The following is a 56676-nucleotide window of genomic DNA, read 5'->3' on the forward strand; positions in this document are numbered from 1 at the left end:
CCCGGAGCCATCACCCCGGCCGCCAGTCCCGCCTCACCCTTGAGGACTTCCACCTGGGCGATGTTCTCCAGCGCCAGGCGTTGCTCACCGGCGATGGACAGCCCGTTGAAGCGGTAGCCGGTGGCGAGATCCAGCGCAAACCCGCGGATGGCCACGTTCTGGTAGTAGCCCACCGGGGCATAGCTGTCGCCCAGCGAGGCATCGTGCCGGGCCAGTTCGGACAATCCTCGCACCTGCAGGCGGTCCAGGAACTCGCTGCCCAGCACGTTCACCGACGCGGGCGTTTCCTTCCAGCTGCCGACACCAAAACTGCTCGACGGCGGCGATTTCTTCGTCTGCTGGTGCGCCTGCACACGGATGCCGGCAAGGTCGGTGGGCGAGCGTTCGGCGGCATCGGCGGCCGGTTCGCTGGCATGCAGCGGCAGGGCGGCACCGAGGGCGGCGGTCAACAGGGAAATGCGCAGGCGGTTCATTCGTTTCGTCATCAGCCAGAGGAGACGAAGCGAAGGCACGCACGCATCAATGCCCTGGACGGACATCGCGTGTGCTGCTCAAAGCTCCCTACGCCGGTGCAAACCGGATCAGGTTCCAAGGGACTCTCTCAGCCTGGCAGATCCAGGCACCCCCGCTTCAGTGGTCATTTTCACACCAAACCGGCCAGAAACGCCAATCAGCGTCTCAGGCGGCGCTGCGAAGCGTGTCCAGCAGGGACCGGCCGGCGGCGCTGGCGAACCAGTCGGCATGGCCGATCAGGAAGGTGTGGTACGCCACGTCGGCATTGGCCCGCGAGCCGGTGATGGCATCGAAGTACTCCACCTCCGAGAGGGCGAAATCCACGTGCACCACCGGCAGCAGGTCGGCCAGCAGCGCCACCTGCGCGGCGCTCAACGGTCGCTGCCGGCGGTAGCCGTCGAGAAGGGCGAGCGCGGTTTCGGGGTAGCCCACGGGACCGCCGCTGGCCAGCCAGTCCACCGCATTGCGCTCGATCGCCGTGGCCAGGTCGAACAAGGCACTGGTGGGCGATGCCAGCCCGAAGTCGAACACCGTGCTGATCGACGCGTCTGCCCCGTTGCCCTGCCACAGCAGGTTGGAAACATGCCAGTCGTTATGGCCCCAGCACACCGCTTCGGCGGCGTAGCGGTGGCCCAGCGCGGCGTGCCACGGCAGGACGGCCCGGGTCAGGTCGGTTTCCCAGGGCACCTCGGCCAGATAGGCCGCCAGCCCCGGTCGCGCCCGCAGCTGGGAACGCAGCAAGGCCAGCAGATCGGGCGCGCGGATCAGGTCGTCACGCGCGACCAGCACATGGGTGTCGCGCTGCGCTGCAGTGTAGTCACCGGCTGCCTGATGCAGCTGGGCCAGCATCGCCCCGGCGGTGCGTGCGCGGCCGAGGTCGGTCAGCGGCGTCCACGACGGCATGTCGCGATAGAGATCCGCCCCGACGCCTTCCGCATGCACTTCATAAGTCCAGGCATCCCGCGTCAGCGCAGTGTGCCCGTCGAGGCCGGGCAGCACCTGCACCACGGGTACGCCGGCGGTGGCCAGATGGGCGATGAAGCGGTGTTCTTCCTCCAGCACCGACGCACTGCGCACGCTCGCATGATGGCGTTTGACGAACACACGCCCAAGCGGACCCTGCACCAGCGCGGCGGCCGAAAACGGACGCGGGCTGTGCCACAGCACCTGACGGTGACCTGCCAGGGCAGCGTGTCGCGTGCCCAGCCAGCCCAGTTCTTCGTCTCCCAGTGCCGGCCAGTCGGCCTGGACGTGGTCGTTGTCCAGACCCTGCACGCGGTGCTGCGGCGTGCTCAAAGCTTGCTGTCGCGCAGATAGTCGAACAGTTCGGCGTCGCCTTTCAGGCCCAGCTTGAGCATCGCATCGCCTTTCTGGCGGCTGATCGTGCTGACGCTCTTATGCAGATGCAGCGCGATTTCCTTCACGGTCTGACCGGCACCGAGCAGACGCAGGACTTCCACTTCCTTGGGCGACAGCGTGCGGCTCAGGTACGCCTGCTTGCGGTGCACGGCAAGTATCGCCTGCGGCAGCTCCTCCATCGACGAGGCCTTGTCGACCAGCCCCTGCACGCCGGTGGAGACCACCATGCGCAGGATGGCCAGGTTGTTGGCCACGCTGAGCAGTACCACTGGCAGGTCCGGGTAGTGCCGACGGATCATGCTGATCATGGCAAAACCGTCAGCCTGGTCGCCGCCAGGCATGGAGTAGTCGGTGACCAGTACGTCGCAGGGGTGAGCCTTGAGCATGTCCATCAACTCGCTGGCACTGCTGGCTTCAGCCACCACGATGCCGACGCCGTTCTTTTCGATGACGGAACTCGCCCCGATACGAACGACCGGGTGATCGTCGGCGATGATGATGCGCAGTAGCGGCGGTGAGGTCATGGGCTAGTATTGCCTGCAAGGCAGCGGCCCTTCGGGGCCCTTCGGGGTGTTGGAATCATTTTACGGAGATCAGACCGCATGCGTACCTCGGTTGTCCGCTGGCTGGTCGTGCTGGTTCTGCTGATCACGGCGAGTACCTCCGGCATGGCCGCGCCCGGTACCTTGCCAGCACCGGCGCTTTCGCCGCGCCAGGCCGAGTGGATCGAGCGCAACCCTACCATCTTACTGGGCCTGTACGACAGCGGCTGGCCGCCGTTCGAGTTCGTTCAGAACGGGCAGCCCAAAGGGCTCGGTTACGACTACCTGATGCTGCTGTCGCGCCAGTTGGGGCTGAATGTTCAGGTTCGTATGTATCGCGATTGGGCTGACGTACTTGACGCAGCCTGCCGTGGTGAAGTCGATGTCGTAATGAACATAGCGCTGACCCCGGGGCGCACCCGCTGCATGGTCTACACATCGCCGTATGCCGAAGCGCCGCTGGCGCTGGTGGGGCGTCCCGGTGATACCCGCGCGTCCGCCGACCCGGACCTGACCGGCCTGCGCGTGGTGACCGAACAGGAGTTCCTGACCAGCGAGCAGATACGCTCACGGTTCCCGGGCGCACGCCGGGTCATCGCCGCGAACACCACCGCAGCGCTGAACATGGTCGCGCAGGGGCAGGCCGACGTGTATATCGGCAACGCACATGTCGCAAATGCCATCATCCGCGACCGCAAGCTGGAAGGGATCACCCTGCTGCGGCCCAGCGACCTCGCGCCCGAGCGCCTCCACTTCGGTGTGCCCAATGCCCGCCAACCGCTGGCCGAAGCGCTGGACGCTGCGCTGACACGGCTGCCGGCCACCCAGCGCGAGGCCATCGAAAAACGCTGGCTGACCCCGCTGCAGTGGTCGGCGCAGTCGCGCCTGGTACTGGGCGAAGCCGAGCGTGGGGTGCTGGCCACGCCGTTGCGCATGGGCTTCGCACCGCATGCGGCACCGTTGTCGTTCATAGACGCTTCTGGCGAACCGGCGGGTGTCGCAGGTGACTACCTGCGGCAGCTGCGCATGGTCGGAGCCCAGTTGAACCGCGTCCCCGCGCATGACTGGTTTGAAGTGCGTGACCAGATGCGGCGCGGCACCGTCGACGTGGTCATGGGCATGCCCAACGATGCGCACTACCTGGGCGACGACTGGGTGTTCAGCCAGCCCTTCATCAACGTGCCGAACGTGGTGGTCACACCGAACAACAGCCGTTCGGTGCTGGGCCTGAGCGACCTGGACGGGCGCACCATCCTGCTGTCCGATCCCGATCGTCTTCGCGGCTACATCCTGCAGTACGCACCGAAGGCCCGGATCGTGCCGGCGCGCAGCGTGGAACAGGCACTGGCGCGCCTGGCCAACGGTGATGCCGATGCCTATGTCGGCAACCTGGCGATGGCCGACCGGGTGATCCGCGAGCTGTACCCGGCCCGGCTGCATGTGGCGGCACCGGCCGGTTTCAGCGATCAGCTGTCGCTGGCGGTGAAGCGGCAGTACGCGCCGCTGGCCACCACCTTTGACCGGGTGCTGACCAATCTCACCCCGCGCGAGCATGCGGCGATCCGGGGTGACTGGCTGCTGGCCGAGTATCGCGCCGGACTGGACTGGCGCTCTATCGCGCGGTGGGCGGTGCCGCTGTCGCTGGTGCTGCTCACCGGCATGATCGTGCACGGCTGGGGCTATCTGCGGCTGCGCCGCGAAGTGTCCATGCGCCGTGGCCTGGAGAAACGTCTCGAGGAGATCACCGACAACCTGCCGGCCATCGTCTACCAGGCACGGCGCGAACATGATGGCCGGGTGACCTTCCCGTACATCACCGGTGACCTGAACTCGATGTTCGGGGTCAGCACCGTGGAAGTGATGCGTGACGACACCCTGCTGGAAGCGCAGATCGATGCGCGCGACCGCGATGCCATCCACGAGGCGATGACGCATGCGGCCCGCAACTTCACCCCGCTGGATATCGAGTTCCGCACCAGTCCGCATGGGGTGGTGCGCTGGGTGCGCACGCGCGCGCTGCCATACGCGGCCGCGGACGGGGCGGTGTTGTGGAGTGGTTACTGGGTGGATGTAACCGAGGCCCGTGCCCAGGCCGACGCGCTGGCGGCGGCCAAGTCCGATGCCGAACGCGCGACCGCGGCCAAGTCGAACTTCCTGGCGACCATGAGCCACGAGATCCGCACACCGATGAGCGGCGTGCTGGGGATGGTGGAAGCACTGTCGCATACCGACCTGGATGGCGAGCAGCGACGCATCATCGGGGTCATTGAAGACTCCGCACAGATGCTGCGGCAGATTCTTGATGACATTCTGGACTACTCACGGATCGAGGCCGGTGCGTTGCCGCTGGAACCGCAGCCGGTGGCGCTGCGCAGCCTGCTCGACAACGTGCAGCAGCTGCTGTCACCGCAGGCCTCCAGCAAGGGCCTGGATCTCAGCCTGCAGGTCGACCCGGAAGTCGCGCCGCAGCATCTGGTTGACGGCATGCGTCTGCGCCAGGTGGTCTTCAACCTGCTCAGCAATGCCATCAAGTTCACCAACGAGGGCGCGGTGAGCATCGCGTTGACGGTGGAGCGCTCGGACGAGATGGCGCAGACCCTGCGGCTGACCGTGGCCGATACCGGCATCGGCATTTCCGCCGAGCAGCGCCAGCGTCTGTTCAAACCGTTCGCCCAGGCCGATGTGGCGATCACCCGCCACTACGGCGGCACGGGCCTGGGGCTGAGCATCTGCCAGCGACTGGTGGGGCTGATGCGCGGCCGCCTGGACATGCACAGCGAACCCGGCCAGGGCACCCGCGTGGATGTGGTCCTGAGCCTGCCGCGTGTGCCGGGCGAGGACGCCGGCCAGGACGCCGCGCACGCAACCGCCGACGTGCAGCCGTTGCCCTCCGGGCAGGCACGGCGGCGTGTACTGGTCGTTGAAGACCACCCCACCAACCAGGCCCTGATGCGCTGGCGGTTGCAGCAGCTTGGCCTGCAGCATGAGCTGGCGGTGGACGGCGAGGCGGCGTTGGCGCTGCTGGCGTCCTCCAGTTTCGACCTGGTGATCACCGACTGCCGCATGCCGGTGATGGACGGCTACACCCTGACCCGGCGCATCCGCGAACAGGAACGGGGTACCGGCCGCCACCTGCCCGTTCTGGCACTGACCGCCAGCGCGCTGGCCGAGGATCTGCAGCGCTGCCGCGAAGCGGGCATGGATGACCTGCTGGCCAAGCCCGTGGCGCTGGCCACGCTGCGCAGGGCACTGCGCCGCTGGTTGCCGACCGACCCCGGCGATGAAGCCCCGACCGCCGCTGATCTCGCCCCGGTCGATGCCGAAACGCCTGCGCCGTTGCCTACGCGTGAGGCGATCGTGCAGCGGTTCGGGTCCGAGCACGTGGCCAATGTGCTGATTGAAAGCATGCGCAAGGCCACCGGCGAGGACCTGCAGCGCGGCCTGCTGGCGCGCGAGCAGGACGACAGCAACACCGCGGTGGAGGTGCTGCATCGGATTGTCGGTGGGTTGGGCACGTTGGGTGCGGAGGCGCTGGCCATGCAGGCGCGCGCGCTGATGCAGCAGATCCAGAACGAGGGTGTGGCGGCGTGCGCGGTGGATATCAGCGCGTTCGAGCAGGCGCTCGAGTCCTATCTGAAAAGCCTGGATCCGTAGGGACGCGCCATGCGCGTCCATGCCGCGGCCGATTGGCTCGCAGACGCGCATGGCGCGTCTCTACGGGTGGCTGCCTTTCAGATACTCGATCACCAGCTTCCGTCGTTCCGGGTCGGCGGTGGAATTGACCATCCGCGAATCCGGCACCACGCTCGCCGGTGAACGCAGGAACGCATCCAGCGTCTGCTCACTCCACACCAGGTTCGCGCGGCGCATCGCCGGCGAATAGGGATAGTCGGAAAGACTGCCCGCGCGACGACCGATCACACCGTGCAGGTTCGGGCCGAAGCGGTGCACGCCGCCCGCGCTCACCGTATGACAGCCCCCGCAGATCGCAAACGCACGCTCGCGCTCGCGTTGCCGCGCCTGTTCGGGCGTCTGCGGTGCGGCCGTGCATGCACTGAGCAGCACGACCGCCAACACGGCCAGCGTTCTCACATCGACGGGTAGTTGGGGCCGCCGCCGCCCTGCGGGGTGACCCACACGATGTTCTGGGTGGGGTCCTTGATGTCGCAGGTTTTGCAGTGCACGCAGTTCTGCGCGTTGATCTGCAGCTGTTCCTGGCCTTCGCCGCCGACGAATTCGTACACACCCGCCGGGCAGTAACGCGCTTCCGGCCCGGCGTACTCGGCCAGGTTGACCCGTACCGGAATGCTGGCGTCTTTCAGCGTGAGGTGGCTGGGCTGGTCTTCCTCGTGATTGGTGCTGCTCAGGAACACCGAGCTGAGCCGGTCGAAGGTCAGCACGTTGTCCGGCTTCGGGTACGCGATGCGGGTGTGCTGCGATGCCGGCTCCAGGCACTCGTGGTCGGGTTTGCTGTGACCGATCGTCCACGGCGGGTTGCGGATGCCCAGCTTCGGCAGCAGCCACTGTTCAATGCCGGTCATCAACGTGGCGACGGTGCGGCCCTTCTTGAACCACTGCTTGAAGTTCTTCGACAGCTTCAGTTCGTCATGCAGCCAGCTCTTGTCGAATGCTTCCGGGTAGGCGCTCAGTTCATCGCGCTGGCGGTCGGCGGACAGGGCATCGAACGCGGCATCCGCGGCCAGCATGCCGGTCTTGATCGCCGCGTGGCTGCCCTTGATCCGGCTGGCGTTGAGGTAACCGGCTTCGCAGCCGACCAGCGCACCGCCCGGGAACACCGTCTTCGGCAGCGAGAACAGGCCGCCGGCGGTGATCGCACGTGCGCCGTAACCGATGCGCTTGCCGCCTTCCAGGTGCTTGCGGATGGAAGGGTGGGTCTTGAAGCGCTGGAATTCCTCGAACGGGCTCATCCACGGGTTCTTGTAGTCCAGCCCGACCACGAAGCCCACGGCGACCTTGCCGCCTTCGGCGTGGTACAGGAATGAGCCGCCGTAGGTGTCGCTGTCCAAGGGCCAGCCCGCGGTGTGCACGACCAGGCCCGGTTCGTGTTTGGCCGGGTCGATCTGCCACAGTTCCTTGATGCCGATGCCGTAGGACTGCGGATCCTTGCCGGCGTCCAGCTGGTAACGCGCGATCAGCTGGCGGCCGAGGTGACCACGCGAACCTTCGGCGAAGATCGTGTACTTCGCGTGCAGTTCCATGCCGCGTTCGAAGTTGGGGCCGTGCGAACCATCCTTGCGGATGCCCATGTCGCCGGTGGCCACGCCCATCACCGCGCCGTTCTCGTCATACAGCACTTCGGCGGCAGCGAAGCCGGGGAAGATCGCCACTTCCAGCGCTTCGGCCTGCTGGGCCAGCCAGCGGGTGACCTCGCCGAGACTGACGATGTAGTTGCCCTGGTTGTGGAAGCACTCCGGCAGCAGCGCATGCGGAGTGCTGCGCGCGCCCTCGGGGCTGAGGAACAGGAACTCGTCGCGGGTGACCGCCTGCTTCAGCGGTGCGCCGCGCTCGGCCCAGTCGGGGAACAGTTCAGTCAGTGCGCGCGGGTCCATGATCGCGCCGGACAGGATGTGCGCGCCGGGCTCGGAGCCCTTTTCCAGCACGCAGACCGACAGTTCGCGGCCGGCTTCGATGGCGCGCTGGCGCAGGCGGATGGCCGTGGCCAGGCCGGCGGGGCCGGCTCCGACGATCACCACGTCAAATTCCATGGCTTCGCGCGGGGGCAGGGCGGTGGTTTCTTCGCTCATGGTGGTGCGTAACTCGTTGGGTAGTGCCAGCGGCCAAGGCCGGGGGCGGTTGCCTGGGAATGCAGTTCAGTACGTCAGGGTACCGGGAGCCGGCGTTTACGCCTAGTTCGCCGACGATGGGCAGGGTTTGATGGATGAATGGTGCGGTGCCGCATTACCCGCCAAACGCTTCGTGATACCGCACATCCGCATCCGGCCATTCCCCCCGCAGCGACACCGCCTGGAAGTACTCCGCCGGCACCCCGGGGAGCCGCAACCGCGAATCGGCCCGGAACCCGAACCGCCCGTAATACGCCGGATCGCCCAGCAGCACGCAGCCCGCTGCCCCGCGATCCTGCAGCGCCGCCAGCGCGGCCCGCATCAATGCGCTGCCCACGCCCTGACCCTGCTGTGCCGGGGCCACCGAGATCGGGCCCAATCCATACCAGCCCGGGCTGCCATCACTGAGTGTGACCGGCGACAGCGCCACATGGCCGATCAATTCATCCCCTGCTTCGGCCACCAACGACACCGACAGCGCACCGGCGGCGCGCAGGGCATCCACGACGTCCTGCTCGGTCCCGTCGCGGTGCGCCGCGTTGGCAAAGGCGGCGCGGGTCAGGGCGTGAATCGCGTCAATGTCGTGCGGCTGTTCTGGACGGATCTGCATGGCGGAAGGCTCTGCGACGAAATGTCGCCATTCTAGGCCCGTGCTGCGCCGTGCCTTGGCCCCGCGACGGTGAGCGCGGACAATGGCCGCCTCTGCTGCTCTTCCATGCCAGGTAGCCATGTCCCTGAATCCGTATGACCTGTTCGATGTCCGTTCCCTGCTCAGCGAAGAGGAACGCGCGGTACAGGCCAGCGTGGCCCGTTTCACCGATGAACGGGTGCTGCCCATCATTGGTGACGCCTTCGACCAGGGCCGGTTTCCGGATGAACTGATCCCGGAGATCGCGTCGCTCGGGCTGCTGGGCTGCACGCTGCCCGAGCAGTACGGCGGCGGCGGACTCAACGCGGTCAGCTACGGGCTGATCTGCCAGGAGCTGGAGCGCGGCGACTCGGGCCTGCGCAGCTTTGTGTCGGTGCAGAGCTCGCTGTGCATGTACCCGATCTACGCTTATGGCAGCGAAGAACAGCGCCTGCGCTGGTTGCCGGACATGGCCGCCGGCAAGGTGATCGGTTGCTTTGGGTTGACCGAGGCGCATGGCGGTTCGGACCCGGCGGCAATGAAGACGCGCGCGGTGCGTGATGGCGGCGACTGGCTGGTGAACGGCAGCAAGATGTGGATCACCAGCGGTCCGGTGGCCGACATCGCCATCGTCTGGGCGCACACCGATGACGGCATCCAGGGTTTCGTGCTGGAAAAGGGCATGCCCGGCTTCACCACCCAGGAGATCAAGCACAAGATGAGCCTGCGCGCCTCGCTGACCGGCGCGCTGTTCTTCGACAACGTGCGCGTGCCCGAGCGCAACCGCCTGCCGAACGTGCAGGGATTGAAGGGGCCGCTGGGCTGCCTGACCCAGGCCCGCTACGGGATCAGCTGGGGCCCGATCGGCGCAGCAGTCGCCTGCCTGGATGAAGCGCTGGGCTACACCAAGGAACGGGTGCTGTTCGGACGGCCGGTGGCGGCCACGCAGAGCGCGCAGATCAAGCTGGCCGACATGGCGCGGCGGATCACCAGCGCGCAGCTGCTGGCCCTGCAGCTGGGGCGGTTGAAGGATGCCGGCCAGATGCAGCCGCAGCAGGTGAGCCTGGCCAAGTGGAACAACTGCCGCATGGCCATCGATATCGCCCGCGACTGCCGTGACCTGCTGGGCGGGGCGGGCATCACCACCGAACACGTGGCGATCCGGCATGCGCTGAACCTGGAATCGGTGATCACCTACGAGGGAACCGAAACCGTGCACCAGCTGGTGATCGGCCGTGAACTGACCGGCATCAACGCGTTCTGACGGCTATCGGACACGCATGGCGTGTCCCTACAAACCTCGCGTAGTGACGCGCCATGCGCGTCAACCGCCGCCCGCAAACCCGTTCTGGCGCCAGGCTTCGTACATCACTACGGCAACGGTGTTGGACAGGTTCAGGCTGCGGTTGTCCGGGCGCATCGGCAGACGCAGCCGACGACCGTGCGGCAGCGCGTCCAGCACATCCTGCGGCAGGCCGCGGGTTTCCGGGCCGAACAGGAAGGCGTCGCCGTCTTCGAACTGCTGGGTGTCGTAGCGCACGCTGCCGCGGGTGCTGAGGGCGAACAGGCGCTTGGGGGCAATGCGCTGCAGGGCGGTGTCCAGGTCTGGATGCACCTGCAGTCGTGCGTACTCGTGATAGTCCAGGCCGGCGCGCTTGAGCTGCTTGTCGCTCAGGTCGAAACCGAGCGGTTCAATCAGGTGCAGCTGCGCGCCGGTATTGGCGCAGAGGCGGATCACATTGCCGGTGTTCGGGGGAATTTCCGGCTGGAACAACACAACATGAAACTGGGGAGAGGTCATGACACAAAGTGTACGCCGTGACCCATCACCGTAGGTACCAGCCCCTGGCTGGTACACCTCGGGTATTACGGACGAGCCAGCACCGAAACCGCTTCAGCCGCAAAGGCCTGCAGGTCGTTCGGCGACGGGCGCACCTGCAGGGTCGGCAGGTTGATGATCACTTCGTTGGCGACGGCGGTGGCCGCAGCAGCGAAGGTGCCCATGTAGTCGCGGTGGCTGTCCTGCTCGGCGGCCAGCGCTTCACGCTGTTCGGCGGTGGGACGCACTTCGACGGCAGCCAGGGTGGTCACGCGGCGGCTGTCGGCCAGTTCCTGGCGGTACTCGGCGATCTGGCCGGCGGTGGGACGCACTTCCACCAGCGCCAGGGTCGGGATCGAGCTGTTGCGTTCCCATTCGGCCTGGGCCAGCTGGTCGGCGGAGGGACGGACCTGGACGGTTTCCAGGGTGGGGATGGCAGAAGCGGCATGCACGTTCGAAACAAACGCGGAGCCGGCAGCGATGGCGATGGCAATTGCGATGGTCTTGGTGTTCATGACGGGGCCTGTTTAGTGTTGGTGAGCAGTGGTGTGGTAGTAAGGTAGTACACCGAATCTGGGCGTGCAAGAGAAATTTTAGATTTCGGCGTTTTGTTCAGCGACCAGTCAGGTTTTGTTTGATCGCCTTCTGTCCGCACGGAGATCAAAGCAGGACCCGTGCCAACTTTTCGCCATTGATTTACAAGGGTTTTTCGCCTTAATCGCAGTGTCCGCTGTCCGGACACCTGTCCGATCTGCAAGCCAGGACTGTCCGGACGCCGCGATGTGACGCCGCCTGACGGAGGCAATGACTGTTGGCCGATGCCAGATTCAGTGGGCGCGGGCTAGGATCGGCCTCCACTTTCACGACCAAGGACCCGGAATGACCCTGCACCTTCGACCGCGTGGCGCACTGCTGGCTGTTGCGCTTTCTGCCGCCCTGGGCACGCTGGCCCCGGCACCGGTGCTGGCCAAGCCGGCACAGACGGCCAAGGTCGACATTCCGTTCGAGGAGTTCACCCTGCCCAACGGCCTGCGCGTGGTGGTGCACACCGACCGCAAGGCCCCGATCGTGGCGGTGAACATCTGGTACCACGTGGGCAGCAAGGATGAACCTGCCGGCCGCACCGGTTTCGCGCACCTGTTTGAACACCTGATGTTCCAGCGCAGCGAGAACCACGACGGCGAATACTTCGAACCCTTCAAGCAGGTCGGCGTGACCGGTCAGAACGGCACCACCAACACCGACCGCACCAACTATTTCGAGAACGTGCCGACCACCGCGCTGGACATGGCGCTGTGGATGGAATCCGACCGTATGGGGCACCTGCTGGGTGCGATCGACCAGGCGGCGCTGGATGAGCAGCGCGGCGTGGTCCAGAACGAAAAGCGCCAGGGCGAGAACCAGCCCTATGGCCAGGTGTGGGAAAAGCTCAACCGCGCGCTGTATCCGGCCGGGCACCCGTACCACCACAGCGTGATCGGCTCGATGAACGACCTCAATGCCGCGTCGCTGGACGATGTGAAGACCTGGTTCCGTACCTGGTACGGCCCCAACAACGCGGTGCTGGTGCTGGCCGGCGACATCGACGTCGCCACCGCCAAGGAAAAAGTCGCGCGCTACTTCGGCGACATTCCGGCTGGCCCGAGCATGGCCCAGCCGAAGGTGGATGTCGCCAAGCGCGAGACATCCACCCGCGAAACCATGACCGACAAGGTGCCGCAGGCGCGCATCTACCGCGCCTGGAACGTGGCCGAAGTCGGCACCACCGACATTGATCAGCTGCAGCTGTTCGCGCAGGTGCTGGGCGGGGCCAAGGCTTCCCGCCTGGACCAGCGCCTGCTGCACCAGGACAAGCTGGTCGACAACGTCAGCGCCGGGGCCTACAGCTCGCAGCTGGGCTCCAACTTCATGATCATGGCCACGGTGAAGCAGGGCGTGGACCCGGCCAAGGTCGAAGCCATCATTGATGAAGAAGTGCGCAAGCTGATCAAGGATGGCCCCACCGCGGCCGAACTGGCACGCGGCAAGACCGCCTTCCGTGCCGGCTTCATCCGCGGCATCGAACGCATCGGTGGCTTCGGCGGCAAGGCCGACGCGCTGGCCGAGTGCACTGTGTATGAAGGCGACCCGGGCTGCTTCCGCCGTTCGCTGAAGGTGATCAATGACGCCACCGCCGCCGACGTGCGCGGCATCGGTGCGAAGTGGCTGGGCCCGGGCGACCACACCCTGGTGGTGGAGCCGGGTGCCCGCGTGGCCCTGGCCGAAGAACCCTCGGCCACGCCCAAGCCGTTCAACGTGCCGGCGGTGGACCCGAAGTACAGCACCCTGCCGAGCCAGATCGACCGCAGCGCCGGTGTACCGCAGACCAAGCAGTTCCCGGAACTGAAGTTCCCGCAGCTGCACCGCGCCACGCTGAAGAACGGCACCCAGGTGATCCTTGCCGAACGCCACGACATTCCAGTGGTGCAGTTCAGCTATGAATTCCCGGGCGGCTTCACCGCCGACCAGGGGCGCAAGTCCGGCACCGCCAACTTCACCATGGACCTGATGGGCGAAGGCGCAGGCAAGCTCGGCGCGTTGGCTTTCGCCGATGCCGCCGACATGCTGGGAGCCAGCATGGGCGCGAGCGCCTCGCTGGACAGCGCCAGCGTGTACCTCTCCGCGCTGAAGGAAAACCTGGCTCCGTCGCTGGCGCTGTACGCCGACATGCTGCGCACGCCGCGTTTCGACCAGGGCGAGATCGATCGGGTCAAGGCGACCTGGATCGCCGGCATCCAACAGGAGAAGGTGAACCCCAACGCCGTGGCCATGCGCGTGCTGCCGCCGCTGCTGTACGGCAAGGGGCATCCGTACGCCATTCCGTTCACCGGCAGCGGCCGCGAGGCCGACATCCAGTCGCTGACCCGCCAGGACCTGGTGGACTTCCACCGTGACTGGCTGCGCCCGGAGCAGGGCACCCTGATCGTGGTCGGCGACACTACGCTGAAGGAGATCGTGCCGCTGCTGGAGCGCCAGTTCGGTGACTGGAAGAGCACCGGACCGGCTCCGCAGGTGAAGGCCACGGTGGACGTGGCGCGCCCGGCCAAGGGCCGCGTGTTCCTGATCGACCAGCCGGGCGCGGTGCAGGCCAACCTGTTCGCCGGCCAGGTGGTGCCGTCCACCCTGGATGCCGGGGCAACCCGTTTCGACATCGCCAACGGCGTGCTCGGCGGCGACTTCACCTCGCGCCTGAACATGAACCTGCGTGAGGAAAAGCACTGGTCGTACGGGGCCCGCAGCAGCGCCAGCAGCACCCTGGGCCAGCGCCCGTGGATGGCGATGGCCCCGGTGCAGATCGACAAGACCGGCGAGGCCATGGCCGAAATGCGCCGCGAGATCGCCGATTTCGCCAGCGGCACCGAGGCGATCACCGCGCCCGAGGTCACCCGCATCCGCAACATCCAGACCCTCAGCCTGCCCGGGGCCTATGAAACCGCCAGCGCGGTGATGGGCACCATCAGCGGCATCGTCCGCTACCAGCGCCCGGACGACTATGTGTTCAAGCGCAAGGCCGAGATCGAGGCGATGACCCCGGCCCAGGTGCAACAGGCGGCGGCCACGCTGGATCCCAATGCCCTGACCTGGGTGGTGGTGGGCGACCTGAAGCAGACCGAAAAAGAGGTCCGCGCGCTGAACCTCGGTGAAGTAACGGTCATCGACGCAGACGGCAACCCGGTGAAGTAAAGGTGTCGGGGCGGCCCAGGCCGCCCCGACATCGGTAGCGCCGGCCGTTGGCCGGCCCTCATGAACCCTTCATCGTGCTGTCTCCATCAACCCCACATTCAGCCTGTTCAGGCACACTGCCCCCCATGACCTACCCGAGCATCCCCGCCATGCGCCTCCTGCTCCTCTCCGCCCTCACCCTGACCGCCACCGCCTGCACCTGGGTGCCGATCGAACCCAGCGGCAAGACCGTGCGCGTGCTGCCCGCCGGCCAGGTGCCCTCGGGCTGCCAGCAGCGCGGCGAAGTGGTGGTCACGGTCAAGAGCAAGGTCGGCTTCTACAACCGCAACCCCCTGCGCGTGCAGGAAGAACTGGAAACCCTGGCCCGCAACGAGGCCCCCAGCGCTCAGGCCAACGCCATCCAGGCGGCCGCCGCGCCGGCCGACGGCAGCCAGCGCTTCCTGGCCTTCCAGTGCCCGCCGCGCTGACGCATTCAGCCCCACGCCCGGACCATACGCCCGGGCGTGAATTCGTAAAGATGCGGTGAAAGCCGCTGGGGCTTACAATAGCGCCCCCTTCGCCTGAGCCTTGGCGCTAACTGATGCTCTTCAAGAATGTCTCGATCGCCGGTCTGGCGCACATCGACGCGCCGCATACGCTGACGTCGAAGGAAATCAACGAACGTCTGCAGCCGACGCTGGATCGTCTGGGCATCCGCACCGACGTGCTCGGCGACATCGCCGGCATCCATGCCCGTCGCCTGTGGGACGCGGACATGCTGGCCTCCGACGCCGCCACCCTGGCTGGCCGCAAGGCGCTGGAAGACGCCGGCATCGGCGCCGACAAAATCGGCCTGCTGGTCAACACCTCGGTCAGCCGCGACTACCTGGAGCCGTCCACGGCCAGCATCGTCTCGGGCAACCTGGGCGTCAGCGACCAGTGCATGACCTTCGACGTTGCCAATGCCTGCCTGGCCTTCATCAACGGCATGGACATCGCCGCCCGCATGCTGGAACGCGGCGAGATCGACTACGCCCTGATCGTCGATGGCGAAACCGCCAACCTGGTGTACGAGAAGACCCTCGAGCGCATGGCCCTGCCGGGCGTGACCGCCGATGACTTCCGTAACGAGATGGCCGCGCTGACCCTGGGCTGCGGTGCCGCCGCCATGGTCATGGCGCGCAGCGAGCTGGTGCCGGATGCCCCGCGTTATCGCGGCGGTGTCACACGCTCGGCCACCGAGTGGAACCAGCTGTGCCGCGGCAACCTGGACCGCATGGTCACCGATACCCGCATGCTGCTGATCGAAGGCATCAAGCTGGCCCAGAAGACCTTCATGGCCGCCCGCGAAGCGCTGGGCTGGGCCGTGGAAGAGCTGGACCAGTTCGTGATCCACCAGGTCAGCCAGCCGCACACCGCCGCCTTCATCAAGAACTTCGGCATCGACCCGAAGAAGGTGATGACCATCTTCGGCGAGCACGGCAACATCGGTCCGGCCTCGGTGCCGATCGTGTTGAGCAAGCTCAAGCAGCTGGGCAAGCTGAAGAAGGGCGACCGCATCGCCCTGCTCGGCATCGGCTCGGGCCTGAACTGCTCGATGGCCGAAGTGGTCTGGTAAAACGACACTCCAGTTGATTCCAAGGGCCGGTATTACCGGCCCTTTTTACAGGTGCGATCCGATGTCCCAGCTTCCCGGTTACCCCGCCCATCCGCAGCGTTTCGACGTCCGCCCCGGCCTGTCGATGAGCTATCTCGACGAAGGTCCGCGCGATGGCGAAGTGGTGGTGATGGTGCACGGCAACCCGTCGTGGAGCTATTACTGGCGCACGCTCGTGGCCGGCCTGTCGGACAAGTACCGCTGCATCGTGCCCGACCACATCGGCATGGGGCTGTCGGACAAGCCGGATGACAGCCGCTACGAATACACCCTGCAGTCGCGCGTGGACGACCTGGATGCGCTGCTCAAGCACCTGGGCATCACCGGCCCGGTGACCCTGGCGGTGCACGACTGGGGCGGCATGATCGGCTTCGGCTGGGCGCTGTCGCACCATGCGCAGGTGAAGCGTCTGGTGGTGCTCAACACCGCCGCCTTCCCGATGCCGGCGGCCAAGAAGATGCCGTGGCAGATCGCGCTGGGCCGGCACTGGAAGATCGGCGAGTGGATCATCCGCACCTTCAACGCGTTCTCCAGCGGTGCCTCCTGGCTGGGCGTGGAGCGCAAGATGCCGGCCGATGTACGCCGTGCGTATGTGTCGCCGTACAACAGCTACGCCAACCGGATCAGCACCATCCGCTTCATGCAGGACATTCCGCTGAGCCCGGCCGACCAGGCCTGGTCGCTGCTGGAGCGTGCCGGCCAGGCGCTGCCGTCGTTCGCCGACCGTCCGGCGTTCATCGGCTGGGGCCTGCGCGATTTCGTGTTCGATCATCACTTCCTGAAGGGCTTCCAGACCGCGCTGCCGCAGGCACAGGTGCACGCATTCGAGGATGCCGGGCACTACGTGCTGGAAGACAAGCACGAAGTGCTGGTGCCGGAGATCCGCGCGTTCCTGGAGCGCAATCCGGTGTGACGACCGTTGGTCGTCACCCGACGCACGCGATCAAATGCGGCAGCGCTGGGTTCAAATTCCCCACCCGCCAGAACACCACCTGCTGCACCCGTGGCGCGTCCTTCAACGCCACAAAGGCCACCCCAGGGACGCCCAGCCGGCGCAGTGACGCCGGCACCAGCGCCACGCCCAGCCCTTCACCCACCAGGCTGATGATGCTCTGCTGCAACTGCACCTCCAGCCGGATCTGCGGGCGCAGCCCTTCGCGCGCGAAACAGGCGTCAATCGCCTCGCGCAGGGTCGGCACCACATCCGCAGGCGCGGTGATCAACGCCTCATCCGCCAACTGCGCCACTTCAAGCTGACGCCGTCGCGCCAGCGGGTGCGCGGCCGGCAGCGCCACGCACAGCGGCTCCTCGAACAGCGGCTGCAGCGCCAGCCCATGCAGCTCAGCCGGCGCAAAACCAATCCCCGCATCCAGCTCGCCCTCGCGCACGCCCTGCAGCAGGGCCAATGGCAGCGCCTCGCGCAGGCGCAACTGCACCTGTGGATGCGCGGCAATGAAGCGCCGGGCCAGCGGCGGCACCGAGCTGTGCGCCGCATGCATCATGAAGCCCACGCGCAGCTCGCCGAGCTCACCGGCGGCCACCTGCTGCGCACTGCGGCAGGCCTGTTCCAGCCCGACCAGCACGTCGCGTGCATCCTGGGCGAAGCGCGTGCCGGCGGCAGTCAGCCGCACATGGCGCGAGTCGCGTTCCAGCAGGGTCACCCCGAGCGCCTTCTCCAGCCCGGCAATCTGCCGGCTCAGCGGCGGCTGGGTCATGTGCAGACGTTCTGCGGCCTTCCCGAAGTGCAGGGTGTCGGCCACGGCCAGGAAACACTGCAGGGCGCGGATGTCGATCATGCACAAAGAGTATCGCTGAAGGCCGATAAAAGCATTGGAAGGTATTGATACCGGCGCGTAGCCTGCAGCGCACGCTTCCAGGGAATTCCCCATGTTGTCCGTGCTGGCCATCGTGCTGCCCATCTTTGGCCTGATCTTCGCCGGCTGGCTGGCCCGCCGCAGTGGTGCGCTGGGGCCGCACTCGACCTCCGAGCTGAACCGCTTCGTGGTCTATCTGGCGCTGCCGGCGCTGCTGTTTGACGTGGTCGCCAACGCCCATTGGCAGGCGTTGTGGAATCCCGGTTTCCTGCTCAGCTTCGGTGGCGGCACCGCGTTGGTGTTCGCCGGCACGGTGCTGCTGCAGCGCCGTCGCGGCCAGCCACTGGCCGACGCCAGCATCGATGGCCTCAACGCCGCCTACGCCAACACCGGCTTCATCGGCTTTCCGCTGGCGGTCGCCGTGCTAGGCACTGCGGCGCTCACCCCCACCCTGGTGGCGACCCTGCTGACCGTGTGCGTGCTGTTCGCGCTGGCCATCGTGCTGGTTGAAACCGGCCTGCAGCGCGAAATGCGCCTGCACCACCTGCTGTGGAAGGTCACCCGGGCCCTGCTGCGCAATCCGCTGGTACTGGCCCCGCTGCTGGCACTGCCGCTGATGGCCACCGGCACGCACCCGCCGGCTCCCGTGCAGACCTTCCTGAAGCTGCTGGGGGGCGCGGCATCGCCGTGCGCGTTGATCGCACTGGGGCTGTTCCTGGGCGAGCGCCGCAACGTGCCCGAGGGCACCGGACGCACCGCGATGGGGTTGGGTACGGCCAAGCTGCTGCTGCAGCCGCTGCTGGTCTGGCTGCTGGCCACCCAGGTGTTCCACCTCGACCCGGTGCTGACCCACGCCGCCGTGCTGCTGGCCGCGCTGCCGACCGGGACCGGGCCGTTCATGCTGGCCGAGTTCCACCGCCGCGAGGCTGGCACCACCGCCGCCACAGTGCTGGGGACCACCCTGGTGTCGGTGCTGACCCTGACGGTGTACCTGACCTGGGTCGGGCCGAGCGCCGGGTAGGGTGGTTCAGTCCTTCAGCGGCCAGTCGGCCGGGGTCAGCGCCGGCATGCCGAACGCTATGCGGGCCTTGTCGCACTGCGGACTGGCCTTGCCGTACTCCCACGACGCATCGACCTCACGGCACACGCTGGGCCGGTTGGGGTGGATGCTGCAGCGGGAATAGACCCCGATCTCCGCGTCCAGTGCGACGCACCGCACCGGCTTGGAATGGGTGCCGCGCATGCACAGCCGGTGCGGATCCAGCACTTCGGTCAGTTCATGGGGCACGCCGCCAGGAGTGACTTCGTCCGATTCCATCCAGTGGAAGGCCACGCGGTACTGGGTGCAGCACGCGCCGCAGGTCATGCAGGGATGGACCATGAATGCCGGCCTTCGGGCGGCGGAGAGCGGGAGGGGAAGGGCGCGAATTTTCCACGGCGGCGGCCGCCGCGCAAGAATTTTCTGCAGCGGCGACAATGAACGGATGAACAGCCCCACCAATATCGCCGCGCGCCTGCCCGAACTGGCCCGCGAACGCCCCCACCAGATCGCCATCCGCTGCCCCGGAAAGCCCGGCCCCACGGGCATGGCGCGCTACGACGTGACCCTGGATTACCGCACCCTCAATGCCCGCAGCGACGCCATGGCCGCCGGGCTGGCTGCCTACGGCATCGGCCGTGGGGTGCGCGCGGTGGTGATGGTGCGGCCCTCGCCGGAGTTCTTCCTGCTGATGTTCGCGCTGTTCAAGAACGGCGCGGTGCCGGTGCTGGTCGACCCCGGCATCGACAAGCGCGCGCTCAAGCAGTGCCTGGACGAGGCCCAGCCGCAGGCCTTCATCGGCATCGGCCTGGCCCATGTGGCAAGGCTGGTGCTGCGCTGGTGCCCGGGCGCGAAGACCCTGGTCACCGTCGGCCGACGCTGGGGCTGGGGCGGCACCACCCTGGCCCAGTTGGAGGCGCAGGGAGCCCGTGCGCCGCAGGCGATCGCCGCCACCGACGGCGAGGACGTCGCCGCCATCCTGTTCACGAGTGGCTCCACCGGCGTACCCAAGGGCGTGGTTTACCGCCACCGCCACTTCGTGGGGCAGGTAGACCTGCTGCGTTCCGCGTTTGGCATGGAAGCAGGTGGCGTGGATTTGCCGACCTTCCCGCCGTTCGCCCTGTTCGACCCGGCGCTGGGCCTGACCTCGGTGATTCCGGACATGGACCCCACGCGCCCGGCCAAGGCCGACCCGCGCAAGCTGCACGACGCCATCGCGCGCTTCGGGGTGACCCAGCTGTTCGGCTCGCCCGCGCTGATCCGGGTGCTGGCCGACCACGGCCAGCCGCTGCCTGGCGTGCGCCGGGTGACCTCGGCCGGTGCGCCGGTGCCGCCGGACGTGGTGGCGCGCTTCCGCCGCCTGCTGCCGGACGACGCGAAGTTCTGGACTCCATACGGGGCCACCGAGTGCCTGCCGGTGGCCGTGGTCGAAGGCCGCGAGCTGGAAAACACCCGCGAGGCTACCGAGCATGGCGCGGGCACCTGCGTCGGTCGCGTGGTCGCGCCCAACCAGGTGCGCATCATCGCCATCGACGACGCGCCGTTGCCGCTGTGGACGCAGGCACGCGAAGTGGCCACCGGCGTGGTCGGTGAAATCACCGTCGCCGGCCCCACCGCCACCGACAGCTACTTCAACCGCCCGCAGGCCACCGCCGCGGCCAAGATCAGCGAAACCCTGGCCGATGGCAGCACCCGCGTGGTGCACCGCATGGGCGATGTCGGTTACTTCGACGAACAGGGCCGGCTGTGGTTCTGCGGACGCAAGACCCAGCGCCTGGAAACCGCGCAGGGCCCGCTGTACACCGAACAGGTGGAACCGGTGTTCAACACCCTCGAAGGTATCGCCCGTACTGCGCTGGTGGGCGTGGGGGCCGCCGGCCAGCAGGTGCCGGTGCTGTGCTACGAACTGAAGCCGGGCGTGACGGATTCGCCGGCGTTGCAGCAGCGCCTGCGCGCGCACGCGCTGGCACACCCCGGCACTGCACGCATTGAACATTTCCTGCCGCACCCCGGCTTCCCCGTCGACATCCGTCACAACGCCAAGATCGGCCGCGAAAAGCTGACCGTCTGGGCCACAACCCGCATGGAACAACACGCATGAAGATTCTGGTCACCGGTGGTGGTGGTTTCCTCGGGCAGGCGCTGTGCCGTGGCCTGGTCGAGCGCGGGCACGAGGTCCTCAGCTTCAACCGCGGCCATTACCCGTCGCTGGCGGCGATGGGTGTCGGTCAGATCCGCGGCGACCTCGCCGACGCCGAGGCCGTGCGCCATGCCGTGGCCGGTGTGGACGCGGTGTTCCACAACGCGGCCAAAGCCGGCGCATGGGGCAGCTATGACAGCTACCACAAGGCCAACGTGGTAGGCACCGACAACGTGATTGCCGCGTGCCGCGCCAACGGCATCGGTCGGCTGGTCTACACCTCCACCCCCAGTGTGACCCATCGCGCCACGCATCCGGTGGAAGGGCTGGGCGCGGACGAAGTGCCGTACGGCGAGAACTTCCAGGCCCCGTATGCCGCGACCAAGGCGATTGCCGAGCAGCGTGTGCTGGCGGCCAACGACGCGCAGCTGGTCACCGTGGCACTGCGCCCGCGCCTGATCTGGGGGCCGGGGGACCAGCAGCTGGTGCCGCGTCTGGCCGAGCGCGCACGTGCCGGTCGCCTGCGCTTTGTTGGTGACGGTACCAATCTGGTCGACACCACCTACATCGACAACGCCGCGCTGGCCCACTTCCAGGCCTTCGATCACCTCGCGCCCGGCGCGGCCTGCGCCGGCAAGGCGTATTTCATTTCCAACGGCGAACCGCTGCCGATGCGCGAGCTGCTCAACAAGCTGCTGGCCGCGTCGGGTGCACCGCCGGTGGAGAAGTCGATCAGCTTCAAGACCGCGTATCGCATCGGTGCGGTGGCCGAGCGTCTGTGGCCGTTGCTGCGGTTGAAAGGCGAGCCGCCGATGACGCGCTTCCTTGCCGAGCAGCTCTGCACGCCGCACTGGTACAGCATGGAGCCGGCGCGTCGCGACTTCGGTTATGTGCCGCAGGTGAGCATTGACGAAGGCCTCACGAGGCTGAAGGCTTCATTGCGCGATGAGGTTGCCGTCACTCGCTGAACACCGGCAAATCGAGACTATGGCAGCACGCCAATCCGGCACGCACCACGCGAGGATCGACATGCTGCACTACGCCGTAGTTTTCTTTGTAATCGCCATCATTGCGGCGGTGCTCGGTTTCTCCGGCATCGCCGGTGCCGCCAGCAACATCGCCTGGATCCTGTTCGTCGTATTCCTGATCCTGGCCGTGATCTCGATGTTCCGTAAGCGTACGTAGTACCCGCAGCACCTGCCTCGACGGCAGTGCGGCGGGCACCTCTCTCCTGCCCGCCGCACTGCCGCGGTAGAGCCACGCCTTGCGTGGCTTTTGCCATTTCTGGGGTCACCTCACCTGCGCCGCTTCGACCCACCCGGCCACCCCTGTAGAGCCACGCCATGCGTGGCTTCGACCCACCCAACACCGCGCGCAGCCACGCAGGGCGTGGCTCTACGGCCCAGGTGCACCCGCCATTCAAGGCCCGCAGGTAGAATGGCCCCATGCCCCGCTCCCTGCTTTCCTCCCTCAAGCCCCTGGCCGGCAATGCCCTGCAACTGGCATTGAACCGCACCCTGGCGCTGGACCCGGACACCCGCCACGCGCTTTCCACGCTGGATGGCCGCCACATCGCCCTGACCCTGGAGTCACCCTCGCTGGCGATGCGCATCGGCGTCGACGGTGATCGCCTCACCGTTGGCCCGGTCGACCCGGGCCAGGAACCGGATCTGGCCGTGCGCAGCACGCTGGGCGGGGTGCTGGCGCAGTTGCCGCTGATCGCCAACGCCCGCCGTGGCGGCGACGCCCCGGCCGGGCGGGTCAAGGTTTCCGGCGATGCCGAACTGGCGCGTCGGCTGCAGCAGCTGGCCAGCCGCTTCGACCCGGACTGGCAGCTGCCGTTCGTACGCGTGTTCGGCGAAATCCTGGGCGTGCAGATAGCCAATACGCTGCGCTCGGCCCTGCAGCATGCGCGCCGTGGCGCGTCCGATCTGGCGCACACCGCCGCTGAATTTGTCACCGAGGAGTCGCGCGACGTGGTACCCCGAGCAGAACTGGATGCCTTCCATGACGATGTGGACGTGATGCGCGACGACGTCGAACGCCTCGCCGCCCGCGTGCAGCGCCTGCAGCAGGTGCGCGCATGAAGGCGGTGTTCCGCGCCAGCCGCATCGGCCGCGTGATCCTGCGCTATCGCCTGGATGATCTGTTACAGGGCACCCCCGTGGAGCGCTGGCTGCGCCTGGCCAAGCCGTTCGTGCCGCGTGCCTCGGCCGACATCGCCGCGCAATCGCGCGGCGCACGCCTGCGCCTGGCGCTGCAGGACCTGGGCCCGATCTTCGTCAAGTTCGGGCAGATCCTGTCCACTCGCCGCGACCTGATCCCGGCTGATATCGCCAACGAACTCACCCTGCTGCAGGATCGGGTGAAGCCGTTTGACGGAGACACCGCCCAGCGCATCGTCGAAGCCGCGCTCGGCCGTCCGGTCAGCGAGGCCTTCGCCAGCTTCGACCTGCAGCCGCTGGCCTCGGCCTCGATCGCCCAGGTGCACGCCGCCACCTTGGCCGATGGCCGTCAGGTGGTGGTCAAGGTGCTGCGCCCGGATATCGAGAAGCAGATCGACGCCGATATCGCCCTGCTCAAGTCTGCTGCCGCCCTGGTCGAACGCACCCATCCGCGCGCTGACAAGATCCGCCCACGCGAAGTGGTGGCCGAGGTGGAAAACACCCTGGCTGCCGAGCTGGATCTGCAGCGCGAAGGAGCCAACGCCAGCGTGCTGCGCCGATTCTGGATGGACTCGGACGACCTGTACGTGCCCGAAGTGATCTGGAGCCACACCGCCGAACGCGCGCTCACCCTCGAGCGGGTGTGGGGCATTCCGTCGGATGACATCGCCGCACTCGACAAGGCCGGCATCGACCGCCAGGCACTCGCCGCCAAGGGCGTGCGTGTGTTCTACACGCAGGTGTTCCGCGACAACTTCTTCCACGCCGATGCGCACGCCGGCAACATCTGGGTCGACACCGATCCGGCCCGCCGCGACAACCCGCGCTTCATCGCGCTGGATTTCGGCATCATGGGCCAGCTGTCCGAAGAAGATCAGTACTACCTGGCCGAGAACTTCATGGCCATCTTCAACAAGGACTACCGGCGCATGGCCGAGCTTCACGTTGAAGCCGGCTGGATGCCCAACAATGTGCGCATCGACGAACTCGAAGCGGCGGCGCGCTCGGTGTGCGAACCGTACTTCACCCGTCCGCTGTCGCAGATTTCGCTGGCCGAAGTGCTGATGAAGCTGTTCCGCGTGGCCCAGCGCTACCAGCTGACCCTGCAGCCGCAGCTGATCCTGATGCAGAAAACCCTGCTCAACATCGAAGGCGTGGGCCGCCAGCTCGACCCGCAGCTGGACATCTGGGCAGTGGCGCGGCCGGTGCTGGAACGCATTCTGCGCGAACGCTACAGCCCGCGCCGGGTGCTGAAGGAGTTGCGCAAGCGCCTGCCGGAAATCATGACCCACACCCCGGACATGCCGCGCCTGGTGCACGCCTGGCTGAAGCAGCAGGTGGAGGGCGACCATGAACTGTCGATGCGTTCGGTGGATCTGGTCGCACTGAACGACAACCTGCAGAAGCTGCAGAAACGCGCCGTGGCGGCGATTGCCGGCGTCGGCCTGCTGATCGTGGCGGCTGTGCTGTACGGCATGCAGCCGGGCGGCTGGTACTTCGGTGACGCGCCGCTGCTCAGCATTGCCAGCGGCGCGGCCGGACTGTTCTCGCTGGGGGCAGCGTGGTGGCGGCGGTGATCGCAGTGGAAGACGCATCACCCGCCATCGACACGCCTGTGGCGCTCCCGCCGCTGCAACTGCTTCACCTCGACGAGCGCCTCGCCGTGGTCAACAAGCCCGCCGGGCTGATGGTCCATGACAGCAAGCTGGCCCGTGGCGAAGACGATTTCCTCGCCGACCGCCTGCGCGAGCAGCTGGGCAAGCCGATCTTCCTGGTCCACCGGCTCGACCGTGCCACCAGCGGTTGCCTGCTGCTGGCGTTTGATCGCGAAAGCGCCGGCACCCTCGGCAAGGCGCTGATGGGCGGCGATGTCACCAAGGATTACCTGGCGATCTGTCGCGGCTGGCCGGCCGAGGAAGCATTCACCGTCGACCACGACCTGGACGGCGGCCCGGGCAAGCCGGTGAAGAAGCAGGCCATCACCCATTTCCAGCGCGTGGCGGTGGGTGAGATCGCGGTGCCGGTGGGTGAGTTCCCGACCTCACGCTATGCGCTGCTGCGCTGCCAGCCGCAAACCGGGCGCTTCCGCCAGATCCGCCGGCACCTCAAGCATCTGTCGCATCACCTGATTGGCGATACCAGCCATGGCGATGGCCGGCACAACCGCAGCTTCCGCATGCAGGGCATCCACCGCATGCTGCTGCACGCCGAACGCCTGCGTTTCCCGCATCCAGACGGCGGCCTGATGGACGTCAGCGCGCCGGTGGATGGGGAATTCGGCAAGGCGATGGACCTGTTCGGCTGGCGGTAAATCCGCGCGTCGTTATTTGCCGGCGGGTGCCGCCGCCGGTGCCGGTTGTTCATTCACGATCGCCTCGAGATCCTTCTGCAGGTCCACGAACAGCGGCTGCATCCGTTCCTGGATCGCCACCATCACGTTCTGCATCAGCGCCGGGGTCTTGTCGAGCAGGCTCTGCCCGGCCGAGCTCTCGTAGAACTCCGCCATCGCCAGCACGTCTTCCTTGCTGAAGGTTTTCTTGTACAGGTCCACGTACATCGGCCGCAGCTGCTGCCACGACAGCGCCTGGCGGATGGTCTGGTTGGTGCGCTGTTCGATGCGCTGCAGCTGCGCGCGCTGGGTCTCGTCCAGCTGACGCTGCTGCGCCACCTGCTCGAACTGCTGCCGTTGCATCGCTTCAATCTGCGGCAGCATGGTGTCCAACATGCTCTGCGCGCGCGAGGCGGCCAGCAGGCGGTTGATGTCGGCGTCGGTCGGCGGCGCGGCCAGGGCCGGCGCAATCACGGCCAGGCTCAGGGCCAGGCCCAGCATCAGGCGGGTCAGGCCACGGCGGGCCGGAAGGCGGATCAGGGTCATGTCGGTGCGTCCTGCAGTACGGAAAGCCCGAGCATACCCGGCTGGCGTGCATGACGCGGTAGTGCGCGCGCGAGCCAATACGTGACGATAGTCACCCGGTTGTGGCCTGTTACCCACCCATTCGATACCAATGGCGTACGTTCCAGTCACCAAAGGCGGCGATCCAGCCTTTACAATGCCGCCCATGGGAAATGGGCCTGTCACCATCAACGCGCACCTGACGATTCCGGACTCGGAACTCGTCGAACGCTTCGTGCGCGCCAGTGGGGCCGGCGGCCAGAACGTGAACAAGGTTTCCACCGCGGTGGAGCTGCGTTTCGACGTGGCCGGCTCGCCGTCGCTGCCCGAAGCGCTGCGCACGCGCCTGCTGGCGCGCCGCGACCGGCGCATGACCGGCGAGGGCGTGCTGGTGATCGACGCCCAGCGTTTCCGCACCCAGGACCGCAACCGCGAAGACGCCCGCGAACGCCTGGCCGCCTTCATCCAGGCCAGCCTCAGCGTGCCCAAGGCACGGGTGGCGACCAAGCCCTCGTTCGGGGCCAAGATGCGCCGTCTGGACGCCAAGAAAGAGCGCTCGCAGATCAAACGCGCGCGCACCACACGCAATTGGGAGTGATTGCTTGAACAACCCACATCCGCTGGTTCCGGCCATTCCGCCGAACATGCCGCAGGTCGAACCCAGCCGTTTCTGGCGCTGGGCCGCGCGCTGCGCGCTGCGCCTGGGTGGCTGGAAGATCCAGGGCACGCTGCCGAACGTGCCCAAGCTGGTGATGATCGTCGCCCCGCATTCGTCCAACTGGGACGGCTACTGGGGCATGGCGGCCAAGATCGCCATGGGCCTGCAGGTGCGCGTGCTCGGCAAGGCCTCGCTGTTCTGGTGGCCGCTGGGGCCGCTGCTGCGCAAGCTGGGCGTGATTCCGCTCGACCGCAGCTCGCCGCAGGGCACCGTGGAGCAGGCCGTGCGCCTGATCCGTGAGTCCGACAAGATGTGGTACGTGATCACCCCGGAAGGCACCCGCAAGAAGGTCGAGCACTGGAAGGCCGGCTTCCTGAAGATCGCGCGCATGGCCGATGTGCCGGTGCTGGCCGCGTATTTCCATTACCCGGAAAAGATCATCGGCCTCGGCCCGGTGTTCCATTCCACCGGCGACGACGTGGCTGACATGGCCACTATCCGCGAGTGGTACCGCCCCTGGCAGGGCAAGAACCGCGGCACCGTCTGAGTCTTCACGCCGGCACCCGGGGCCGGCACAGCCAGATGCCACGTCCGGCACATGCCGGCAACGGCCAATGGGAGTAGGGTGATCGGCTGCAACTTTCTGCAGCCGCACCTCTTCCCAGGAGCCCGTTTCATGTCGCGTACCGTCATTCTGGCCGCCGCCATCAGCCTGGCGCTGGCCGCTTGTTCCGGCAAGGAGTCCACCCCCGTGACCGATGCCCAGACCCCCGCTGCCCAGCAGCCGGCCGATGCCTCCACCAACCCCCTGTTGAGCGCCAGCACCCTGCCGTTCCAGGCCCCGCCGTTCGACCGCATCAAGGACAGTGATTACCTGCCGGCCTTCAACGAAGGCATGAAGCAGCACCTGGCCGAAGTGCGCAAGATTGCCGACAACACCGAACCGGCCACCTTCGACAACACCATCGAAGCACTGGAGCGCAGTGGCGAAACCCTGACCCGCGTCTCGCGCGTGTTCTTCGGCATCGTCCAGGCCGACACCAACGACGCGCGCCAGAAGATCCAGGAAGAAGTGGCCCCGAAGCTGGCCGAGCACCAGGACGAGATCAACCTCGACCCGAAGCTGTTCGCCTGCATCAAGACCATCTACGACCAGCGCGAGTCGCTGGGCCTGGACCCGGTGCAGAAGCGCCTGGTCGAGCGTGACTACCAGGAATTCGTACGCGCCGGTGCGCAGCTGAACGACGCCGACAAGGCCACCCTGCGCAAGCTCAACGTGGAAGAAACCACGCTGGCCACCAAGTTCCACACCCGCCTGGTCGCCGCTACTGCTGCAGCCGCTGTGGTGGTGGACGAAAAGGCCAAGCTGGCCGGTCTGAGCGAAGAAGAGATCAACACCGCCGCCGCCGATGCCAAGGCCCGCAACCTGGAAGGCAAGTTCCTGCTGCCGCTGCAGAACACCACCCAGCAGCCGGTGCTCGCCTCGCTGAGCGACCGCGACCAGCGCGCCGCCGTGCTGAAGGCCTCGGAAACCCGCGCCGAGCGTGGCGATGCCAACGACACCCGCGAAACCGTGCAGCGCCTCGCCCAGCTGCGTGCACAGAAGGCCAAGCTGCTCGGCTTCGACAACTACGCCGCCTACAGCCTGGCTGACCAGATGGCCAAGACCCCGGCCGCCGCGACCAAGCTGCTGACTGACACCGTGCCGGCGGCCACCGCCAAGGCGCGCGGCGAGATCGCCGAAATGCAGAAGGTGATCGACGCCCAGAACGGTGGCTTCAAGCTGGCCGCTTCGGACTGGGACTTCTACGCCGAGCAGGTCCGCAAGGCCCAGTACGACCTCGACGAATCGCAGATCAAGCCGTACTTCGAGCTCGACAACGTGCTGCAGAACGGCGTCTTCTACGCCGCCACCCAGCTGTACGGCATCACCTTCAAGCCGCGCACCGACATTCCGACCTATCACCCGGACATGAAGGTGTATGAAGTGTTCGACAAGGACGGCACCTCGCTGGCGCTGTTCTACACGGATTACTTCAAGCGCGACAGCAAGTCCGGTGGCGCGTGGATGGACGTGTTCGTCGAGCAGAACGGCCTCACTGGCGACAAGCCGGTGGTATACAACGTGTGCAACTTCACCAAGCCCGCCGCCGGCCAGCCCGCGCTGCTCAGCTTCGATGACGTGACCACCATGTTCCATGAGTTCGGCCATGCGCTGCACGGCATGTTCTCGAACGTGAAGTACCCGTCCATTGCCGGCACCAGCACCTCGCGCGACTTCGTCGAGTTCCCGTCGCAGTTCAACGAGCACTGGGCGCTGGACCCGAAGGTGTTCGCCAACTACGCCAAGAACTACAAGACCGGCGAGCCGATGCCGCAGGCGCTGGTGGACAAGATCATGAAGGCCCGCACCTTCAACCAGGGCTATGCCACCACCGAATACCTGTCGGCCGCGCTGCTCGACCTCGCCTGGCACACCCAGCCGGCCGACGCGAAGCTGCAGGACGTGGGTCCGTTTGAAGCGGCCGCACTGAAGAAGTTCAAGGTCGACCTGCCGCAGGTTCCGCCGCGTTACCGCACCACCTACTTCGACCACATCTGGGGCGGCGGCTACTCGGCCGGTTACTACGCCTACTTCTGGGCTGAAGTGCTGGACCACGATTCGTTCGAGTGGTTCAAGGAACACGGTGGCCTGACCGCAGAAAACGGCCAGGTCTTCCGCGACAAGATCCTCTCGCGCGGCAACAGCGTGGAACTGGCCGACTTGTACCGCGAATTCCGCGGCAAGGATCCCTCGGTGGAACCGCTGCTGGTGAATCGCGGTTTGAAATAATCGCGTGATGGATTGACACACGAACGGCGGGGGAAACCCCGCCGTTCGTGTATGTGGTGCTCTGGCTCTGGCTCTGGCCCTGGCCCTGGCCCTGGCTCTGGCTCTGGCTTTGGCTCTGGCTTTGGCTTTGGCTTTGGCTTTGGCTGTTGCTGTTGCTGTTGCTGTTGCTGTTGATTTGGCTGTTGCTTTGGTAGGGTCGGTCGACAGACGACCGCCGTGAAATCCTCAGCACCCGGTAACGCATTCTCTGTATCGAAACGATGCGGCCCACCGACCACTTCCGAACTGTCGCTATCTACCGCCGACCAAACTTCGGACTCGCCCAGCCCTCACGCCGCGCCCGATCCACTTCATCCTCCTCGCCATAAGCAGGCGGCTCGGCCGAAGTTTTCGTGGCCTTGCTGGTAGCCACAGCCGCCTTGTTAACCGTATTGCTCCAAACAGTCAGATCCACCACATGCGGATCGTTCTCGTAGGCAATCAACCGATCCACCAGCAGCCGCACCAGATCCGGCGCATGGCACTTCCGACGCTTGGCAATGCCTTTCAACCGGCAGCGCATCTCGTCTTCCATCTTGAACTTGAACCACTTCGGATGCTTCATCAGCGCCTCCGCATGCGTGGCGGGATGTGGCTGTACGGCAACACTTCGGTGTAGCGCACGGTGCGGTCCAGGATCTTCGGGACGTGCAGCGCCACCGGACCATGCGGGCCGATCACGCGGTACAGCAGGAAGCCTTCGCCATACTCGGTGCGGATACGGGTTCCAGAGCCCATCCCGACTTCGTGGAGCCAATGGCCACGTGACATCAGAAAGGGTGTGGTGGGATCGTCGTAGATGTCCCATGGGATGCCGTGGCCGGCAGCGGGTGCGACGTTGTCGTTCTGGTCTTCGGGTGACGCGGATGATTCAACTGCAGGGGTGATAACCCTTCGCTTATGCATCGGATGCCCTCAACTAGGTGTGTCCCTCGCCGGGACGGCGAGGGAGAGGTCGGGAGGTCAAAAGCCGCACACAGAGAGGCGGAGGGCGTATTCCCCAAAGGAGGGTGTTGTATTAGCCACCCTCCCGACCATGGGCAAACGAACTGTATCTCTGTGTAGGAGCTTTTGTTCTCCGTCCGCGCACCATGCCGATCTGGAAATCGCATTGAAACAGGCAAAAACGACGTCTTTCCACAAATCTCGAAGTCAATACAACGCGATGACGCATGCGCCCCGATTTGGTGAGAACTGCGTTCCAGAATAGACAGAATCAATCGGCATCAGGCGCGGAATGGCGCGTGCGATTGTCATCGCATGCAACGCCGTTCGTGATGGCGAAGGTGTCATGTGCGTCAATCTGCGCGAAACGCAGCCCGCGACCACGCATCCGAAGCCCCGCCGGGCGTGAGCCCGGCGAACAGCGCAATCGTCCTGCGCACGTAGCAATTCGTAGTGACACGCCATGCGTGTCAACCGCGCGCAGCGCGGCACAAGCGTCCGAAGCCCGCATCCACCGCATTGCGATCCACGGACCAACGCTAAGAGGCGGCCGAAGACGCGCATCAGGCGTTCATGACCACCGACGAAGAGCGGACGGGCATGGCCCGTCCCCACGGGCCGGCCGAAGACATGTGTCAGGCATTCATGACAAGGTTCCCCAACCCCATCACGTCCCAACCCGGCATCCCACCTCACTACACCCCAGGTGATCCAGCGCGATCTCCAGCGCGTGCATGTAACTCTGCGCGCAATACCCATGTGCCACACCGATGCGTTCCCCAATGCCAGCCGGCAGGCACTCTTCAGGCGTACGACAATCATCGTCATGCACTTCCACATACGCGTTATGCAGATGCGGCAACAACCGCTGCAATCGCAGGCTACCCACACACGCACCCGGATCCAGCAACGTCACCTCACCCCGACTGTGATCGGCCACGCGCAAGGCATCCAGCAACTCCTGCTCCGAACCACACGCACGAATCGCAACGGTGGTACCGGCATCAATCGCCCGATGCACCAGCGCCTTCAACACCGGCCCCGGCAGCGGCTGCGCGGTACGGATCAGCTGGCCGGCCGCTTCCGGCCCCCGAATGATGAAAATGGACATGACTCAAACTCCCACGGCAGCAGAAAGCAGACGACGTTCGGCAATGGCCAGTGACAAACGGCAGGCGTCATCGCGCCCGCTGCTGCAGACCACCCGCGCCACCGGCGCATGCTGTGGATGCAGGTGTGCATCCAGACCGTCGTCGTCATTGGCGGCCATTTCGATGTACGGCACCGGCAGTGCATCCAACGCCGCACACAGCGCCTGGCCATGCTCCGTCCACTGCGCAGGTTCAACGTGAACCGCCTCAATCAACAGGCAGTCCGGTCGGCTGTCCCGCGCCTGGTCCAGGCACGCCAGCAGCGCCGGCAGCGTGGAACAGTCCTGGCAGAACACCGCATGCCCGGCCAACTGGGCCGGGACCAGGTCCGGCGCGCCCTGCGGCGATGCCTGCCGGATCAACAGGATGGTCATGGAACACCTCGACAATGCGCCGGTTGGCGCGGTGTCGCCACGATGCGCGTGCCCCCCATAAAGCTGCCATGCCCCGGTGTCGGGCAGGGCGTAAACAACGCGTAGATTCGGCCCGCCGGTGATACCCGCTTCAGCTGTGGTTGAATGGAACTTGTGCCGCCTCGACCGGGTCACACCCCTACCTATCTGCAAGGAGTGCTCCATGACTGCCGCAACCGCCGAAACCGAACCCAAGGGCCTGGTCCACTGGCTGAAGAAGGAAGCCATGCCCATGGCGGTCATGCTCGGCCTGCTGCTGGCCGCGCGCGACACCCTGGCCAACCACTACCAGGTGCCCAGTGGCTCGATGGAGCCAACCTTGATGCCGGGTGACAGGGTGGTAGTGGACATGCGCGCGTACGGCGTGCGATTGCCGTTCACCAATAAAGAGTTGATGCACACCGGTGACCCGCAGCGCGGTGACGTGGCGGTGTTCAATTCGCCGTTGGATGGCACCCGGCTGATCAAGAGGGTGGCGGCCGTGGGCGGTGACCGGGTGACGCTGCGTGATGGCCATCTGAGCATCAATGGCCAGCCGCTGCGTCGTGAGGACAATGGTGCGCTGGAAGACTTCGGTGACCGCGAGGTCAGCCTGAACCTGGATCAGGGGGGGGGTCCGGATATTGATGGCATCACCATTCCCGCCGGCAAGGTGCTGATGCTGGGGGATCACCGGGGCAACAGTGCGGATGGGCGGTATTTCGGCTTGGTGAATGCCAGTGAGGTGTATGGGAAGGGCGCGTGGGTGTATTACCGGCGCGGTGATGGGTTTGTGTGGAAGTCGTTGTAGCGCGAACGGCAGCCGGGCAAGCCCGGCTCTACGAGATCCTGCACGTCCGTCCGGGCAACGCACGACCCACATCGATCCGCATCCATACACCAAACGTCTCAATCAAGACCAATGAGGTTATGGATCGACCCATAACCCCGGCCTATCCTGAGCGCTGACCCCACGTAACGGCCCACCCCCATGGGCCCTGACGCCATGAACGGTGACACCGCCGCGCTGCCGGCCGACCGCAGCGCTACTGACGCATCCCCCGCTGCGGACCATATCCAACAGGGCACGCCCGCCTTCCGCCGCACCGCCGTGGCGCTGTTCCTGGCCGGCTTCTCCACCTTCGGCCTGCTCTACACCGTGCAGCCGCTGCTGCCGGAGTTCACCCGCCACTTCGGGGTTTCGGCCGCCAACAGTGCATTGGCGCTGTCGCTGAGCACCGGCCTGCTGGCGGTGTCGATGCTGATCGCCGGCTTGATCTCCGACCGCGTCGGCCGCCGCAACGTGATGATCACCGCGCTGCTGGCCTCCACCGTGCTGTCGGCGGCCAGCGCACTGGTCAACGACTGGACCACGCTGCTGATCCTGCGCGCCCTGCTGGGTATCGCCCTTAGCGGCGTTCCTGCCGTGGCGATGACCTACCTGGTCGAGGAAATGGACAGCCGCGCGCTCGGCCTGGCGATGGGCCTGTACATCGGCGGCAACGCGGTGGGTGGTATGAGCGGTCGCCTGATCGCCGGCGTGGTCGCCGACCACTGGGGCTGGCGCTGGGGCATCGGCGGGGTGTCGATCATCGCCGTGGCCAGCACCGCGCTGCTGTGGATGCAGCTGCCGCCCTCGAAGCATTTCCAGAGCCGCCGCAGCGGCCTGCGCGAACTGCCTGCGCGCTGGCGCACGCTGTTCGCCGACCCGGGCCTGCCGTGGCTGTTCGCCACCGCGTTCCTGCTGATGGGCGTGTTCGTCACCCTCTACAACTACCTCGGCTACCACCTGCTGGCACCGCCGTACCAGCTAAGCCAGACCGTGGTCGGGCTGATCTTCAGCGTGTACCTGGTCGGCACCTTCAGCTCGGCGTGGATGGGCCAGCAGGCCACCCGGCATGGGCGCGGCAAGGTGCTGGCGATCTGCTACGCGCTGATCGCCACCGGCATCGTGCTGCTGGCGCTGCCGTGGCTGGGTTGCATGGCCGCCGGCATCGCACTGGTCACCTTCGGCTTCTTCGGCGGCCATTCGGTGGCCAGCAGCTGGGTCGGCAGCCGCGCCGGCATCCTGCGCGCGGAAGCCTCGGCGCTGTATCTGTTCGCCTACTACCTCGGTTCCAGCGTGGCCGGCGCACTCGGCGGCGTGTTCTACACCCACTGGGACTGGTGGGGCGTGTGTGCGTTCACCGCCGTGATGACCCTGGGCGGGGCCAGCATCGCCTGGCAGCTGCGCCGCCGCACCCGCCCGCAACCGGAGCTCGCGCTCAGCCGTTGATGCCCACCTGCAGCAGGCGGGTGAAGTGGGTGATCAGCGGGGAAGGGCTGCCGCGCCGGCAGGCCACGTGCACTTCCGAACTGGCCGCGCGATCACTCAGCGGCACAAAGCGTGCGCCCTCCACATGGATATGGCTGCACGACGCTGGCAGCACGGTCACGCCCAGCCCCGAAGCCGCCAGACTGATCAGCGTGGACGCCTCACCCGCTTCCTGGATGATGCGCGGAGTAAAGCCGGCGCTGCGGCACAGCGCGATGAAGTGATCGTGGATGCCGGCACCCACCTCACGCAGGAAGCCCACGAACGGCTCGTGCGCAAACTGGCGCAACGCAATCGGCGTTCCCTCCGGCACCCCACGCAGCAGAGGGTGCTGGTCATTCACCACCAGCGCCAGTGGATCGCTGAACAACTTGCGTGACATCAACGTGGTCGGAAGTGCGCGCTTGCGGATCAGACCCACGTCCAGCTCATTGGCGACCAGTGCATCGATCTGCTGCAGGGTGTTCATCTCGCGCAGCTTCAACAGCACCTGCGGGAACTGCTGGCGATAGGCGAAGATCGCACGCGGAATCTGCGTGGACAGTGGCGTCGCACGCGTAAGGCCGATGCGCAGCTCGCCGGTTTCACCGCGCTGCGCACGCTGGGTGAGCTCAATCGCCTGGTCCACCCGCGCCAACGCCTCGCTGGCCTGTGCCTGCAGCACGCGCCCGGCTTCGGTCAGCTCCACGCGGCGGTTGCTGCGCACGAACAGGCGTGCGCCCAGCAGTGTTTCCAGCTGCCGGATCTGCTGGCTCAATGGCGGCTGGGACATGCCCAGCCGTTCGGCCGCGCGGCCGAAGTGCAGGGTGTCGGCCACGGCCAGGAAGTAGCGCAGGTGGCGCAGTTCAATCGACATGAGCGCCTTCAGCGTTCCGAGTGTCCGCTTTCATCATAGCTGCGCGGACTGAACAGGTCCGGCTGGATCAGCTCGATGAAGGCGCGCGCCTGCGGTGACAGGAAGCGGCCACGGCGCACGATCACCCCGTAGCTGCGCTCGGGGAACCACGCGCTCATCGAGCGCGTCACCAGCCGGTCGCGGTCGGCCTCGTTCAAACACAGCGCCGGCACGATGGAGATTCCCATGCCCATCGCCACGTACTGCTTGATCACTTCCCAGCCGCCCACCTCCAGCGCCACCGTGTAGGGCATGCGCTGGCGCTGGAACACCTGGTCGACCAGCCGGTAGGTGATCTGCCGCTTCGGCGGCAGCACCAGCGGGTAGGCCGAGATCGCCTCCAGGGTCAGCTCGGGCAGTTGGGCCAGCGGGTGGTCGGGCGGGGCGATCAGCACCTGCTCGAAGCGGTAGGCCGGCGCATAGGTCAGGTCGGCCGGCACTTCAGTCATCGAACCCACCGCCAGATCGGCCGCATCACTGCGCAGCAGGTCGGTGCCATCGGCGCTGATCGCGTTGTGCAGGGTCAGGCGCACGTCCGGGTGGCGCTGGCGGAAACGCTCAACGATCCGCGGCAGCAGGTACAGGATGGTCGAGCTGTTGGCGGCGATGTTGAGTTCGCCGGCATCCAGCCCCTTCACCTTGTCGCGGAAGCTGGCCTCCAGCCCGTCCAGGCTCTCGACCAGCGGCTGTGCCATCTCGAACAGCAATTGGCCCTCGCGACTGGGCACCAGGCGGCGACCGCTGCGCTCGAACAGCACTACCCCCAGTTCGCGTTCCAGCGCCTGCAACTGCTGGCTCACCGCCGGCTGGCTGACGAACAGCGCCTCAGCAGCCCTTGAGACTGAGCCCAATCGCACCACCTGGCAGAACGCCCGCAGTGGTTTGAGCCGGTCAGATTTGTAGGAAAAACGAGGACTTGCAGAGCGCGATGTAGGCATGGCGTCACGACTATAAGTGGAACTTATCCAACGCATTGCAATAACTGTTTTGTCAAATACCACACTCCGGCGCACGGTGGAGTCCACCCCGCATCGCAGGAGTTGGATATGTCCGCTGTCGCCGCCTTCGCCACGCCCCAGCCCACCCCGGCCGATGCCCCGGCCACCCCGGGCATTGCCCTGACCACCCAGCTGGCCGGTCAGTCGGCCCTGCTGCCGGCGGGGGTACTGGCGCTGCTGGTGTCGCTGCACCGTGCGGTGGAACCGGAGCGCCAGCGCCGCCTGCAGGCCCGCCGCGAACGCCAGGCCCGCTTCGACGCCGGCGAGCTGCCGGACTTCCGTGCCGACACCGCGCACATCCGCGCAGACGACTGGAAGGTCGCCCCGATCCCGGAAGCGCTGCAGGACCGCCGCGTGGAGATCACCGGGCCGACTGACCCGAAGATGGTGATCAACGCGCTGAACTCGGGGGCCAAGGTATTCATGGCCGATTTCGAGGATTCCACCGCCCCAGCCTGGCGCAATGTGCTGGCCGGCCAGCAGGCGCTGATCGGCGCGGTACGCGGCGACCTGACTTTCACCGGCCCGTCGGTGGACGGCAAGCCGGGCAAGCACTACGCGCTGCGCCCGCTGCAGGAGCAGGCAGTGCTGATCGTGCGCCCGCGCGGCTGGCACCTGGACGAGAAGCACGTGCGCATCGACGGCCAGCCGCTGGCCGGCGGCCTGTTCGACGCGGCGGTGTTCGCTTACCACAACGCCCGCACCCTGATGTGCCGCCAGCGTGGCCCGTACTTCTACCTGCCCAAGCTGCAGTCGATGGAGGAGGCCGCGCTGTGGGAGACCGCGCTGTCGCACATCGAAGGCATGCTCGGCCTGCCGCACGGGCAGATCAAGGTGACGGTGCTGATCGAAACGCTGCCGGCGGTGTTCGAGATGGACGAGATCCTGCATGCGCTGCGCGACCGCATCGTCGGCCTGAACTGCGGGCGCTGGGACTACATCTTCTCGTACATCAAAACCTTCCGCGCGCACCCGGACAAGGTGCTGCCCGAGCGTGGCCAGGTGACCATGACCCAGCCGTTCCTGAAAGCGTATTCGGAGCTGCTGATCCAGACCTGCCACCGCCGTGGCGCACATGCGATGGGCGGCATGGCCGCGCAGATTCCGATCAACCACGATGCCGCCGCCAACGAACAGGCGATGGCGCGGGTGCGGGCGGACAAGCTGCGCGAAGTGACCGCCGGCCATGACGGCACCTGGGTCGCGCACCCGGCGCTGATTCCGGTGGCGCAGGCGATCTTCGACGAGCACATGCCCGGGCCGCACCAGCATGACGTGCTGCGGCGGGACGTGAAGGTGGATCGCGATGCGTTGATTGCCACCCCGGCGGGCACGATCACCCGCGCCGGTTTCGAGGGCAACGTGGAGGTCTGCGTGCGCTATCTGGCCGCTTGGCTGGACGGCAATGGCTGCGTGCCGATCCACCACCTGATGGAAGACGCCGCCACCGCCGAGATCAGCCGCAGCCAGCTGTGGCAGTGGCTGCACGTGCCGGGTCAGCACCTGGATGACGGCACCGCGATTGATCTGGCGCTGCTGGACGCAACGTTGGCCGGCCTGCCGGCGCGGCTGGGTGATCGCAGTGCGCTGCCCGGTGGCGCGCGGATTGAAGAGGCGATTGCGCTGCTGGGCGAGCTGAGCCGGCGCGACGAGCTGACCGATTTCCTGACCTTGCCGGCGTACGACCGGTTGGATTGAGTTGATCGAAACGCGGTCGACCGACGCAAACGCGTGCGACCAACCGTAGAGCGGGGCTTGCCCCGCTGAGCCGGGCAAGCCCGGCTCTACATGACCCCACCCCGGTCATTGCCCCATCCCGGTCATGACCCCAAACCCCATCCCCATCGTTCATCTGGAGAACCGACATGAGCAAGCTGCCGACCGCCGAACAGATCCAGCACGAATGGAACACCGACCCGCGCTGGGCCGGCATCACCCGCAACTACACCGCCGCCGACGTGGTGCGCCTGCGCGGCACGGTGCATGTGGAGCACTCGCTGGCCCGTCTGGGCGCGGAAAAGCTGTGGAAGTACCTGCATGAAAAGGACTTCGTCAACGCGCTGGGCGCGCTGACCGGCAACCAGGCGATGCAGCAGGTGAAGGCCGGCCTCAATGCGATCTACCTGTCGGGCTGGCAGGTGGCGGCGGATGCCAACCTGGCCGGGCAGATGTATCCGGACCAGTCGCTGTACCCGGCCGATTCGGTGCCGGCGGTGGTCAAGCGCATCAACAACACGCTGCTGCGCGCCGACCAGCTGCACCACGCCGAAGGCAAGGACGAAATCGACTTCCTGCAGCCGATCGTGGCCGACGCCGAAGCGGGCTTCGGTGGCGTGCTCAATGCCTTCGAGCTGATGAAGGCGATGATCGAAGCCGGCGCAGCGGGCGTGCATTTCGAAGACCAGCTGGCCTCGGTGAAGAAGTGCGGTCACATGGGTGGCAAGGTGCTGGTGCCGACCCGCGAAGCGATCGAGAAGTTGAACGCCGCGCGCCTGGCGGCGGACGTGCTGGGCGTGCCGACCCTGCTGGTGGCGCGTACGGACGCGGAAGCAGCCGACCTGCTGACCAGCGACATCGACAGCAACGACCAGCCGTTCGCCACCGGCGAGCGCACCCCGGAAGGCTTCTACCGCACCCGCAACGGCCTGGACCAGGCGATCAGCCGCGGCCTGGCCTACGCGCCGTATGCCGACCTGATCTGGTGTGAAACCGGCAAGCCGGACCTGGAATTCGCGCGGAAGTTCGCCGAGGCGATCCACGCGAAGTTCCCGGGCAAGTTGCTGGCCTACAACTGCTCGCCGAGCTTCAACTGGAAGAAGAACCTGGATGACGCGACGATTGCGAAGTTCCAGAAGGAAATCGCCAGCTACGGCTACAAGTTCCAGTTCATCACCCTGGCCGGTTTCCACGCCCTGAACTACTCGATGTTCAACCTGGCCCACGGCTATGCCCGCCGCCAGATGAGCGCCTTCGTCGAACTGCAGGAAGCCGAGTTCGCCGCCGCCGACCGCGGCTTCACCGCGGTGAAGCATCAGCGCGAGGTCGGCACCGGCTACTTCGACGCCGTCACCCAGGCCATCCAGCAGGGCCAGTCCTCCACCACCGCCCTGACCGGCTCCACCGAAGAAGAACAGTTCAGCGCCGGCCAGGCAGCCTGACCCTCGGGGTGCCGGGCTCTGCCCAGCACCTTCACGCATCTGGGCGAACAGCCGGTGTTCACGGGTTCACTGGGTTGGCGGATCGGGATGGGCGTTCCGGGGGACGGCGCAAGTACGTCCATGTAGCCTCGATCGCCGCATCCATGCGGCTCACGCCCCCTCCAGCCCACCCCGACCCGCCCCGACAGGCCATCGGTGGCCCCAGAAAATCAAACCCGCGCGCGGCCCGGTAGCGTCGGTCGACAGACGACGGCCCTCAAATGCACAACATTCGGTAACGCATGACCCCGAATGGAACAGGGCCCTCGCCGTTGCTCTTGCCGTTCGATCCGCTTCGCGACCAACCATCGGGGGCGGGCCCGGGTACCCTCCGGAGGGACACTCCACGGCATGGATGCCGTGGAGTAGCCTACATGGACGTACTTGCGGCGTGTCCCGGAGCGAGGGTGCCCGGGCCCGTCCCGCACGGATGAACTGAAGCGCGGCTCTTCGCGGGAAAGTAATCGCGCGCGTGAAGATGGCCGCCCATGCCCCAAACCCGCGTTCCAACAAAACGGGCCAACGGCCAACACCTGAAATTTTGGCCGTTTTTAATGGAACTGGGATGGGGCGCACACTTTTAAGGAGTGCTATCCTCGTCTGCTCACCGGGGGACGCTGGGAAGCGGGTGCACGGGATGACCGGCAAGTTTGCTACGCAAGTGTGCGCGCAGGAACCAGGCATCGCAGAAACCGCGATGGCTGATATCGTGCATGCCGTGCTGAGCGCCGGTGAATTTGCCCTGTTCGCTGAATTCGGCCAGCAGCTGCAGCTGCGCAGCGGTGACTACCTGTTCCACAGCGGCCAGGCCGGCGGCACCATGTATGTCATCGTCAGTGGCAGCATCGAGCTCGACTTCGGCGAAGACCTCGTTGTGAAGACGCTGGGCCCCCAGGAATTCTTCGGCGAACTCGGCCTGCTCATCGGTGACCACCCGCGCAGCGCCGACGCCCGTGCCACCGTCGACAGCGTGGTGCTCGAACTCGGCCACGATCAGTTCCAGCGCCTCGTCGACCACGACCCCGGTCTGGTCGCCTATTTCCTGCGCCGGACCATCATGCGCGTGGTCAGCAATGAGCAGGTGCTCATCCGCCAGCTGCGCCGCCGCAACCATGATCTGGAAGCCGCGCTGGACAACCTGTACGTCACCACCCACCAGCTCACCCATACCCGTGAACTGGTCCGTACCGACGAACTGACCGGCCTGCACAATCGCCGCGGCCTTGCCCTGTACCTGCAGGAATGCCGCAGTACCGACCACGGGGCTCCGCAGGGACTGCTGCTGATCGACTGCGACCAGTTCAAGCAGGTCAACGACGAGCACGGCCATCAGGCCGGCGACCGGGTCCTGCAGAGCGTGGCCAACATCCTGCGTTCGGTGGCCACCGAGGACGACCGCGCCTGCCGCCTCGGTGGCGATGAGTTCTGCCTCCTGCTGCGCCACGCCGACCGCGACAGCCTGCACCACGCGGCTGAATTCGTGCTCAGTGCGGTGCAGGGTCTGCTCGGCCGCGCCACCGCGCACCCCAACATCTGCCCGGTCAGCATCGGGGTCTGCCTGCTCGAGCCCCACACCGACTGGAGCGAGTGGTACGCTCGCGCCGACAACGCGCTTTACCAGGCCAAGCGCCTGGGCGGTAACCGTTTGCACTGGTCGCGTGCCGCGACCGCCAAGCCCTGACGGGAACCCACTCATGAACGGCGACATCGGACCGTCGACCCAGGCCCCACAGCTCCGAGCGCTGCTGTTTACCGACCTGTGCGACTCGCTGCTGCTGGTCGAACGCATTGGCGATGCCGCCGCCGCCGAGCTGTTCCAGCATCACGACCGGCTGGTCCTGGCACTTCAGCAGCAGTGGAACGGCCAGCAGATTGACCGCTCCGATGGCTTGTTCCTGCTGTTCGAGCGCGCCATTGATGGCCTGGGTTTCGCCTTGGATTACCAGCGTGAAGTACAGAAGCTGGGCCAGCAGCGCCAGCTGCCGCTGCGCGCCCGCGCCGGTCTTCACGTGGGCGAGGTGCTGATCTGGGACAACAGCCCCGAAGCGATCAACGCCGGGGCCAAGGCGGTCGAGGTGGAGGGCCTGGCCAAGCCGATGGCCGCGCGCCTGATGGCGCTGGCTCGCCCGGGGCAGATCCTGCTTTCCTCCGTGGCCGAATCGCTGACCCGTCGCGCCAGCAGCGAGCTCGGCGAACGCGGCGAAAAGCTGCAGTGGCGTTCGCACGGACCGTGGCTGTTCAAGGGCGTCAGCACCGCGCAGGAAGTGTTTGAAGTCGGCGAACCCGGCTTCGCCCCGCTGCGCATGCCGCGCCCGTCGCCCAAGGCCCGCCGCAAGCTGCCGCTGTGGCGACGCCCGGCGGCGCTGGCCGCAGAAGTGGCGTTGGTTGCAGTGCTGGGCATCGGCGGCTGGATCCTGCTGCGCCCCGAACCGGCCATCGCCTTCGCAGAACGCGATTGGGTGGTGGTGGCGGACGTTGAGAACCGCAGCGGGGAGTCGCTGTTCGACATCAGCCTGCAGCGCGCGCTGTTGATGAGCCTGGAGCAGTCGCGCTACGTCAACGTGTTGTCCGACGGCAAGATCCGCGAATCGCGCGAGCTGATGCAGGTACCGGCCGACAGGCAGTTGAACCGGCAGCTGGCCAGCGACGTGGCCTCCCGTGAAGGCGCGCGCATGGTGCTGGCCCCCAGCATCGGCCTGGTGGGTGGGCGTTATGTGGTGTCGGTGGACCTGCTGGATCCCACCAGCCGCGCCGTGGTTCGCAGCTACCGCGCCGAAGCCAACGACCCGCACGACGTGGTCAATGCCGTGGACGACGTGATCGGACGCCTGCGCGAAGGGCTGGGTGAAACCGTGGCCTCGGTGCAGCAGTCGGTGCCGCTGCCGCAGGCGTCCACCCGCAACCTGCAGGCGCTGAAGTCGTTCGCGCTGGCCGAAGCCGCACTTGGCCGCCGTCGTTTCAGCGAGTCGGCCAAGCTGTATGAGGCCGCGCTCGACGCCGATCCGGACTTCGCCATGGCCCACATCGGCCTGGCCAAGCTGCTGGTCCGGGTCGACAAACGTTCCGAAGCGCTGCCTTACCTCAACCGCGCGCTGGCCCTGGGCGAGCGCCTGCCGCACCGCGAGCGCCTGTACCTGAAAGCGTGGAGCAGCGAGCTGCGTCCGGAGAACTGGGCGCTGGAAGACTGGCGGGTGCTGGCCGACGTTTACCCGGATTTCTTCGCTGGCCTGTCCAACACCGCGTGGTACCTGCTGGTCGACAACCGCTTTGCCGAGGCCGAGCGCTATGGCCATGCCGCGTCGGTGCCGCAGGATGTGCTGCGCGCCTATCCCATCGGCTACGTCGGCTGGATGCAGCTGGGCACCAACCGCTATGACGAAGCGCTGCGCAGCTTCCAGGTGGCCGAGCAGCTGACCGGCCGCAATGGCAGCGACATGCGCTCGGACGTGCTGGTCGCGCAACGCCGCTACAAAGAAGCGCAGGCGTTGCTGGCGCAGCTGCCCAAGCCGCGCGACGAGCTGCAGACCATCATGCACCAGCGTGCGCGGGTGCTGCTGGCGGCGGACCAGGACGACTGCACCGGCATGAACGAGGCCATGGCCAGCGAACCGGCACCGACCGAATCGGCCGATTTCGCCATCCATGTCAGGCTCATGCAGGCGGTCGTCGATACGGCCTGCGAGAAGCCCGACCCGGCGCGGCTGGCCGGGATTGCCTCCGAGCTCGAACCGCTGATGGCACTCACCAACGAACCCAACCTGTCCGACCGGGTATCGCGCCTGTTGATGCTGATCTACCTGGCGCAGCGCCAGGGCAATACGGCGCTGGCCGACGCACTGCTGCGCGACCATGACGCGCTGGCGGCACAGCTGAAGAATCCGGTGGTGAGCAAGTGGCGCACCATCGTGCTGGCCATGCAGCAGATCGGCAGGAACCAGCCGGCCCGCGCCGAAGCGCTGCTGCTGCCGCTGATGGATGGCACCGAACCGGTGCAGGCACGCGTGGTGCTGCGCGATGCGCAGCGTCGCCTCGGCAACGCAGAAGAGTTCCAGAAGCAGAACGAATGGCTGTTCGCGCATCGCGGCCGCGCCTTCGCCGAAGTGGCGGTGATGCAGCTGATGCAGCCCCTGAGCGTGCACGACACGCTGGGCGATGCCTCCCTGCGTCCGCGCTGAGGCGAACGCAGGGAATGCGGGTCAGCGTAATGCGCTGGCGACCTTGCCGGCTTCGAAACAGAAGATCACGTGCATGGTCGACTGCGAGGTGCTCAGGTACTTCTCCAGCTGGGCCTGCACCGCGCGCAGCTCTTCCACACTGGCCAGCTGGGTGACGTCGCAGCAGTCCGGCACCGCGTCGGTGCCGTAGCCGATCTCGGTCAGCGCCTTGGCGGCGTCGGTCTGGAACAGCGCGCGGAAATCCGCATCATCAATAAGACGGCTGACCAGCTGCGCGGCCGCCTCAGGAGAAATCTTGCTCTTGCCGGTGTTCTCGTCGCTCATGACAGTCGATCCAAAGGTGGAAGTACGGTTATCGGCGATGGCAGACGTTCCTGTAGAGCCACGCCCTGCGTGGCTTCGCGGCACCTGCCGGCGCACGGTGGTGTGCCCAACGCAGTTTCCCATCCTGAGCGGCCAACATTGCGGCAGATCGCAACCCGCCCCCTAGAATGTCCGCATCTCTACCCACCCACCGCCCCCCATGCGTCTGCGCCGCTGCACCATCGTCATGTTCGAACCGCGCGAGGAGGTCCAGTTCGACCTCCCATCACTGCTGCAGGGGCGTACCGAACTGGCCACCCGCACCACCTGGCTGGCCCTGGCCGGTCACCTCGACCAGGCCGTGCCGGTCAGCACGGCCCAGCGCGAGCTGCTGGGAAGCCTCAGCGCCCACCAGTGGATAGCAGCCGAGGATCTGCCGGCAGGCCCCGCCACCTGGCAGCCTCTGCTGGCGGCGGGTCTGCTGATCGGCGAAACGCACGCCTCCGCGTACCGGCAGCAGGATGAAGCCGTGCGCGATGCCCACTGGTGGCCGCTGTCTGCGCTGGCGCACCGGCACGGGCGCTGGCACGGCGTGGATGGAGCCGCCAACACCCGTGACAGCGACCTGGTCACGGCCAGCGGACTGCGTCGCCAGCTGGGTGCACCGCCGCCCACGGTTGAAGCGCGGCCCGGGGTCTACCAACCGCTGCCGGCGGTGCCAGCCGAGGCGTATGACCAGTTGCTCGAACGCCGTACCACCTGCCGCAACTTCGATGCCGGGCGCAGCATCAGCCGCGAGCTGCTGGCCCAGCTGCTGCAGCGTACGATCAAAGCGCAGGCGGTCTCGCAGGTCGAGGAAGACACCGAATTCCTGAAGAAGCACGTACCGTCCGCCGGCGGACTGCACGCGACCGAAACCTATCTGCTGGTGCAGCGGGTGGAAGGCATGACACCAGGTCTCTACCACTATCATCCGGTGCAGCACGCGGTGGTGCCGATACCTCGGCACGACGACCCGCCACTGCCGCAGCTGGCGCAGGGTCTGCTGTCAGGCCAGGACTGGTTCGCCGACGCCGCCGTGTACATGGTGCTGGTGCCGCGTTACGCGCGCACCTTCTGGAAGTACCGCAACCACGCCAAGGCCTACCGTGCGCTGCTGCTGGATGTGGGCCACATCTCGCAGGCGCTGTACATGGCGGCGACCGAACGCGGCATGGCCGCCTTCGTCACCGCCGCCATCAACGAAGTGGACATCGAGCAGGCCTTCGGCCTGGACGGCATCACCCAGAGCCCGCTTGCCATCGTCGGCGTGGGCTGGCGCAGCGACACTCTGACCACCACCGAGTTCGACCCCAACCACACCGTCTGGCCCGCGTAGCGACGCGCCATGCGCGTCGTCGGGGCCTACGCCACCTCGAAATCCACCAGCACCGCACCGTCCCCGACCTGATCCCCGGCCTTCACCCGGAACCCCTGCACCGTGCCATCGGCCGGAGCCTGCAGCGTGTGCTCCATCTTCATCGCCTCCAGTACCAGCAGCGGCGTGCCCTTGCTGACCTGGGTGCCCGCCGCCACCAGCGTGGCGACAACGCGGCCCGGCATCGGTGCGACCAGGCTGCCGGCATCCACCACGCCCTGGTCGGCTTCACTGACCGGATCATGCACGGTGAAGCGGCGTACGCCCTGCGCGCCGAACAGATACAGCTCGCTGCCATCGCGCACGACGCGCGCACGGTGCAGCTGCCCGTCCACCTGCAGGGCCAGCTGCTCGCCGTTGAGGCCGCCGTGGGCCGTGACGGTGTGGCCGTCGCGCAGCAGGGTCCACACGTCGTCCTGTGCGGTGGCGTCGACTACGGCCAGCACGCCCGCCTGTTCCAGCGTCAGCCGGCGTGCAGCCGCTACCCCCAACCGCCAGCCATCACGTGCCTGCCACGGCGAGTAGGGATCGCGCACGTCCACCAGCGCTGCGTCTTCGGTTGCAATTGCCGCGACCGCGGCCAGCGCCCACACCGCCGCATCGTCGGTGGCGTCCGGCGGAGCCAGCGCCGCCTGCTCGCGTTCGATCAAGGCGGTATCCAGCTTCGCGCCGGCGAAAGAGTCGGTCATCACCAACCGGCGCAGGAAGGCGGCATTGGTGGTCACGCCGACCACTTCGCACTCGGCCAGTGCCTGCTGCATGCGTCGCAGCGCGGCATCGCGGTCAACGTCCCAGACGATCAGCTTGGCGATCATCGGGTCGTAGTACGGGGTGATCGCATCCCCCTGTTCGACACCGGCATCCACGCGCACATGCGCGCTGGCAGCCGGCAGGCGCAGATGCCGCAGCGTGCCGGTGGACGGCAGGAAGCCGCGGTCGGCATCTTCGGCATACAGCCGCGCTTCCAGCGCATGGCCACGGATCTGCAGCTGGTCCTGCTGCAGCGGCAGCGGTTCACCGCTGGCCACGCGCAGCTGCCACTCCACCAGGTCGGTGCCGGTGATGCATTCGGTCACCGGGTGCTCGACCTGCAGGCGGGTGTTCATTTCCATGAAGTAGAAATCGCCATCCGGACCGGCAATGAACTCCACCGTGCCTGCACCGACGTAGTTCACCGCACGTGCGGCATTCACCGCTGCGGTGCCCATGGCCGCGCGGCGCTCCGGGGTCATGCCGGGTGCCGGTGCTTCCTCCAGCACCTTCTGGTGCCGGCGCTGCACCGAGCAGTCGCGCTCGAACAGGTACACCACGTTGCCGTGGCTGTCGCCGAACACCTGGATCTCGATGTGGCGCGGGCGCTCCACATACTTCTCCACCAGCACGTGTGCGTTGCCAAAGGCCGATTGTGCTTCGCGCTGGCAGCTGGCCAGCGCCTCGATGAAGGCCGCGCTGTCGTCGACCCGACGCATGCCCTTGCCGCCGCCGCCGGCACTGGCCTTGATCAGCACCGGATACCCGATGCCGTCTGCCTGCGTTCGCAGGAAGTCGGGTTCCTGCGCGTCGCCGTGGTAACCCGGGGTCAGCGGCACGCCGGCCTGCTGCATCAGCGCCTTGGCCGCGCTCTTGTCGCCCATCGCGCGGATCGCCGCCGCCGATGGGCCGATGAACACGATCCCGGCATCGGCACACGCCTGGGCAAAGTCCGCGTTTTCCGACAGGAAGCCGTAGCCGGGATGGATCGCCTGCGCACCGGTCTGGCGCGCGGCGGCCAGGATTGCGTCAGCGCGCAGATAGCTCTCGCGCGCCGGGGCCGGACCAATCGCTACCGCTTCGTCGGCCAGGCGCACATGCCGTGCGTTGCGGTCGGCGTCGGAATACACCGCCACCGTGGCAATGCCCAGGCGCTGGCAGGTGGCGATGACGCGGCAGGCAATTTCGCCGCGGTTGGCGATCAGGATCTTGGTGAACATGGTCATCTTCCGGGTTACATGCGGAATACACCGAACGCGGTGTCCCGCGCAGGTGCATTGAGGCTGGCCGACAGCGCAAGCGCCAGCACGCGGCGGGTATCGGCCGGGTCGATCACACCGTCATCCCACAAGCGCGCGCTGGCGTAATAAGGATGACCCTGCTGCTCGAACTGGTCGCGGATCGGGGTCTTGAACTGGTCTTCTTCTTCGCTCGACCACTGCCCGCCCTTGGCTTCAATGCCGTCGCGCTTCACCGTGGCCAGCACGCTGGCGGCCTGCTCGCCGCCCATCACGCCGATGCGCGCGTTCGGCCACATCCACAGGAAGTTGGGCGAGTAGGCGCGGCCACACATGCCGTAGTTGCCGGCCCCGAACGACCCGCCGATCACCACGGTGAACTTGGGCACCTTGGCGCAGGCCACCGCCATCACCAGCTTGGCCCCATCCTTGGCGATGCCGCCGTGCTCGTACTTGCGCCCGACCATGAAGCCGGTGATGTTCTGCAGGAACACCAGCGGAATGCCGCGCTGGGTGCACAATTCGATGAAGTGCGCGCCCTTCAGCGCGGACTCGGAGAACAGGATGCCATTGTTGGCGATGATGCCCACCGGGTAGCCGTGCAGGTGCGCGAAGCCGGTCACCAGGGTGTTGCCATAGCGCGGCTTGAATTCGTCAAAGCGCGAATCATCGACCAGGCGCATGATCACTTCGCGCACGTCGTACGGCTTGCGCGTGTCGGCGGGAATCACGCCGTACAGCTCCTGCGCCGGGTAGCGCGGCTCCAGCGGGGCCTGCATCGCCAGCGTCGGTTCCGGCTTGCGCCAGTTGAGCTGGGCAATGATCGCGCGGACCCGTGCCAGCGCCTGCAGGTCGTTGTCGGCCATGTGGTCGGCCACGCCGGAAATGCGCGTGTGCACGTCGGCACCGCCCAGTTCCTCGGCACTGACCACCTCGCCGGTGGCCGCCTTCACCAGCGGTGGGCCGCCGAGGAAGATGGTGCCCTGCTCGCGCACGATCACCGTTTCATCGCTCATCGCCGGCACATAGGCCCCGCCGGCCGTGCAGGAGCCCATCACGCAGGCGATCTGCGGAATGCCCTGTGCGGACAGGTTGGCCTGGTTGTAGAAGATGCGGCCGAAATGGTCGCGGTCGGGGAACACCTCGTCCTGCAGCGGCAGGAAGGCACCACCGGAGTCGACCAGATAGATGCAGGGCAGGCGGTTCTGTTCGGCCACTTCCTGCGCACGCAGGTGCTTCTTCACGGTGACCGGGTAATAGGTGCCACCCTTCACCGTGGCGTCGTTGGCCACGATCACGCATTCCACGCCCGAAACGCGGCCAATGCCGGCCACCACGCCAGCGCTGGGAATCGGGTCGTCATACATGCCGTGTGCGGCCAGCGGGGCGATTTCCAGGAACGCACTGCCCGGGTCCAGCAGCGCATCAATGCGCTCGCGCACCAGCAGCTTGCCGCGCGCGGTGTGCTTCTGCCGCGCCGCTTCGCTGCCGCCGCGCGCGGTCTGCGCCAGGGTGGCGCGCAGGTCATCCACCACCGCCTGCAGCGCGGCGCGGTTGGCTTCGAAGGTCTCGCTGCCCGGTTGCAGCTGGGTGCTCAATACGCTCATCGCAGGGCCCTTACTTGGTGCGCTGGAACAGTTCGCGGCCGATCAGCATGCGGCGGATCTCCGAGGTGCCCGCGCCGATCTCGTACAGCTTGGCATCGCGCCACAGCCGGCCGGTGGGGTACTCGTTGATGTAGCCGTTGCCGCCGAGGATCTGGATCGCCTGGCCGGTCAGCCAGGTGGCCTTCTCGGCCGAGTACAGAATCGCACCGGCGGCGTCCTGGCGGGTGGTGCGGCCCTGGTCGCAGGCGCGCGCCACGGCATACACATAGGCGCGGCAGGCATTCAGGCCGACATACATGTCGGCCAGCTTGGCCTGGATCAGCTGGAAGGTGCCGATCGCTTCGCCGAACTGCTTGCGCTCGTGCACGTAGGGCATCACCACATCCAGCGCGGCCGCCATCAGCCCCAGCGGGCCGCCGGACAGCACCACGCGCTCGTAGTCCAGACCGGACATCAGCACTTTGGTGCCGCCGCCCACCGCACCCAGTACGTTGGCTTCCGGCACTTCGCAGTCCTCGAACAACAGTTCGCAGGTGTTGGAGCCGCGCATGCCCAGCTTGTCCAGCTTCTGCGCGGTGGAGAAGCCCTTCATGCCTTTCTCCACCAGGAACGCGGTGATGCCCTTGGCTCCGGCGTCCGGGTCGGTCTTGGCGTACACCACCAGCACGTCGGCATCTGGCCCGTTGGTGATCCACATTTTGTTGCCGTTGAGCACGTAGTGGTCACCGCGCTTGTCCGCGCGCAGCTTCATGGAGACCACGTCCGAGCCCGCCCCCGGTTCGCTCATCGCCAGCGCGCCGACCTTGGTGCCGCTGCACAGGTCGGGCAGGAAGCGCTGCTTCTGTTCTTCAGTGCCGTTCTTGCGCAGCTGGTTCACGCACAGGTTGGAGTGCGCGCCATAGCTCAGGCCGATGCCACCGGAGGCGCGCGAAATCTCTTCCATCGCCACCACGTGAGCCAGGTAGCCCATGCCGCTGCCGCCGTATTCCTCTTCCACGGTCAGGCCGAGCAGGCCCTGTTCGCCGAGCTTGCGCCACAGCGGATGCGGGAACAGATTCTCCTCGTCGGCCTTCGCCGCCAGCGGGGCGACCTCGGCCGAGGCAAAATGGGCCACGCTCTGGCGCAGCAGGTCGATCTCTTCGCCGAGGTCGAAGTTCAGGGTTGGGACGTGCATGGCGGGCTCCACGATTTTCGCCAGCCTAGCCCGCCCCGGGGTAAAAGTGAATACAAATTCAAAAATTGAACATAGAATCATAAAATGGCCTATAAACGCTCCGCACTGATGGAAGAACGCCTGGCCGGGGCCCGTGAGCGGATCCTGCTGGCGACCCGCGCGCTGGTGGCTGCCGGCGGCTACCGCAACGCCCCGGTCACCGCCGTGGCGGCCGAGGCCGGGGTCTCCACCGGGTTGATCTACCGGCACTTCCCGTCCAAGGCCGAACTGTTCGTGGAGGTGCTGACCGCCGCGGTGGAGCACGAGCTGCGCATCTTCGAGGGCATCGCCGCCGAGGCCCTGCCCGCGCCGGAGCGGCTGCGCCGGGCGATCACCGCCTTTGTCCGCCGCGCCCTGGCCGGCCCGGGACTGGCCTATGCCTTCATCGCAGAGCCGGTCGACCCGGAAGTGGAAGCCGAGCGCATCCGCTGCCGGCGGCTGTTCGGCGATGTGTTCCACCGCATCGTGGCCGACGGTGTCGCAACTGGCAGCTTTCCTGCACAGGACACCCGGGTCACCGCGGCCTGCATCGTGGGGGCGTTCACCGAAGCGCTGGTCGGGCCAACCGCGCCCAGTCGTGACGCAGTGGGCGACGAAGACGCGCTGGTAGCGTCGATCTGCCAGGTCTGCCTGCGCGCTGCCGGCGGCTGAGGCCTTGCCATTGCTGCATTGCGGCACTTGAATGCGGCTTGCACAGGCTTGCCGCCGCTGGTCATACTCGCCCGACAAGCCGTGGTCCAACGACTATCAGCCAGGGGTATAGAGAGTGCGGAATTACGACCTCGAGTTCCTGAAACGCTTTTCCATGGTCATCGCGCTGCTGATGGCCATCACGCTCGGATTGATCCTGTTCGCCGCGTACCTGCACACCCGCATTCCGCCGGAAGTCTCACCGCAGGCGGCCAAGCGCACGGAGCTGCGCATTGCCCCGGCCGGCGCGGTCTACGCCGGTGCCACCGGTGCCGCCGAACAGGCCGCCGCCAAGGCCGCCGCATTGGCCAAGGCCGCCGCGCAGGTTGCCTATGGCGGCACCACCGACGGCAAGGTGATCTTCGACAACCTGTGCACCGCCTGCCACACCACCGGCGTGGGCCAGGCTCCCACCCTGGACCACGCGCATTGGGACCAGCGCCTGGGACAGGGCAAAGAGACGCTTTATAAGCACGCCATCGAGGGCTACACCGGCCCGGACGGCGGGATCATGCCGCCCAAGGGCGGCAACCCGGCGCTGACCGAGGAGCAGATCCACGCCACCGTGGATTGGATGCTGGCGAATCTGAAATAACCGTCTGACACGCATGGCGTGTCACTACGCATTGTCTGATGCCCGTAGGGACGCGCCATGCGCGTCCGCTCTTCGTTCGGTGGTCATGAACGCTAGACACACGTCTTCGGCCACGTCCAAACGTTGGTCGGCGTGTCGCAACGTGGTGGATGCGGGTTTCGGACGCTTGTGCCGCGCTGCGCGCGGGTACCACGCATGGCGTGGTACCTACGAATTGCTACGTGCGCAGGACGATCGCGCTGTTCGCCGGGCGCATGCCCGGCGGGGTTCCGCCCTTTGCCCAACGCGGGCAACCGCCATCACATGACGCATCCCGCCACAATCTGGCGATACCCTGTGCGTCCCTTGCCGAACCGTGCCCGCCGATGCGCCGCCGTCCTCTCGCTCTTGCCCTGTCGCTGCTGCTGCCCGTCACCGCCTTCGCCCAGGCCCAACCGCAGGCCCAGCCGGCACCGGCGGCAACCTCCGCACGCGCGCCGGTCACCCTGACCACCGCCCCGGCGGACTGGCGTGCGCTGGACGGTCAGAGGGTCCGCATCGCCGCACCGCTGACCCTGGCCGGCACCGACGGCCTGACCCGCTTCGGCGAACTCACCGTCGCCTTCGATGGCCGCCTGTGGCAGCCCAGCGAAGTTGCCGAGCCGGGCACCGGCGCGCATGCCAAGGTGATCGCCGACAACCAGCGTCGCCGCCTGCTGCTGGATGACGGCAGCAGCGCCCGCGATCCGGGCCCGGTGGACTACCTGCCGGCCGGTGCGGACCTGCGTACCGGCACCGTGCTGCGCAACGTGGAAGGCATCGTGCGGGTGGATGAAAAAGGCGTGGCACGGCTGCAGGTGACCACCCCGCTGAAACTGCCCGCGCCGGCGCGCCCGGCGGTGCCCAAGGTCGCCGGCAGCCTGCAGGTCGCGGCCTTCAATCTGGAGAACTTCTTCAATGGCGACGGCCAGGGCGGCGGCTTCCCGACCCTGCGCGGCGCACGCACCCTGGCCGAACACCAGGCGCAGAAGGCCAAGCTGGTCACCACCATCAATGCACTGGGCGCTGACGTGGCCGCGCTGATGGAACTGGAGAACGACGGCTACGGCCCCAACTCGGCCATCGCCCAGCTGGTCGATGCGCTCAATGCGGACCGTGGTGCCAAGGGTGACTGGCGCTTCGTCGATGCCAGCAGAGGCCCGGGCGAGAACCCGATCCGGGTCGGCATCATCTACCGGGCCTCGAAGGTGACCCCGGTGGGTGCACCGGCGGTGCTGGAAACCGCACCGTTCGGTCCGCACAGCCGGGTGCCGCTTGCGCAGGCGTTCCGCGCCGGCAAAGGCGCGCCGTTCGTCGTGGTGGCCAATCACTTCAAGTCCAAGGGCTGCTCGGAAGCCACCGGGGCCGACGCCGACCAGAAGGACGGCCAGGCCTGCTGGAACGCCACTCGGGTGACGTCGGCCAAGCTGCTGGACCAGTGGCTGGCAACCGACCCGACCGGGGCGGGCACGTCGGACGCGGTGCTGCTGGGCGACTTCAATGCGTATGCGATGGAAGCGCCGATCCGCACCCTGCATGACGCCGGCTGGCAGGACGCCTTCGCCGTGGCAGAGATCCAGCAGCCCTATAGCTATGTGTACAACGGCATGACCGGGCGGCTGGACCACGCCCTGCTGAGCCCTGGCATGGCCAAACGCCTGCGTGGCGCGGCCGAGTGGCATATCAATGCGGACGAGGCGGATGACGTCGGCTATCGCGACCGCAACGAAGCCGGTCCGTGGCGCAGCTCGGACCATGATCCGTTGTTGTTGGGGTTTGACCGGTAATCGGGATCTGATCGCCGATCCGGCATTGCAGCCACGCAGGGCGTGGCTCTACGGCCGATCAATCACCCCCACGCGATCAACGAAATTGCCACCACCGCCAACCCCAACCCGATCCGGTTCCAGCGCGACGTCGGTTCCCCGAACGCCAGCACCCCCACCAGCGCGCCCAGCACCACCACGCCGATGTTCATCCCGGCAAACACGGTGGCCGGGCTGTCCGGCAGGGCCTGGTGGGCGTGCACGTAAAACAGGATATTGCCGCCGTTGAGCAGGCCCAGCAGCGCGCCGGCACCCAGGTTGCGCAGGTTCAACCGACTGCGTCCGCTGAAGTGCCGCCACAGCTGCAGCGCCAGCATCAGCACGAAGGCAATGCTGAAGCAGGCCAGCAGCGCGGCCATGGAAGGTGTCCCCGACAGCGCCACCTGCTTGAGCAGGATGTCCACCACCGCAAACCCGACCCATACCCCCAGCAGCCAGCGCCAGCTGCCCGGTGTGGCGGTTACCGATGGGCCGCGCGGGCGCAGGCTGATCATCAGCATCGCCACCAGGCCCAGCCCCAGCCCGGCCAGCTTCCACGCCGTGGCGGTCTGGCCGAAGAACAGGAAGGCCGCCAGCAGGCTGAGCAGCAGCGACAACCGCTGGGCGACATCGCTGCGCACAATGCCGGCTTCGGCCACGGCCCGGCCCAGCACCAGGAAAATGGCTGGCAGCACCACCGCCAACCCCAGCAGCGCCAGCCACGGCGCATGTCCGGACTGCAGCGAGGCCAGCGGCGGCCGCAATGCCACTGCGGTCAGGGTGGCGGCGACCAGGTAGTTCCAGGTCACCATCTGCGCCACGTCCAGCTGCCGGCGCGCAGCCAGCTTGAGCAACACCGAGACCAGCACCGAGCAGATCACGGCCAACAGCAGATATGTCATGAGCGGAGCAGGGCAGGTCGGGGGCAGGGGACGCTATCATGGTGCCATGCAAAATCCCCCGTTCCCCGCCGAATCCGGCACGCTCACCCTGGCCGGCCCGGTCGGCCCGCTCGAAGTCGCGGTCGATCTGCCCAAGGCTGATGTGCCGTCCGTCCCGGTCATCGCCGTGATCTGCCACCCGCTGTCCACCGAGGGCGGCAGCCTGCATAACAAGGTGGTGACCATGCTGGCCACCACCCTGCGCGAGATGGGCATCACCACGGTGCGCTTCAATTTCCGCAGCGTGGGCGGGTCCGCCGGCGAGTTCGACCACGGCGTGGGCGAGCAGGACGACCTCAAGGCCGTAGTGGCCTGGGCGCGCGAGGGCAACCCGCAGGCCACGCTGTGGTTGGCCGGTTTCAGCTTTGGCGCATTCGTCTCGCTGCGCGCGTCGGCCGAGCTGCAGCCGCAGGTGCTGGTCTCGATTGCCCCGCCCGCCGGACGCTGGGACTTCGACGGCGTGCAGCCGCCCGCGCAGTGGCTGGTGATCCAGGGCGAACAGGACGAGATCGTCGACCCGCAGGCCGTGTACGACTGGCTGGAGCAGCTGAAGCTGCCACATGAGCTGGTGCGCATGCCGGAAACCAGTCACTTCTTCCACCGCAAGCTGATCGACCTGCGCGGTGCGCTGACCCACGGCCTGAAGCAGTGGCTGCCCGCTGCCGGTAGCCCAGCCGCATGAGTTCCGCAGTGTTGACCCCCTCCCAGCGTTATGCCGAAGGCGCAGCGCGGGGCGAATGGCAGAACGACCCCGCCCAGCACGCCGCCCTGGCCGAGCTGGACCGCATCCATACCGCCCTGCTCGACAGCGACCAGGATGGCTGGCTGGACCGTCTGTCCGCGTTCTGGAAGAAGCCCGAGCCGGTCAAGGGGCTGTACTTCTGGGGTGGGGTGGGGCGGGGCAAGACCTTCCTGGTCGACCTGTTCTATGACGGGCTGCCGATCCAGCAGAAGTACCGCACCCACTTCCACCGCTTCATGCGCGGCATCCACGAGCGCCTGCGCGAGCACCAGGGCCAGAGCGACCCGCTGGCCCGCATCGCCCAGGAATGGCGCAACAAGCTGCGCGTGCTGGTGCTGGATGAGTTCTTCGTCACCGACATCGGCGACGCCATGCTGCTGGCGCGCCTGCTCGAGCGCCTGTTTGCCGAAGGGGTGACTCTGGTCACCACCTCCAACACGGCGGTGGAGAACCTGTACCTGAATGGCCTGCAGCGGGACAGCTTCCTGCCCGCCATCGGCCTGCTGCAGACCTACTGCGTGGAGCTGTATGCCGAGGGCACCGAGGACTACCGCATGCGCGCGCTGACCCGCTCGCCGGTGTACCAGTCCCCGCGTGACACCGGCAGTGACGCCTGGCTGGGCACCCGCTGGGCCGAGCTCAGCGGCGGCCAGCCGGCCAAGGCCGGCAACATCGAGATCGAGGGCCGCAAGATTCCGGTCCGCGGGCGCGGCAAGAGCATCGCCTGGTTCGACTTTGCCGCCCTCTGCGAGGGGCCGCGCGGTCCGTCGGACTACATCGAGATCGCGCACGAGTTCAATACCGTGCTGCTGGGCGACATCCCGCACTTCGACCGCACCAACGAGGATGCCGCGCGCCGCTTCGTCAATCTCATCGACGAACTGTACGACCGCCACGTCAACCTGGTCTGCACTGCCACCGACACCCCGGTGGCGCTGTACACCGGCACCCGCCTGCAGGGCGCGTTCGAGCGCACCGCGTCGCGCCTGATCGAGATGCAGAGCGCCGAATACCTCGGCACCCCCCACCGTGCATGACGTAGAGCCGGGCTTGCCCGGCTGCGTAACCCCGCTCAACGCGACGTTTGTTACGCCCACGTGATGCGTGCCGTTCCGTTTTTCACACACTGTTTTCGCCGTCAAACGTCGCCTTCCCCCATTGACAGCGCAGTCCATTTCGACAGGTTCCAACCGTTCGTCGGACGCCCCGATCGGCCAATCCTTGCGCCACAAGGGATTGGTGAAATCTCCTACATTTAGCGTTGACGATCCCTGACACCCCCACTATCTTGTGGCTGGCGGTTCCACCAACCCCAAGACGGGGCGGGCGGAACCACAGGGAAGCCGGATCGTGCTTCCTGCCGACGAGCCGCCTGCCCACCGCAGACGGTGCCGGTTGCGACAGTCTCCGGGGGGGAGAGGACTGGTGTCACAAGGGGATCGCGTCTGTCGCGTCCCGTGAGACGCCGTTCTGCCACCCTGAGGCCCGTGCGCACCGGCCGGTTGCCAACCCTGTCGGCAATCGTAGTGCCCGCCCATATCACGCCTAGAGGACACCGCCGTGAGCACCGAAACCAGCGCCACCATCGAGAAGAAGGAAAGCGAGTTCCTGCTGACCTCGCCGCCGACCTCCAACACGATGAGCGTGACCAAGCGCAACGGGTCGACCGAACTGGTGGACCTGAA

The 56676-nt window shown here is 66.8% G+C and carries 51 protein-coding genes and 1 riboswitch (2 of these 52 running past the window's edge); of the genes, 29 read left to right on the plus strand and 22 right to left on the minus strand.

Annotated features, from left to right (window positions below; genetic code table 11):
- From RT551_RS01230 to RT551_RS01240, 3 genes are all read right to left on the minus strand, one after another.
- A protein-coding gene (locus tag RT551_RS01230) for a TonB-dependent siderophore receptor (protein WP_313455128.1) crosses the window boundary here: on the minus strand, positions 1-473 show its 5' portion. Its footprint begins 1696 nt before the window's first position; the window shows 473 of its 2169 coding nt (coding positions 1-473); the start codon lies at positions 471-473; its stop codon lies off the left edge, out of view.
- 68 nt (positions 474-541) lie between these two features.
- Positions 542-637: riboswitch (TPP riboswitch) on the minus strand.
- 41 nt (positions 638-678) lie between these two features.
- Positions 679-1809 carry a phosphotransferase gene (locus RT551_RS01235; RefSeq protein WP_313455130.1) on the minus strand — a complete coding sequence of 377 codons (1131 nt, stop codon included), beginning with the start codon at positions 1807-1809 and terminating at the stop codon, positions 679-681.
- Positions 1806-2396 (minus strand): response regulator, encoded by a 591-nt coding sequence (locus RT551_RS01240; RefSeq protein WP_313455132.1) that lies wholly within the window; start codon positions 2394-2396, stop codon positions 1806-1808. Before RT551_RS01240 ends, RT551_RS01235 begins: the two co-directional genes overlap by 4 nt.
- Before the next feature lie 78 nt (positions 2397-2474).
- Here RT551_RS01240 and RT551_RS01245 point away from each other — a divergent pair, with 78 nt between their 5' ends.
- A complete protein-coding gene (locus RT551_RS01245) occupies positions 2475-6068 on the plus strand; it encodes a transporter substrate-binding domain-containing protein (RefSeq protein WP_313455134.1) in 3594 nt (1197 codons plus the stop codon).
- A 60-nt stretch (positions 6069-6128) separates the two neighbouring features.
- On the opposite strand, the gene RT551_RS01250 is transcribed toward RT551_RS01245, so the two are convergent.
- The 3 genes from RT551_RS01250 to RT551_RS01260 form a co-directional block, all read right to left on the minus strand.
- Complete coding sequence (locus RT551_RS01250) at positions 6129-6491, minus strand: c-type cytochrome (RefSeq protein WP_313455136.1); 363 nt, start codon at positions 6489-6491, stop codon at positions 6129-6131.
- Between the two features lie 11 nt (positions 6492-6502).
- On the minus strand, positions 6503-8179 hold the full coding sequence (locus tag RT551_RS01255) for an electron transfer flavoprotein-ubiquinone oxidoreductase (RefSeq protein WP_313455137.1): 1677 nt from the start codon (positions 8177-8179) through the stop codon (positions 6503-6505).
- 154 nt (positions 8180-8333) lie between these two features.
- Positions 8334-8828: an N-acetyltransferase gene (locus RT551_RS01260; RefSeq protein WP_313455139.1), complete on the minus strand. Its 495-nt coding sequence runs from the start codon at positions 8826-8828 to the stop codon at positions 8334-8336.
- Between the two features lie 118 nt (positions 8829-8946).
- Between RT551_RS01260 and RT551_RS01265 the strand changes: the two genes are divergently transcribed.
- On the plus strand, positions 8947-10110 hold the full coding sequence (locus tag RT551_RS01265) for an acyl-CoA dehydrogenase family protein (RefSeq protein ID WP_313455140.1): 1164 nt from the start codon (positions 8947-8949) through the stop codon (positions 10108-10110).
- Positions 10111-10170: 60 nt separating this feature from the next.
- On the opposite strand, the gene trmL is transcribed toward RT551_RS01265, so the two are convergent.
- Positions 10171-10647, minus strand: coding sequence for a tRNA (uridine(34)/cytosine(34)/5-carboxymethylaminomethyluridine(34)-2'-O)-methyltransferase TrmL (gene trmL / locus RT551_RS01270; RefSeq protein WP_313455141.1), 477 nt, complete (start codon positions 10645-10647; stop codon positions 10171-10173).
- Positions 10648-10712: 65 nt separating this feature from the next.
- A complete protein-coding gene (locus RT551_RS01275; RefSeq protein WP_313455143.1) occupies positions 10713-11180 on the minus strand; it encodes a hypothetical protein in 468 nt (155 codons plus the stop codon).
- A gap of 364 nt (positions 11181-11544) precedes the next feature.
- Between RT551_RS01275 and RT551_RS01280 the strand changes: the two genes are divergently transcribed.
- From RT551_RS01280 to RT551_RS01295, 4 genes are all read left to right on the plus strand, one after another.
- Positions 11545-14388, plus strand: a complete 2844-nt coding sequence (locus tag RT551_RS01280; protein ID WP_313455144.1) for a pitrilysin family protein — start codon at positions 11545-11547, stop codon at positions 14386-14388.
- Between the two features lie 149 nt (positions 14389-14537).
- Positions 14538-14855: a DUF4156 domain-containing protein gene (locus RT551_RS01285; RefSeq protein ID WP_282298501.1), complete on the plus strand. Its 318-nt coding sequence runs from the start codon at positions 14538-14540 to the stop codon at positions 14853-14855.
- 113 nt (positions 14856-14968) lie between these two features.
- A complete protein-coding gene (locus tag RT551_RS01290) occupies positions 14969-15985 on the plus strand; it encodes a 3-oxoacyl-ACP synthase III (RefSeq protein ID WP_125360856.1) in 1017 nt (338 codons plus the stop codon).
- A 61-nt stretch (positions 15986-16046) separates the two neighbouring features.
- Positions 16047-16937: an alpha/beta fold hydrolase gene (locus tag RT551_RS01295; RefSeq protein ID WP_313455146.1), complete on the plus strand. Its 891-nt coding sequence runs from the start codon at positions 16047-16049 to the stop codon at positions 16935-16937.
- Between the two features lie 13 nt (positions 16938-16950).
- Here the strand turns inward: RT551_RS01295 and RT551_RS01300 are convergent, their stop codons facing one another.
- Positions 16951-17820 carry a LysR family transcriptional regulator gene (locus RT551_RS01300; RefSeq protein ID WP_313455148.1) on the minus strand — a complete coding sequence of 290 codons (870 nt, stop codon included), beginning with the start codon at positions 17818-17820 and terminating at the stop codon, positions 16951-16953.
- 91 nt (positions 17821-17911) lie between these two features.
- Here RT551_RS01300 and RT551_RS01305 point away from each other — a divergent pair, with 91 nt between their 5' ends.
- Positions 17912-18859: an AEC family transporter gene (locus tag RT551_RS01305; RefSeq protein WP_313455149.1), complete on the plus strand. Its 948-nt coding sequence runs from the start codon at positions 17912-17914 to the stop codon at positions 18857-18859.
- A gap of 6 nt (positions 18860-18865) precedes the next feature.
- Here the strand turns inward: RT551_RS01305 and RT551_RS01310 are convergent, their stop codons facing one another.
- Positions 18866-19219 (minus strand): YkgJ family cysteine cluster protein, encoded by a 354-nt coding sequence (locus RT551_RS01310; RefSeq protein ID WP_313455150.1) that lies wholly within the window; start codon positions 19217-19219, stop codon positions 18866-18868.
- A 103-nt stretch (positions 19220-19322) separates the two neighbouring features.
- Between RT551_RS01310 and oleC the strand changes: the two genes are divergently transcribed.
- From oleC to RT551_RS01340, 6 genes are all read left to right on the plus strand, one after another.
- Positions 19323-20978 carry an olefin beta-lactone synthetase gene (gene oleC / locus RT551_RS01315; RefSeq protein ID WP_313455151.1) on the plus strand — a complete coding sequence of 552 codons (1656 nt, stop codon included), beginning with the start codon at positions 19323-19325 and terminating at the stop codon, positions 20976-20978.
- Positions 20975-21985 carry a 2-alkyl-3-oxoalkanoate reductase gene (oleD, locus tag RT551_RS01320; RefSeq protein ID WP_313455153.1) on the plus strand — a complete coding sequence of 337 codons (1011 nt, stop codon included), beginning with the start codon at positions 20975-20977 and terminating at the stop codon, positions 21983-21985. Before oleC ends, oleD begins: the two co-directional genes overlap by 4 nt.
- A gap of 61 nt (positions 21986-22046) precedes the next feature.
- Positions 22047-22202 carry a DUF1328 domain-containing protein gene (locus RT551_RS01325; protein ID WP_311193390.1) on the plus strand — a complete coding sequence of 52 codons (156 nt, stop codon included), beginning with the start codon at positions 22047-22049 and terminating at the stop codon, positions 22200-22202.
- Between the two features lie 260 nt (positions 22203-22462).
- The gene (locus RT551_RS01330; protein WP_313455155.1) at positions 22463-23104 is read left to right on the plus strand and encodes an SCP2 sterol-binding domain-containing protein; all 642 of its coding nucleotides are present in this window, start codon (positions 22463-22465) and stop codon (positions 23102-23104) included.
- The gene (gene ubiB, locus RT551_RS01335; protein WP_313455156.1) at positions 23101-24759 is read left to right on the plus strand and encodes a ubiquinone biosynthesis regulatory protein kinase UbiB; all 1659 of its coding nucleotides are present in this window, start codon (positions 23101-23103) and stop codon (positions 24757-24759) included. The genes RT551_RS01330 and ubiB overlap by 4 nt, the downstream gene beginning before the upstream one ends.
- Positions 24756-25493 carry a pseudouridine synthase gene (locus RT551_RS01340; protein ID WP_313455157.1) on the plus strand — a complete coding sequence of 246 codons (738 nt, stop codon included), beginning with the start codon at positions 24756-24758 and terminating at the stop codon, positions 25491-25493. Before ubiB ends, RT551_RS01340 begins: the two co-directional genes overlap by 4 nt.
- A 12-nt stretch (positions 25494-25505) precedes the next feature.
- Here the strand turns inward: RT551_RS01340 and RT551_RS01345 are convergent, their stop codons facing one another.
- The gene (locus tag RT551_RS01345) at positions 25506-26057 is read right to left on the minus strand and encodes a DUF2059 domain-containing protein (RefSeq protein WP_313455158.1); all 552 of its coding nucleotides are present in this window, start codon (positions 26055-26057) and stop codon (positions 25506-25508) included.
- A 184-nt stretch (positions 26058-26241) separates the two neighbouring features.
- On the opposite strand from RT551_RS01345, the gene arfB reads away from it, so the two are divergent.
- The 3 genes from arfB (at position 26242) to dcp (ending at position 29566) form a co-directional block, all read left to right on the plus strand.
- Complete coding sequence (gene arfB, locus RT551_RS01350) at positions 26242-26673, plus strand: alternative ribosome rescue aminoacyl-tRNA hydrolase ArfB (RefSeq protein WP_311193394.1); 432 nt, start codon at positions 26242-26244, stop codon at positions 26671-26673.
- Between the two features lie 46 nt (positions 26674-26719).
- On the plus strand, positions 26720-27280 hold the full coding sequence (locus RT551_RS01355) for a lysophospholipid acyltransferase family protein (protein ID WP_313455272.1): 561 nt from the start codon (positions 26720-26722) through the stop codon (positions 27278-27280).
- A gap of 129 nt (positions 27281-27409) precedes the next feature.
- The gene (gene dcp / locus RT551_RS01360) at positions 27410-29566 is read left to right on the plus strand and encodes a peptidyl-dipeptidase Dcp (protein ID WP_313455159.1); all 2157 of its coding nucleotides are present in this window, start codon (positions 27410-27412) and stop codon (positions 29564-29566) included.
- Positions 29567-29861: 295 nt separating this feature from the next.
- Here the strand turns inward: dcp and RT551_RS01365 are convergent, their stop codons facing one another.
- The 4 genes from RT551_RS01365 to RT551_RS01380 all read right to left on the minus strand — a co-directional run bounded on the left by RT551_RS01365 (position 29862) and on the right by RT551_RS01380 (position 32075).
- On the minus strand, positions 29862-30170 hold the full coding sequence (locus RT551_RS01365; protein WP_313455160.1) for a hypothetical protein: 309 nt from the start codon (positions 30168-30170) through the stop codon (positions 29862-29864).
- Complete coding sequence (locus tag RT551_RS01370) at positions 30170-30343, minus strand: hypothetical protein (RefSeq protein ID WP_313455161.1); 174 nt, start codon at positions 30341-30343, stop codon at positions 30170-30172. Before RT551_RS01370 ends, RT551_RS01365 begins: the two co-directional genes overlap by 1 nt.
- Before the next feature lie 874 nt (positions 30344-31217).
- Positions 31218-31661, minus strand: coding sequence for a 3-dehydroquinate dehydratase (locus RT551_RS01375; protein WP_313455162.1), 444 nt, complete (start codon positions 31659-31661; stop codon positions 31218-31220).
- A gap of 3 nt (positions 31662-31664) precedes the next feature.
- Complete coding sequence (locus RT551_RS01380; protein ID WP_313455163.1) at positions 31665-32075, minus strand: hypothetical protein; 411 nt, start codon at positions 32073-32075, stop codon at positions 31665-31667.
- Positions 32076-32277: 202 nt separating this feature from the next.
- On the opposite strand from RT551_RS01380, the gene lepB reads away from it, so the two are divergent.
- On the plus strand, positions 32278-32904 hold the full coding sequence (lepB, locus tag RT551_RS01385; RefSeq protein ID WP_313455164.1) for a signal peptidase I: 627 nt from the start codon (positions 32278-32280) through the stop codon (positions 32902-32904).
- Between the two features lie 195 nt (positions 32905-33099).
- The gene (locus tag RT551_RS01390) at positions 33100-34368 is read left to right on the plus strand and encodes an MFS transporter (RefSeq protein WP_313455274.1); all 1269 of its coding nucleotides are present in this window, start codon (positions 33100-33102) and stop codon (positions 34366-34368) included.
- On the opposite strand, the gene RT551_RS01395 is transcribed toward RT551_RS01390, so the two are convergent.
- Together RT551_RS01395 and RT551_RS01400 are read right to left on the minus strand one after the other, a co-directional pair.
- Positions 34358-35263 carry a LysR substrate-binding domain-containing protein gene (locus RT551_RS01395; RefSeq protein ID WP_313455165.1) on the minus strand — a complete coding sequence of 302 codons (906 nt, stop codon included), beginning with the start codon at positions 35261-35263 and terminating at the stop codon, positions 34358-34360. The genes RT551_RS01390 and RT551_RS01395 overlap by 11 nt on opposite strands.
- Before the next feature lie 8 nt (positions 35264-35271).
- On the minus strand, positions 35272-36240 hold the full coding sequence (locus RT551_RS01400) for a LysR substrate-binding domain-containing protein (protein ID WP_282297162.1): 969 nt from the start codon (positions 36238-36240) through the stop codon (positions 35272-35274).
- Positions 36241-36348: 108 nt separating this feature from the next.
- Here RT551_RS01400 and aceB point away from each other — a divergent pair, with 108 nt between their 5' ends.
- From aceB to RT551_RS01420, 4 genes are all read left to right on the plus strand, one after another.
- Positions 36349-37998, plus strand: a complete 1650-nt coding sequence (gene aceB / locus RT551_RS01405) for a malate synthase A (RefSeq protein WP_313455166.1) — start codon at positions 36349-36351, stop codon at positions 37996-37998.
- Positions 37999-38165: 167 nt separating this feature from the next.
- Positions 38166-39458, plus strand: a complete 1293-nt coding sequence (aceA, locus tag RT551_RS01410; RefSeq protein ID WP_311193408.1) for an isocitrate lyase — start codon at positions 38166-38168, stop codon at positions 39456-39458.
- 676 nt (positions 39459-40134) lie between these two features.
- Positions 40135-41178 (plus strand): GGDEF domain-containing protein, encoded by a 1044-nt coding sequence (locus RT551_RS01415; RefSeq protein WP_313455167.1) that lies wholly within the window; start codon positions 40135-40137, stop codon positions 41176-41178.
- Positions 41179-41191: 13 nt separating this feature from the next.
- Positions 41192-43672, plus strand: a complete 2481-nt coding sequence (locus tag RT551_RS01420; RefSeq protein WP_313455168.1) for a putative peptide modification system cyclase — start codon at positions 41192-41194, stop codon at positions 43670-43672.
- A 21-nt stretch (positions 43673-43693) separates the two neighbouring features.
- Here the strand turns inward: RT551_RS01420 and RT551_RS01425 are convergent, their stop codons facing one another.
- Positions 43694-43996, minus strand: coding sequence for an NHLP-related RiPP peptide (locus tag RT551_RS01425; protein ID WP_313455170.1), 303 nt, complete (start codon positions 43994-43996; stop codon positions 43694-43696).
- Between the two features lie 199 nt (positions 43997-44195).
- Here RT551_RS01425 and RT551_RS01430 point away from each other — a divergent pair, with 199 nt between their 5' ends.
- Complete coding sequence (locus RT551_RS01430) at positions 44196-45353, plus strand: putative peptide maturation dehydrogenase (protein WP_313455171.1); 1158 nt, start codon at positions 44196-44198, stop codon at positions 45351-45353.
- 26 nt (positions 45354-45379) lie between these two features.
- Here the strand turns inward: RT551_RS01430 and RT551_RS01435 are convergent, their stop codons facing one another.
- From RT551_RS01435 to RT551_RS01445, 3 genes are read right to left on the minus strand one after another with little or no spacing between them, the layout of a single operon-like run.
- Positions 45380-47368, minus strand: a complete 1989-nt coding sequence (locus RT551_RS01435) for an acetyl/propionyl/methylcrotonyl-CoA carboxylase subunit alpha (RefSeq protein ID WP_313455173.1) — start codon at positions 47366-47368, stop codon at positions 45380-45382.
- 8 nt (positions 47369-47376) lie between these two features.
- Complete coding sequence (locus RT551_RS01440) at positions 47377-48987, minus strand: carboxyl transferase domain-containing protein (protein WP_313455175.1); 1611 nt, start codon at positions 48985-48987, stop codon at positions 47377-47379.
- A 10-nt stretch (positions 48988-48997) separates the two neighbouring features.
- Positions 48998-50161 (minus strand): isovaleryl-CoA dehydrogenase, encoded by a 1164-nt coding sequence (locus RT551_RS01445; protein WP_313455177.1) that lies wholly within the window; start codon positions 50159-50161, stop codon positions 48998-49000.
- 84 nt (positions 50162-50245) lie between these two features.
- Here RT551_RS01445 and RT551_RS01450 point away from each other — a divergent pair, with 84 nt between their 5' ends.
- The 3 genes from RT551_RS01450 to RT551_RS01460 all read left to right on the plus strand — a co-directional run bounded on the left by RT551_RS01450 (position 50246) and on the right by RT551_RS01460 (position 53290).
- Positions 50246-50851: a TetR/AcrR family transcriptional regulator gene (locus tag RT551_RS01450; RefSeq protein WP_125359596.1), complete on the plus strand. Its 606-nt coding sequence runs from the start codon at positions 50246-50248 to the stop codon at positions 50849-50851.
- A gap of 115 nt (positions 50852-50966) precedes the next feature.
- A complete protein-coding gene (locus RT551_RS01455; protein ID WP_313455179.1) occupies positions 50967-51485 on the plus strand; it encodes a c-type cytochrome in 519 nt (172 codons plus the stop codon).
- Between the two features lie 365 nt (positions 51486-51850).
- Entirely contained in the window at positions 51851-53290 is a 1440-nt protein-coding gene (locus RT551_RS01460; protein ID WP_313455181.1) for an ExeM/NucH family extracellular endonuclease, read from the plus strand.
- Between the two features lie 62 nt (positions 53291-53352).
- On the opposite strand, the gene RT551_RS01465 is transcribed toward RT551_RS01460, so the two are convergent.
- Positions 53353-54210 (minus strand): EamA/RhaT family transporter, encoded by an 858-nt coding sequence (locus RT551_RS01465; protein WP_313455183.1) that lies wholly within the window; start codon positions 54208-54210, stop codon positions 53353-53355.
- A gap of 46 nt (positions 54211-54256) precedes the next feature.
- On the opposite strand from RT551_RS01465, the gene RT551_RS01470 reads away from it, so the two are divergent.
- The 3 genes from RT551_RS01470 to RT551_RS01480 all read left to right on the plus strand — a co-directional run.
- The gene (locus tag RT551_RS01470) at positions 54257-54931 is read left to right on the plus strand and encodes a CocE/NonD family hydrolase (protein WP_313455184.1); all 675 of its coding nucleotides are present in this window, start codon (positions 54257-54259) and stop codon (positions 54929-54931) included.
- Positions 54928-56028, plus strand: a complete 1101-nt coding sequence (gene zapE, locus RT551_RS01475) for a cell division protein ZapE (RefSeq protein WP_313455186.1) — start codon at positions 54928-54930, stop codon at positions 56026-56028. The genes RT551_RS01470 and zapE overlap by 4 nt, the downstream gene beginning before the upstream one ends.
- Positions 56029-56551: 523 nt before the next feature.
- A protein-coding gene (locus tag RT551_RS01480) for a ribonucleoside-diphosphate reductase subunit alpha (protein WP_313455188.1) crosses the window boundary here: on the plus strand, positions 56552-56676 show its 5' end (the start). 2290 nt of this gene lie beyond the right edge of the window; only the first 125 of its 2415 coding nucleotides appear in the window; the start codon lies at positions 56552-56554; the stop codon falls past the right edge of the window.

The organism is Stenotrophomonas sp., from assembly GCF_032103445.1.
GTDB lineage: Bacteria > Pseudomonadota > Gammaproteobacteria > Xanthomonadales > Xanthomonadaceae > Stenotrophomonas.

Excerpts from the sequence above, each read along its gene's own strand:
- zapE (WP_313455186.1), top strand. The coding sequence starts at position 54,928 with ATGAGTTCCGCAGTGTTGACCCCCTCCCAGCGTTATGCCGAAGGCGCA.
- lepB (WP_313455164.1), top strand. The coding sequence starts at position 32,278 with ATGACTGCCGCAACCGCCGAAACCGAACCCAAGGGCCTGGTCCACTGG.
- ubiB (WP_313455156.1), top strand. The coding sequence starts at position 23,101 with ATGAAGGCGGTGTTCCGCGCCAGCCGCATCGGCCGCGTGATCCTGCGC.
- RT551_RS01260 (WP_313455139.1), bottom strand. The coding sequence starts at position 8,828 with ATGCAGATCCGTCCAGAACAGCCGCACGACATTGACGCGATTCACGCC.
- RT551_RS01275 (WP_313455143.1), bottom strand. The coding sequence starts at position 11,180 with ATGAACACCAAGACCATCGCAATTGCCATCGCCATCGCTGCCGGCTCC.
- RT551_RS01365 (WP_313455160.1), bottom strand. The coding sequence starts at position 30,170 with ATGAAGCATCCGAAGTGGTTCAAGTTCAAGATGGAAGACGAGATGCGC.
- RT551_RS01325 (WP_311193390.1), top strand. The coding sequence starts at position 22,047 with ATGCTGCACTACGCCGTAGTTTTCTTTGTAATCGCCATCATTGCGGCG.
- RT551_RS01465 (WP_313455183.1), bottom strand. The coding sequence starts at position 54,210 with ATGACATATCTGCTGTTGGCCGTGATCTGCTCGGTGCTGGTCTCGGTG.
- RT551_RS01425 (WP_313455170.1), bottom strand. The coding sequence starts at position 43,996 with ATGAGCGACGAGAACACCGGCAAGAGCAAGATTTCTCCTGAGGCGGCC.
- dcp (WP_313455159.1), top strand. The coding sequence starts at position 27,410 with ATGTCGCGTACCGTCATTCTGGCCGCCGCCATCAGCCTGGCGCTGGCC.
- RT551_RS01395 (WP_313455165.1), bottom strand. The coding sequence starts at position 35,263 with ATGTCGATTGAACTGCGCCACCTGCGCTACTTCCTGGCCGTGGCCGAC.
- oleC (WP_313455151.1), top strand. The coding sequence starts at position 19,323 with ATGAACAGCCCCACCAATATCGCCGCGCGCCTGCCCGAACTGGCCCGC.
- RT551_RS01435 (WP_313455173.1), bottom strand. The coding sequence starts at position 47,368 with ATGACCATGTTCACCAAGATCCTGATCGCCAACCGCGGCGAAATTGCC.
- RT551_RS01330 (WP_313455155.1), top strand. The coding sequence starts at position 22,463 with ATGCCCCGCTCCCTGCTTTCCTCCCTCAAGCCCCTGGCCGGCAATGCC.
- RT551_RS01300 (WP_313455148.1), bottom strand. The coding sequence starts at position 17,820 with ATGATCGACATCCGCGCCCTGCAGTGTTTCCTGGCCGTGGCCGACACC.
- RT551_RS01265 (WP_313455140.1), top strand. The coding sequence starts at position 8,947 with ATGTCCCTGAATCCGTATGACCTGTTCGATGTCCGTTCCCTGCTCAGC.
- RT551_RS01400 (WP_282297162.1), bottom strand. The coding sequence starts at position 36,240 with ATGCCTACATCGCGCTCTGCAAGTCCTCGTTTTTCCTACAAATCTGAC.
- RT551_RS01290 (WP_125360856.1), top strand. The coding sequence starts at position 14,969 with ATGCTCTTCAAGAATGTCTCGATCGCCGGTCTGGCGCACATCGACGCG.
- RT551_RS01305 (WP_313455149.1), top strand. The coding sequence starts at position 17,912 with ATGTTGTCCGTGCTGGCCATCGTGCTGCCCATCTTTGGCCTGATCTTC.
- aceA (WP_311193408.1), top strand. The coding sequence starts at position 38,166 with ATGAGCAAGCTGCCGACCGCCGAACAGATCCAGCACGAATGGAACACC.
- RT551_RS01355 (WP_313455272.1), top strand. The coding sequence starts at position 26,720 with ATGCCGCAGGTCGAACCCAGCCGTTTCTGGCGCTGGGCCGCGCGCTGC.
- RT551_RS01380 (WP_313455163.1), bottom strand. The coding sequence starts at position 32,075 with ATGACCATCCTGTTGATCCGGCAGGCATCGCCGCAGGGCGCGCCGGAC.
- RT551_RS01415 (WP_313455167.1), top strand. The coding sequence starts at position 40,135 with ATGACCGGCAAGTTTGCTACGCAAGTGTGCGCGCAGGAACCAGGCATC.
- RT551_RS01440 (WP_313455175.1), bottom strand. The coding sequence starts at position 48,987 with ATGAGCGTATTGAGCACCCAGCTGCAACCGGGCAGCGAGACCTTCGAA.
- RT551_RS01370 (WP_313455161.1), bottom strand. The coding sequence starts at position 30,343 with ATGGGCTCTGGAACCCGTATCCGCACCGAGTATGGCGAAGGCTTCCTG.
- RT551_RS01280 (WP_313455144.1), top strand. The coding sequence starts at position 11,545 with ATGACCCTGCACCTTCGACCGCGTGGCGCACTGCTGGCTGTTGCGCTT.
- RT551_RS01375 (WP_313455162.1), bottom strand. The coding sequence starts at position 31,661 with ATGTCCATTTTCATCATTCGGGGGCCGGAAGCGGCCGGCCAGCTGATC.
- RT551_RS01255 (WP_313455137.1), bottom strand. The coding sequence starts at position 8,179 with ATGAGCGAAGAAACCACCGCCCTGCCCCCGCGCGAAGCCATGGAATTT.
- RT551_RS01420 (WP_313455168.1), top strand. The coding sequence starts at position 41,192 with ATGAACGGCGACATCGGACCGTCGACCCAGGCCCCACAGCTCCGAGCG.
- RT551_RS01295 (WP_313455146.1), top strand. The coding sequence starts at position 16,047 with ATGTCCCAGCTTCCCGGTTACCCCGCCCATCCGCAGCGTTTCGACGTC.
- RT551_RS01450 (WP_125359596.1), top strand. The coding sequence starts at position 50,246 with ATGGCCTATAAACGCTCCGCACTGATGGAAGAACGCCTGGCCGGGGCC.
- oleD (WP_313455153.1), top strand. The coding sequence starts at position 20,975 with ATGAAGATTCTGGTCACCGGTGGTGGTGGTTTCCTCGGGCAGGCGCTG.
- RT551_RS01240 (WP_313455132.1), bottom strand. The coding sequence starts at position 2,396 with ATGACCTCACCGCCGCTACTGCGCATCATCATCGCCGACGATCACCCG.
- RT551_RS01390 (WP_313455274.1), top strand. The coding sequence starts at position 33,100 with ATGAACGGTGACACCGCCGCGCTGCCGGCCGACCGCAGCGCTACTGAC.
- RT551_RS01345 (WP_313455158.1), bottom strand. The coding sequence starts at position 26,057 with ATGACCCTGATCCGCCTTCCGGCCCGCCGTGGCCTGACCCGCCTGATG.
- RT551_RS01285 (WP_282298501.1), top strand. The coding sequence starts at position 14,538 with ATGCGCCTCCTGCTCCTCTCCGCCCTCACCCTGACCGCCACCGCCTGC.
- RT551_RS01445 (WP_313455177.1), bottom strand. The coding sequence starts at position 50,161 with ATGCACGTCCCAACCCTGAACTTCGACCTCGGCGAAGAGATCGACCTG.
- arfB (WP_311193394.1), top strand. The coding sequence starts at position 26,242 with ATGGGAAATGGGCCTGTCACCATCAACGCGCACCTGACGATTCCGGAC.
- RT551_RS01470 (WP_313455184.1), top strand. The coding sequence starts at position 54,257 with ATGCAAAATCCCCCGTTCCCCGCCGAATCCGGCACGCTCACCCTGGCC.
- aceB (WP_313455166.1), top strand. The coding sequence starts at position 36,349 with ATGTCCGCTGTCGCCGCCTTCGCCACGCCCCAGCCCACCCCGGCCGAT.
- trmL (WP_313455141.1), bottom strand. The coding sequence starts at position 10,647 with ATGACCTCTCCCCAGTTTCATGTTGTGTTGTTCCAGCCGGAAATTCCC.
- RT551_RS01245 (WP_313455134.1), top strand. The coding sequence starts at position 2,475 with ATGCGTACCTCGGTTGTCCGCTGGCTGGTCGTGCTGGTTCTGCTGATC.
- RT551_RS01460 (WP_313455181.1), top strand. The coding sequence starts at position 51,851 with ATGCGCCGCCGTCCTCTCGCTCTTGCCCTGTCGCTGCTGCTGCCCGTC.
- RT551_RS01430 (WP_313455171.1), top strand. The coding sequence starts at position 44,196 with ATGCGTCTGCGCCGCTGCACCATCGTCATGTTCGAACCGCGCGAGGAG.
- RT551_RS01310 (WP_313455150.1), bottom strand. The coding sequence starts at position 19,219 with ATGGTCCATCCCTGCATGACCTGCGGCGCGTGCTGCACCCAGTACCGC.